The following is a 57671-nucleotide window of genomic DNA, read 5'->3' as shown; positions in this document are numbered from 1 at the left end:
TGCGGTTGCCGTTGTTGACCCCCAAGGGCCCTCTATCGCCTCGATACTTGTCACCGCCAAAGGCCCAAGTCTCGGCCTTTTTGAAATAGGGCAAGCAATCGGCGTAGCTCCAGCCCTCGGCGCCACTGGCCTGCCACTCATCAAAGTCATGGGCGTGACCGCGGACGTAGACCATGCCGTTGATGGATGAAGAACCGCCGAGCACCTTGCCCCTGGGACAATGCATGCGCCGGTTGTCCAGCCCCGGTTCAGGCTCGGTTTCAAACTGCCAGGCATACTTTTGGGTATTCATGGGAATGGACAACGCCGTTGGCATCTGAATAAAGATGCTGCGATCGCTGCCGCCGGTTTCCAGCAACAAGACCCGTTTGTTTTTATCTTCGCTCAGGCGGTTGGCCAGCACGCACCCTGCGCTACCGGCACCGACAATGATGTAATCGAAATTCTGATTCATAACGGCTCCTTAAAATGGACTTTCCAGGGGCTGCATGCCGACATAAACCGATTTGGTCTGGGTATAGGCCTTGAGGGTTTCACTGCCGTTCTCCCGGCCGACTCCCGAAAGCTTGTAGCCACCGACGGGCATCTCCGAGGGTGAGGCGCCATAGGCATTGATCCAGCAAATCCCAGCCTGAAGCCGATGAATCACCCTGTGGGCGCGGCGAATATCGCGGCTAAATACCGCAGCAGCCAGACCAAGGGCCGTATCGTTGGCGCGGCGGATCACTTCCGCTTCATCGTCGAAAATCAATACAGACATCACAGGGCCGAAGATCTCTTCACGGCAAATACGCATCTTGTCATCACAGTCGACAAATACGGTCGGCTCAACAAAGAAACCCTCTGGGGCCGAGTCCGGCGTCAAAGGCTTGCCACCGCAAAGGAGCCTTGCCCCCTCGGCCTGCCCAAGGGCGATATACTCGAGCACCTTGTCTCTGTGCGCGCTGGATATCAGGGCGCCGAAATTGGTGTCCGGCGCCATGGGGTCGCCGGCCTTGATATTGGCCATCCTTTGCTGCAAACGTTCGATAAAGGCCGGGTAAAGGTTGCGGGCGACATAGACCCGGGTACCATTGGTACAAACCTCTCCTTGGGTATAAAAGTTGCCCAGCATGGCGGCGCTGACGGCATCCTCCAGCTCGGCGTCTTCAAAGATGATCAGCGGGGACTTGCCCCCCAGTTCCATGGTGACATCCTTGAGACTGGAGGCCGCTGCCGCCATCACCTTCTTGCCTGTGCCCACCTCGCCGGTAAAGGACACCTTGGCGATATCCTCACTGTGAGTCAGCCATTGACCTACTTCGGCCGCGCCCTGCACCACATTGAACACCCCGGCGGGCACACCGGCTTCGATAAAGATTTCCGCCAGCTTCAGAGCGCCGAGCGGGGTCTCCTCAGACGGCTTGAAAACCATCGCGTTACCGGCGGCCAACGCCGGCGCCGACTTCCAACAGGCTATCTGCAAAGGATAATTCCAGGCGCCGATACCGGCACAGATCCCCAGCGGTTCACGGCGGGTATAGAAGAAATCATCGCCAACACTTTGCTGACAGCCTTCCAGGCCCACCACTATGCCAGCGAAGTATTCTATGGCATCTGCCCCTGTGACCACGTCCACCACAGACGCCTCCTGCCAGGGTTTACCCGTATCCAGCACTTCGATTTTGGCCAGCTCATCGTTGCGCTGCCGCAACAGGGCCACCGCCTTCAACAGCACCCGGCTGCGCGCCATGGCGCTCATGGTTGACCAAGCGGCAAATCCGCGTTTGGCACTGGCAATGGCCGCCTGTTTGATGGCCTCATCGGCCACTTCAACGCGGTATTGCACCTGGCCCGTGCCAGGGTTAATCACCTCAAAGGATTCACCCGAGGCGTTGGCCATATAACGACCGTCAATAAAATTCTGATAAACAGGCTGTGTCATCAATGTACTCCGTGATAAGCCAGACTTTGGTCAATGAAATCGATACACCAGGATTCTGCGGCAGCAAACGCCTGCTCAGGTTCAGGACTGAGAGCACTGCGCAGCCAAAAACCGTCAATCATGGCGGCCACCTGCTCGGCACTCTTGAGCGCCTGCTCCCTGGGCAATAACTGTTTGAAAGAGAAGGCCAAGTTACTCTGCAGTCTGGCACTGTTGACCTGCTGCAACCTGGCAAGCCCGGGCTCATGCATGGACTGAGCCCAGAAATTAAGCCAGGTACGGGTAGCCGCCCCCGAGCGTTGAAACTCGGTGAAGTTGGCCGCCACTATGGCGTGCAGCCGTGCCTTGGAGGAAAGCTGCCGCTCTGCCGTTTGCGCCAGCAAAGCCAGCTTCAGTTGCTCCAGCAAATGCCGCAATGTCGCTTCAATCAGCTCCTGCTTGCCACCGAAATAATGGCTGATGATCCCCGACGACAACCCGGCTAGGCGGCTGATGCTGTTGATGGTGGTATTGTGCAAACCATTGGCGGCCACCGAGGCCATAGTGGCATCGATCAGTTGCTGGCGGCGCACGGGTTTCATTCCAATCTTGGGCATATTTTTTATTAATTGACCGTTCAATTAAAAACAAGCCTAATGATTTGAACTGTAATTATCAACCTGACCGGAGCCGAGTTTTCAGATCACACAAGTCACAAAACAGTGATTTACCTCACAGCAACAAATGCTTACGTTGCTTGAAATTTATCTGAAAAAGTTTCTATTTACCGACAAAACTTCGCTATTTCTGAGGTGTTAACCGAAAAATTACCGCAGAACGACGCAAGTGTTCACCGCCAAAATAGTTACAACAGATATCATTTGAGCTAAAGCCTTATGACTCACTCTGTAACCCGATAGCGCAGATAAATACGCCTGTCGCTCCGGACCTAACCTGCTGCTTGGAAGCCGGACACTGAGATTGAGACTGGGGCTGAGGATAAGGCGATGAGTAGGGGGAAGCTGAGAATAAGGTGACAATGAGAAAGAGTGATTAGAATGAGGAGTTATGACCAAAAAAGAGGAGTCATAATTAACAAGAGGAATACTGAACCTGGAAGCCGACTAACGCTGAACCATGTTGGGACGGGTAACAGATGAATAAAGTGAAAAGGCGGATAAAGCGCAAGACAAGAGTCCCTGCAAAGGGTTAGGGAAGGTGCGAACAAGTCCCATGCGTGCTCTGCGTTGGCTTACAGGCCTGTATGCAAGGCGTGGTTCGCAGCAAATGGCTAGTCCTTTACAAGAAGCACAACATAGCAGACAGGTTTGTAAGCCACGCCCTTTGGGGCTTTCACAGCAACCGGCTCTCTGCGTTATCCGACTTCGACAGGCCCCGGCATGCCTTCAGTCAGATGCCTTGAAAGCCAATTGCTGTGCAAGCCAGAGTGCCACGAGGACTTATTCGCACCTTCCTTAGTAAAAGAGCCCGGCCAAATACCGGGCTCTGGCATCAGATGAGGTCGGCTGGCAGAAAAATAACTACCGCAGCAAGACCTATGACCGACGACCGAAATCTATCAGGGTGTTGCGATACAGTTCGAGCAGCGCCTCGTTGCGCACCCCCACCCCAACACTTTGCGCCGGCATATCGCTCCAGTCATCATGGGGATGGCGCCGCTCGTAGGTTTTCTGCATTGTGTGGCCAATGGCCGGGCCGGAGCAAACCACCCGCACAGGCCCCTTTCTCAGGGTAAACAGGCTGGGATCTATCACATAGGCAATCGCCGAGGGGTCGTGCACGTGGCAGCCGGAAATTCCCAGGCTACGCTGGTAAAAGTCGAGATAGAAACGGCTTATCTGGTGAATAAAGCGTCCCGGCTCACCGGCTTCATCGCGCAGCTTATCCAGATACTCGGGCGTAAAGAAACTCTCATGGGTCACATCCAGACCGATAATCACCACGGGCCAGTCGGCAGTAAATACGATATCGGCCGCCTCGGGATCGTCATGGATATTGGCTTCGGCAAACGGGCTGACATTGCCCTGATGGCCGTTAACCCCGAAGGCCCCGCCCATGATCACCACTTCTTTAACCAGTTTGGTGATCCCGGGTTCATGCTGCAGCGCCAGAGCCAGATTGGTCAGAGGCCCAACAGCCACAAGAGTGATCTCCCCCGGCTGCGCCTTGAGCTGCTCGACGATATACTGCCATGCCGGACGGGGATCGGCGCTTAGGCTGACATCGGCGGCGGTGACTTGCAGATCGCCAAAACCGGTATCACCATGAACTATGGTGGTAGGGCCGACAGGAGGGCGCGACAGCGGCTTATCCGCCCCCATGGATACGTCTGCCTTCATGCCGTATTTCTGTTTCAAGTAAAGGGCATTGCGAGTGCTGTTTTCAATGGTGGCGTTGCCAAATACTGTGGTGATACCGATAAGATCCACACCGGCATGCCCTTCGGCAAACAGAATTGCCATTGCATCATCAATACCGGGATCTGTATCCAGGATAATTTTCTTCGTCACAATCCAGCTTCCTTTGTGATGTTATTGATATTATCTGTGCCGCTGCAAGCCGGCGGCACTGGCCCATTCTAGCGCTAAATCTCACGCTGTGCGCCCCATAATACCGCGCCCTATCGAGGAAATGAGACACAGGGGTCAGTATCTGTTCACCTAAGGGCTATCACTGCAATATTCGGCTCTCATCCGGATAAGTTTTATAGCCCATAAAAGCGGCGAAACGCGCAATCAAGCGGCATGAACCACCGCGGTATTGCAGGCAATTATTGCTTTTCTGACAAATGCCTACAGCAAAGATGCTGTTCTTGATAGCCGCGAGCGAATAGGACTTTAGTCTGATATCAGCCACAACCACCTTCCATTAACATCGATACATCAAAACAACAACAAGAGGTGTCCCATGAATGCTGTGCTGTTGATGTTAATGGGCCTGGGCGCGATGGCGGCCGGCTATTTTGTCTATTCAAAATTCATCTGCGAAAAAATCTTCAAAGTCGATCCCAACTTCGTGACTCCTGCACACGAGATGCAGGATGGTATCGACTATGTGCCCACCAATAAATATGTGCTTTGGGGCCACCACTTTACCTCTGTGGCCGGAGCTGCACCGATTATCGGCCCGGCTATTGCGGTTATCTGGGGCTGGGTGCCGGCCTTCCTCTGGGTGGTGTTCGGCACCATCTTCTTTGCCGGGGTGCACGATGCCGGCGCCATCTGGGCCAGTAACCGCAACAAGGCCAAATCCATAGGTGCGGTCACGGGTGATGTTATCGGCGAGCGGGCCCGCAGCATCTTTATGGTGGTGATATTCTTGGTGTTGCTCATGGTTAACGCCGTGTTTGCCGTCGTCATTGCCAAGCAGTTGATCAACTTCCCCAGCGCCACCCTGCCGGTTTGGGGCGCCATAGTGGTGGCACTCATCATAGGCCAGCTTATCTACCGCCGTCTTATCAACCTCTTGGTGGTGTCCATTGTCGGCGTGGCAGCATTGTACGCGCTCATCTATATCGGCCCGTCTTTGCCGCTGGCATTGCCGGAAACCCTGGGGCCGCTGTCGGATAACCAAAGCTGGATCATCCTGCTGTTTGTTTATGCCGCCATCGCCTCGCTGCTGCCGGTATGGATGCTGCTGCAACCACGGGACTATATCAATGGTATTCAGCTGTTTATCGGCTTAGGCTTGCTTTACGGCGCCGTGCTTCTGGGTGCGCCTGATATAGTGGCACCGGCCTTTAATACCGATGTGCCCGAAGGCACTCCATCCATAGTGCCACTGCTGTTTGTCACCATTGCCTGCGGTGCGATTTCCGGCTTCCACGGCCTGGTTTCCAGCGGAACCACCTCAAAACAACTGGATAAAGAACCGGATGTGCGTTTTGTCGGTTACTTTGGCGCCATAGGCGAAGGCTCCCTGGCACTGGCGGCCATCATAGCCGCCACCGCGGGTTTTGCGACCCTGGCCGACTGGCAGGCTGTCTATCACGCCTTTGGGCAGGGGGGCGTCAGCGCCTTTATCAAGGGCGGCGCCAATATCCTCGAATCCGGGATAGGCATGGATGAAACCATGGCGCAAACCCTGCTGACAGTAATGGTAGTGCTGTTTGCCGGTACCACGATGGACACAGGCTTGCGGCTGCAGCGTTACATCTTCCAGGAATGGGGCAGCATCTATAACCTCAACTGGATGCAAAATGGCGCCGTCGCCACTCTGCTGGCCGTGGGCACCTGCTTGCTGCTGGCCTTCGGCGCCGGCGGTGACGGCTCGGGTGGCATGCTGATCTGGCCGCTGTTTGGCACCACCAACCAGTTACTGGCTGGCCTGACATTGTTGGTAATCACAGTGATGCTGGTGAAACTGGGTCGCCCCATGTGGTATACCCTGGCTCCGCTTATCTTCCTGCTGGTGATGACCACCATGGGCCTGCTTATTCAACTCAAAGGCTTCTACGACAAGCAGGATTGGTTCCTGTTTACTCTGGACTTGGTGGTACTGATCGCCGCCATAGTGATTTCACTGGAGTGCAGTGCCACGCTGAGCCGTTCGCTCAAGGCGCGTAAAACTGCGGCGGAGAACGACTGATGAAACTGGCGAAGATCAAGGCATTGGTCAAAGACCTGAGCCACCTGGCGGAAGAGGCGTATAACGCCCCCTTCCGCTCGGCAGTCGCCCGCGCCCGCAGGGAGCAGGACGATCTTTTTATGCTGCTGATCTTCTCCGAAATGATGGGGGTACCCAACCCGGCCAGTTACTACACTCTGGAGCTGCAGCCCTTGATGCTGGAAAAGTTCCATGACTGGCACCTGCGTATGGGTATGCCCCACTCACCGCTGGATCAGTTCAGATGCTGTTGAAACAAGATGTTAATTAAGGACGGGCTATGGCGCAGCTTACAGACAAACGTATTCTGTGGGTGGGTGGCAAAGGCGGTGTCGGCAAGACTACTGTCTCCTCCTCACTGGCCCTGTTGGCGGCCGGGCGCGGCAAGAAAGTCCTGCTGGTGTCCACAGATCCGGCCCACAGCCTGAGCGATGCCTTTGCCAAGCAGATAGGCGATCACTGCACCCGGCTGGCACCCAATCTGGATGCACTGGAAATCGACCCGGATGAGGAAGTGCGCCAACATCTCGACCGTGTCAGCCAACAGTTGAAGAGTTTTACCCGCCCGGAGATGTTCGTTGAAATCGAGCGGCAGATGCGCCTCACCCGTCAGTCTCCCGGTGCCCAGGAAGCCGCCTTGCTGGAGCGGATTGCCAAGACCCTGGAAAGCGGCCTCGGTGAATACGATCTGATTATTTTCGATACCGCGCCCACCGGCCATACCCTTAGGCTGCTGAGCCTGCCTGAGGCGATGGCCGCCTGGACCCAAGGTATGCTGAGCGCCAATCAGAAATCAGAGAAGCTCGGCGCCATGCTGTCGCACCTGACACCCGGCCGGGGCCGTGATGTCGATAACCCCTTCGACGATCCGGCCGAGCACGCCACCGCCGGAATGGCGCCGCGCAACAAGGCCATAGCCGAAACCCTGCTGGCCCGCCAACGGCTGCTGCAGCGCACCCGTGAGCTGATTAAAGATCCGCAGCAAACAGGGCTGCTGTTTGTTCTGACCGCAGAGAAGCTGCCTATTCTGGAAACCTGCCGCGCCGTGGCCAGCCTGCAGGCCGAGCAGTTACCGTTGGCAGGTTTGGTGGTCAATCGACTGCTGCCACCCGAGGCCGACGGCAGTTTTCTTGCCAAACGCCGCCAGCAGGAAGCCGTGCACCTCGAAGAGATAGACGTAAACTTTAGCAAGCTGCCCCGCTTTCGACTGCCCCTCAAGGAAACCGATATCCAGGGCCTGAGCGGTCTTGAACAGATGGCGACAGAACTGGCCAAAGCAGGGCTGTAAATTCAGCCAATTTCCCTTCAATCGTTTGGCCTATTTCACCAAACGCAGACAACACCTGCACCCAATCGCGAGCTCCGGCAAGGGGCTACTGATATCAGAAGGTATACCTTTGACACAGCTAAATCCGCAGCATAAGAGACGCCGTAGCCTATAAAACCAATCACCAGAAAACTTCACAAGACTTTGAGTTTAAACATATAAAAACCAATCAACTCAAATCAAGAAGGCGCAGTGGCGCAGCAGTCTCTACATCTCAACGTTGCCTGTTACCAAGATCACCAACCTCAAAGTTAACAAAATTTAAACAATCGCTTGATTAAAACCAGTGTTAGCCATATACATGAGGGTGCAGAAGTTTAGCAGTTGCGAAATAAACCAACATTAACCAGCAACTTCGTGGACTAACCTATGAAAAAGCTAATCGGACATGGAGATTGGCCCAGTGCCAAAAGTCTGTTCTCTGCCCTGATCCCCAGCCTGTTTGCGCTGGGAACCCTCCCCCTAGCTGCAGCTGAAACGCAAACCACCCAGGCGGTCGACAGCCTGGCGCAGCAATGTTTTATTATTCAATCGCCGACCAATGGCCAGTATCTGCATCGCTTCCATCAGGGAGGCACTGTGGATGATGGTCTGAGTTATCGTTTCGATAATATCAGCCAGGCCGAGGCCAGTGCGTTTTACTTCAAACCCAGTCGCCGCGGTCATTTTATGATGACAGACGCAGATGGCCGCTTCTTTGCCAGCCATCTGCCGGCCGAAGTCAGCGCCGGTCGTTACCCGGGGGAATTTGCCGAGTGGCGGGTTGACGCCGAAACAACGCCATCCGCTGAATTCAGTTATCGCTTCCACGCCGTAGGCCTCAATCTGGGACTCAGGCACAACTACAGCGGTGGTGGCTTGTATTTCTTCGATCTGCTCAACCCTGGAAACAACACTTCAGAGGCAAGCTTCAAGCTGGTTGCCAGTGATGCCTGCAGCGCGTTTCCCGAGGTTGAAGTCAATGCCAGTGGTGATTTCTCCGCCCTAAAAGGCGATGCTGCACTGCCGGTGCGGGGTCTGGTCGATGCCCACACCCATATCACCTCGTATGAGTTTATGGGCGGCAAGATGATGCATGGCAAGCCGTTCCACCGCTGGGGGGTGACCCAGGCGTTGAACGACAGTGCGGTGATCCATGGGCCGAATGGCTCACTGGATCTCATCGGCAATCTCTACTCCTTCAACGACGCCAACTTCCGCTATGACACCCGAGGCTGGCCGGACTTCCCCTGGTGGCCCAATCACGAGCAGATGACCCACTCAGGTTACTACTACAAGTGGATTGAGCGCGCCTGGCTAGGCGGTTTGCGCCTGATGGTCACCCATCTGGTGGAAAACGAGGTGTTGTGCAACGCCCAGAAAACCATCAATCCCGCCAGTTGGGTCAACCCCAACGACTGTAACACCATGAACAGCATTCAGTTGCAGATTAACCGTCTAAAGCAAATGCAGGAGTATATTGATGTGCAGTCCGGCGGCCCCGGCAAAGGCTTCTTCCGCCTGGTGTCCTCGCCTCAAGAGGCTCGCGAGGTCATTGCCGACGGCAAGCTGGCGGTGCTGATGGGCATAGAGGCCTCAGAGCTGTTCAACTGCGGTATCAAGGATGATTGCAACCGCCGCCAGATTGAAGAGCAACTGCAGCAAGTTTATGCCAAGGGGGTGAGAGTCCTGTTCCCGACCCACAAGTTCGATAACCAGTTGGGCGGCTCAGTGGTGGAAGACGGCTTTATCAATATCGGTGAAATCTTGGCGACGGGCCATTTCTTTGAAACCCAGGCCTGCGACGCCGACACCCAAGGCAGACCATTCAAGTCAGGTTTCCCCATTTTGGGCGAAATCCCAGTGCTCAAGGATATTCTCAATGCCGTGGGTCTCAATCCCCAGTACGACGAGAGCATGCTGCACTGCAACAAGCATGGCTTGTCCGAAAAAGGCGTCTACCTGGTTAACCGCATGATAGATATGGGAATGTTGATAGAATTGGATCATATGTCGGCACAAACCGCCACCAGTGTGATGGATATTGTCGAGCAGCGCCAATATGGCGGGGTGATCACCAGCCACAGCTGGATGACTGATGGCACCCAAGGCAGACTGCACCCCAACACCCTGCGCCTGGCCAAGGTCGGCGGCTTTATGGCGCCCTACAACAGTAACGCCAACCATCTTGGAGGCAGTATTGATAGATACCTGCAGTTGATAGCCGATACTCCTTTTCTGCCGGGTGTCGGCCTGGGAACCGATATGAGTGGCCTGGGCGCTCAGGCCGGCCCCAGAGACGATGCGGCCACTAATCCACTGCACTACCCCTTCGTCAGTGAGTTCGGTATCCAGTTTGAGCGTCAGGTATCGGGGAATCGTGTATTTGACTTCAATCAGGATGGCATGGCCCATTACGGTATGCTGGCCGACCACCTGCAGGATGTGCGCGAGCAGCTTGGCGGCAGTACCTATGAAGCCTTGATGAACTCGGCCGAAGCTTATCTGCAGATGTGGGAACGCGCTGAAGCCCACAGGGATGAAGCCTATACCAATCCACTGCCGACCTATGTGCGGATAGTCAACCGCGCTTCGGACAAGTGTATGGATATTCCGGGTAATGGCAGCGATATGGTCAATGGCACAGATGTGATCCTCTATGATTGTGAACGCGACGCCTGGGATCAACGCTGGAGTTTTGATGCCGACAAACGCATGTTCAGCAACAAGGCCAATCCATCCTTGTGTTTGGACAATCGCGGCCAGGCCTACAATGAAGGCGAAATCGTGGTATGGGAGTGTGTCGACAGCGACAATCTGCGTTGGGATTATGACGGCCGCTTTATTCGCAGTGCCCATGACGCCAATATAGTGGCCGACGCCTATGGCCGTGGCAACGATGCCCAAGTGGGTCAATGGCAATTTCATGGCGGCGCCAACCAGCAATGGTTGCTCAGGCCTGAGATGACTATTCACAGCTGGGTCAGTTTGCGGGATAAACGTGCCGGGCTATGTATCAGCGCTCCCGAACAGGCCCAAAGCGGCAGCCTGGTGAACCTGGACAACTGCAGCAACCGTCAGGGGCAAAAATGGTACTTCGATCCGATAAAAGGCAGTATCAAACTGGCTGGTGACGCGGGACTGTGCCTGCACATTCCCGGTGGCAATACCCAGGATCATAGCCAGTTGGCACTGGCGCCCTGCGATGCTTCCAATCCGGCTCAGGCATTCGATAAAGACGGCAGCGTGTTCTCAAGCCGAATGGCACCCAATCAGGTGCTTGATGCCTCGGGAGAACAAGCCGGCGCGGCTCTTATCCTCTATCACCACCATGGCGACAGTAATCAGAAGTGGAAGTCCAGCCTCTGATCCAAGCCCTTAAAAAACAGCAAGGCCGGTTCAATGAACCGGCCTTGTTTATTGTGATTTTTTTTACTTGGTGTTAAACCAAGCTCGCCATAAAAGACTTAGGCTTCAATGCCTTTGCTGGCCAGGAACTCATCATAAGTGCCCTTGAAGTCGCTCACGCCATCAGCGCTTATCTCTATGATACGGTTGGCCAGTGATGAAACGAAGGCGCGGTCATGGCTGACAAACAGCAAGGTGCCTTCATAGAGCTCGAGGGCGTTGTTCAACGACTCAATCGATTCCATATCCAGGTGGTTGGTTGGTTCGTCCATCACCAGAATATTGGGCTTTTGCAGCATCAGCTTGCCAAACAGCATACGACCCTGCTCACCACCGGACAGTACCTTGACAGATTTCTTGATGTCGTCGGCGCTGAACAGCATACGGCCCAGCACTGAACGCACCGCCTGATCGTCATCACCTTCCAAACGCCACTGACCCATCCAGTCGAACAGGTTCATATCATTTTCAAAGTCGCTGGCATGATCCTGGGCGTAGTAGCCGATACGATGGTTTTCAGACCACTGAATGGTACCGCTCTTTTGTGGCAACTCGTGGATCAGAGTACGCAACAAGGTGGTCTTACCCACGCCGTTTTCACCCAGAATCGCGATACGCTCGCCCACTTCGGCGATAAAGTTCACATCCTTGAACAGCAGCTCATCGTAACCATTGCTCATGTTCTCAACAATCAAAGCGTTACGGAACAGTTTCTTCTCCTGCTCGAAACGAATGTAGGGGTTAACCCGGCTGGAAGCCTTGATCTCATCCAGTTTGATCTTGTCGATTTGACGGGCACGGGATGTGGCCTGTTTGGCCTTGGAAGCGTTGGCAGAGAAGCGCGCCACGAAGGTTTGCAGCTCGGCAATCTGTGCCTTCTTCTTGGCGTTTTCAGCCACCAGGCGCTCGCGGGCCTGAGAGGCGGCTGTCATATATTCATCATAGTTGCCCGGATAGACCCGCAGCTCACCATAGTCCAGATCCGCCATATGGGTACAGACAGAGTTGAGGAAGTATCTGTCGTGGGAAATAATGATCATGGTGCTGTTACGCTGGTTAAGCATCTCCTGCAGCCAGCGAATGGTATCGATATCCAAGTTGTTGGTCGGTTCGTCGAGCAGCAACACATCGGGATCAGAGAACAAGGCCTGTGCCAGCAGCACCCTGAGTTTCCAACCCGGTGCCACTTCACTCATGGGGCCAAAATGTTGTTCCAGCGGAATACCCACCCCGAGCAGCAGCTCACCGGCGCGGCTTTCTGCGGTATAACCGTCCATTTCGGCAAACTGCATCTCAAGATCGGCCACTTTAATGCCATCTTCTTCGCTCATTTCCGGTAAGGAGTAGATGCGATCGCGCTCCTGCTTCACCGCCCACAGCTCTTTGTGGCCCATGATCACTGTGTCGATAACGCTGTGCTCTTCATAGGCGAACTGATCCTGGTTCAGCTTACCCAGACGCTCGTTGGGATCCAGCGACACATTACCCGAGGTTGGCTCCAACTCACCGGAAAGGATCTTCATAAAAGTAGACTTACCGCAGCCATTGGCGCCGATAAGGCCGTATCTGTTGCCTTCGCCGAATTTAACCGAGATGTTTTCAAACAGCGGCTTGGCGCCAAACTGCATGGTGATGTTAGCTGTCGTTATCACTGTATGATTCCAAAATATCCAGATGCGGGACCGGGCCATGTAAAGCCGCGTCCAAGAGCCCAAGGCCTATGATTGGCCGGGTAAATAAAGCCGGGCACTATAACATTCCTGCGTGAATTATCAACCAAACTCGCGGGCAGCCAGCGAGATAAAGCAGTGCAACCAGCTGTTTATAAAAGACTTTAAAAATCTTCTGCAAGCAGATTAAAAATCCAGATCGCGGCCACACACCAAGGTAGTTTCCGCCTTGTTTGTTGCACAAGTGCTGTAACAGCCAAGTTCGGGGCGCAAAATCTCTGTCGGCAGGGCATATCCCGGCTCACCATTGATAGTGATGCTCTCGTTGTCATCGGTGTAATCCGTGCTCAGCGTGGTGCCATCGGCCAACTGCCAGCGACTGAGAAATGAGTGCACATTGGCACAAACCGTGATTTCACACTCCAGGGTCTTTTGGCTGTCACCCTTGATCACTATGCACTCAGTGGTTTTCTCGCCGCAGCCCGCCTGAGCAGGCACAGAGACGGCGCTGAGCAGCAAGACACCGCCTAGCAGACTCAGCTTAGCTGCCGCGGTTAATTTTCTGGATTGCATTTTCCTACTCCTTTCCCATTCCTTTTCTTATTCCCCGTTGCCCTTGCTGTGACTCGCTCGGCCAGCGATATCCAGCCCCAAACTTATATTGACCAAAGGCTCTTTTAGACTAAAGGCTTTGACAGGCTAAGGGCTCAGGCCGTGACCGCAGGCTGCCTTTTTCGGCAGGCATTGGTGCTGAGTAAAGGCAAACCCCTTATTTAAACAGGAAAAACAAGGCGATAAAACAAGAAAACAATAAAAAGCCGGGGCAATTCCCCCGGCTCGAACGCTGAAAGAGCTTAATCCAAAGACTTACGCCGCAAGCGGTTGGCATTGGTCACCACAGTCAGTGAAGACAGCGCCATTGCCGCGCCGGCCACCACAGGGCTCAGCAATATTCCTGTCAGCGGGTACAGCACCCCGGCCGCAATCGGGATCCCCAGAGTGTTGTAGATAAAGGCGCCGAACAGGTTCTGCTTGATGTTGCCAAGTGTCGCCCGTGACAGGGCAAATGCCCCGGCCAAACTGCCCAGTCTAGGGTTAAGCAAGGTCAGGTCGGCGCTCTCTATGGCAATCTCTGTGCCCGAGCCCATGGCAATGCCGACATCGGCGGCCATCAGCGCCGGGGCGTCATTGATCCCATCACCGACCATGGCCACCACTTCACCCTGCGCTTGAAACTTATTGACCCAGGATTGCTTTTCATCCGGCAACACCCCGGCGATGACTTCCTCAATCCCCACCTGACGCGCCACGGCTTCGGCTGTGACCTGGTTATCACCACTAAGCAATACCAAGCGTTTGCCCTGAGTCTTGAGTGCGGCCATGGCTTCTTTGGCATCGGCTTTGATTGGGTCACTTATCCCCACCAACGCCAGCAGTTGATTATCTCGGGCCACCAGCACCTGGGTGTGTCCAAGCGCCGCCCCCTGCTCCAGTCTTGCCTGGTGCGCCTCGGTCAGCCTAATGCCCAGTGCGTCCATTAGCTTGCTGTTACCGACCGCCCACTGCCGGCCTTCAAACTGCCCCAGCAGACCTTGCCCCTGGCGATAGTCAAACCCCTGCGGCTCACTCAGCACAACCTCTTTGACTTTGGCGGCATCCAGCAGCGCCGCCGCCAAAGGGTGGCCCGAGTGTTGTTCAAGGCTGGCCACGGCGCGCAGCAGCTCGCGCTCATCAAAGGCATCATCAAAAATATCCACCTGGGTGACGGTGGGCTTACCTTCTGTGATGGTGCCGGTCTTATCCAGCACCACACAGCTGACCTTGCTGGCGGTTTGCAGCGCCTCACCGTTTTTCACCAACACCCCCATGGAAGCGGCGCGGCCGACAGATACCATGATGGACATGGGCGTTGCCAGCCCCAAGGCGCAGGGACAGGCGATAATCAGCACACTGGTCAGCACCACCAGCGCATGGGACAACGCGGGCTCAGGGCCGGCAAAATACCAGATGATGGCCGCCAGCAGCGCAATCACCACCACCACAGGCACAAACACGGCGGCTATCTTGTCTGTCAGTCGCCCTATGGGCATCTTGGAGGTCTGGGCCTCCTGAACCAGGGCGATAATCTTCGCCAGGCGGGTATCGGCAGGCCCGGCAGTAACTTGGTAAATAAGGCTGCCGTTACCATTGACTGTGCCGGCGCTCAGACTGTCGCCCACGGATTTAGCCACGGGAATGGGTTCGCCTGTGAGCATGGACTCATCGAGCAGCGAACTGCCTGAAAGCACTTCACCGTCGAGCGCCACTCTGTCACCCGGGCGCAGTCTCAGCTTATCGCCCACCACCAGCGCTGCTATGGCCACGGTTTCATCGCCGTTTTCGGTGATCTTGATGGCCGTATTGCTCTGCAGGCCAATAAGCTTCTGCACCGCTTCACTGGTCTTGCCGCGGGCTCTCAGCTCCAGCGCATGCCCAAGGTTAATCAAGCCGAGGATCATCACACTGGCCTCAAAGTACACATGACGGGTGCCGTCGGGGAAAAAGCCGGGAATAAGCACCACCAACATGGAGTAAAGCCAGGCCGTGCCCGTACCCAGGGCGATCAGCGTATCCATGTTGGCACTCTTGGCCTTGAGTGAGCGCCACATACCACTGAAGAAGTGCCCCCCGGTGGTAACCAGCAGCAGCAAGGTCAGCAGCCCCATGGCGCCCCAGATAAGTTGGCTTTGGCTATCGTGGATCATCATGTCACCACCGGCCAGGCCCCAGATCATCAAGGGGATCCCCAGCCCGAGACCGGCGATGGCCTGTCTGATCCGGGTGCGGTATTCCCTGGCATCATGCTCGGCCTTGTCGGCCATGGCACTGGCGGCGTCGGTTATTGGCTCCGCGCGATACCCGGCCGAGAGCAGCAGCGCAACAGCTTCAGCCACTGGCAACCCTGCGGCCACGCTCACCTGCTTGTCGGCCAAGTTGACTCTGGCCTCGACCTCTTTGGCGGCAAAGGCTTTTTCTATCTTGGCCACGCAGCTGGCGCAGCTCATATCCGGCACAAACAGCAGTATGGGCTTGGCAGGGTGAGCCGTGGCGGCCTTGTGCTTGACAGCTTTATCGGCATGCTTGCCGGCTTTAGTTTCGGTTTCAGTTGTGGCTTCGGCCACCGCCGGTTTCAAAGTGTCAGCCTGAGCTTCTGTCTCAGTCTCGGTATCAGCCTCGGCATGCTCATCGCGCCAAGGCTCGGCGGTAAACCCAGCGGCCTTTAACAGCTCGGTCAACTCGGCGGCAGTTTTTTGGCTTTTCAGTGCAAGCCGTTTCTGTTTCAGATTGACTGTCACCTCGGCTTCATCGCTGAGCGCCTTACGAATACTGGCCTCACAATGACCACAGGTCATATCGCCAACATAAAAGTGGAAGTTTTCCGGCTCACTTGTATTACCTGGCGCAAGCGTTGGCGGGGTAAAGCCTGCGCCTGTTATCAATTCGGCCAGTTTGGCCGCGCTCTTGTGACTTTTCAGCCGCAGCTGTTTGCCTTTAAGGTCGACTTCTACCTCAAGCTCATCAGCCAGCGCCCTGCGAAGCTTACTCTCACAGTGGCCGCAGTTCATATCGGCAACATGGAAGTTAAAGCTGGCAGGGGCTTCAGGGCTTGGCTCTTGCGCGCTGTCACCGGCGCCGGGAGCCACAATCTCGGCCTGCTCAGCGTCATAACCTGCGTCTTTCAGTCTCGCCAGCGCCGCGGCGGGGGTAAGCTCAGCGCCCGGGGCGAATGTCAGCGTCAACGACTTATCGGCCACCTCGGTAGCGGCTTCTACACCGGTATCGTCGGCAAACAGGGCTCTTATCTTGCTGGCGCAGCCGCCGCACTTCATATTCGTTATGGTGAATTGCATCTGGTCCATTGGAAACTCCCTTCTGTGCCCCTCGCAAGCGAGGCTGGCTCAACACTGAGATAAAGGTTAAAGTCTCCAGTAACGGGAGAGTCAAGCTCGAAAAATCATCCGTGAGATAAAAGGTGCACTGACTCTCAACAATGTGCTTGCGGCGCGACAAAATAGCCCACAATAGTCCAAATACGGCAGAAAGCGGGAGTTTGACGATGAAAATAGGCGAAGTGGCCAAGGCAACAGGTCTGAGTATCAAGAGTATCCGCTATTACCATGACATAGGCTTGGTTGAGGCCCATAGAGGCGACAACGGATATCGTGAGTATCGGGCAGCCGACATCGAGGCGCTCAAGTTTTTGCAGCACTGCCGCGAGCTGGGCTTTACCTTGGATGAATGCCGGGATCTGTTGCAACTGAAACACAATCCCAAACGCTGCGCCGAAGATGTCAAACGCCTGGCCAAGGGGCACCTGCAGGCGCTGGAAGAAAAGATGACCAGACTGGCCTCACTGCATGCCCAACTGAGCGAGCTGGTATCTCAATGCCGCGGTGGCAGCCAGTCTGAATGCGCCATCATAGATGGCCTGTCCAGCGAAGCCAAACAGGCCTGAAGTTGTCACTCAGGCAATTTGGCTTGCTGCCCGGGCCGCGCCAAGGCTGCGGCATTGTCCAGCTTCAGTGCCGGCAGCGTGCCCGCCGGGGTGAAATCAAACACCATGCCGTAGAACACCAGCTCTGACTCCAATGCCAGTATCTTGTTGTGGGGCTGGCGAAAGCCGTGCCCCTCCCCCTCAAAGCCGATAAACGCCGTGGGAACGCCCTTGTCTTTCAGCGCCTTAAAGATATGCTGCGACTGATTCGGTGGCACCACCTTATCTTCGAGCCCTTGCAACAGCAGCAAAGGTTCATTGAATCCCTGCAGATGATACAGGGGCGAGCGTTCACGATACACAGCCTTCATTTTGGGGTAAGGGCCTATCAGTTGATCCAGGTATCTTGACTCAAACTTATGGGTTTCCTTGCCCAGCACCTCGATATCACTGATCCCGAAATAGCTCACCCCGGCCTTGAACTTGTCATAGAAGGCCAAGGCCGAAAGCACGCTCAAGCCACCGGCACTGCCGCCGCGAATCGCCAGTTTGTCAGCACTGACCCAGCCTTGGTCAACTAAAAACCCTGCGGCCCAGACAGCATCCTCAACATCTGCCTTGCCCCAGTTGCCATAGAGACTTTGGCGATATTGGCGACCAAAGCCGGTACTGCCGCGGTAATTGAGTTCAAACACGGCAAAGCCGCGACTGGTCCAGTACTGAATGGCGCTGCTGTAAGCCCGGTTGGCCTTGGCGGTCGGGCCACCATGCAACATCATCAGCAGCGGCGGCCGGGTGTCCGGCTGGGGTTGGTAGTCACCATTTACCGGCGGATAAAAATAGCCGTGAGCCTTGTCTCCCCCCTTGGTGGTGAACTCCACATTGATGGCGCGGGAGATATATTTGGGATCCAATCCGCTGATCTCCGGGGCGTACACAAGCTCTGTACCGCGGCCGGAAACCTTGTAGATGCCACGCTCGGGTGTTGGCCTATTGCCAACAAAATAAACCCCGTCGGCCCCTTGCACCACCTGCCTGATATCGGCAAAGTCGGCGGCCAAAGGTTCAATGACCCCAGTCTGCAGATCCAGTCGCAGCAATCCGGCATCGCCTTCCTTGTTGAAGCTGGCTATCAGGGTGTTTTCATTCTCAAAGGCGTAAGCATGCTGGCCCAGCTTCCAGGCAGGGCCGCCGATTTCAGCCTTGAGTTGAGTAACCTGCTCGATACTGCCGTTGGCATCCAGCCGATACAGGTTCCACCAGTTGTCATAGTCGGCAATAAAGTAGAGCACACCGCCAGGGCTGAACAGGGGTTGCATCAGTGCGCCCTTTCGCTCAGGGGCGATTTGGCGAATATTGGTCAACTGCCCCTTGCGGTTGAGATCCCCAAGCCACAACTGGGTATTATCCCAAGGCATATTGGGGTGTTCCCAGGTGATCCAGGCAAGCTGTGTATTGTCGGCATTAATTGCCGGAGAACTGATAAAGTCGTGACCATCGACGAAGATATCCCCTTCACCGGAGAAATTCAGGTTAATGGTCACCAAACTGGCCTTGGGCTCTCCCGGTTGGCGATGATCTTCCCGGACACAGATAATCCGTGAGCCCTTGGGATAAGAGATACAGTCGCCGTGACGGGTGCCATTGGGTGTCAGTGCCAGCGCCTCCTGATTGGGCGCTATCCGGTAAAACAGCTGATCCTGCCCCTTGGTGACAAACAGGCTCTGGCCTATGCCGAGAAAGTCGCCTCCGCCATATTCATGAACGCGGCTGCCAATACCAAAGGCCGGCGCCACCACACTGGTAATGCTGCCGTCTTTTTCGAGACGCTTGATCCCCACCTTGCCACCTTCGGCCGGGCTGGATTCCGAGAAATAAATCGCATCACCGACACTCTGCAGCTCACCTATTGCCGAGGCACTGCCGTAGACTTCGGCGGCTCCCAAAGGTGAGACCCAGCTGCCATAAGCGGCACTAATCCTCTGTTCATTGTTGGCAGGAGCTTCTTGCTCCTGCGCAGGTTGACCGCAACCCTGCAACACTGAAGCCATCAGCGCTGCGGCCAGAATTCGCTTTCCGGGATTGAAAATCATGGTTTCGTTTCCCCCAACACCTGCCCAGGGGCAGGCTGAAACTACTACAACTTAAGTCTTGTGTTTTCTTGGTTTTTCTTATTTTTTGTATCTGGCACAGAACCACTGCAAAACCCTGTACTGCTGCAAACTGGATAATCCAAAAAAGATGCAGATCCAAGGTGAAAGCAAATAGTACCAGGTGATGGGTTCTGTGGAGCGACCGCTGAGAAGCAGGTAGAAGAATCCGAAGTAGATTACCATGACCCCCACGACTCCCACCAGTAAAAGCAGGCGCTTGATTTGTTTCTCCAGCCAATGCATGGGTGAGTGTTTATACCTCTGGTGCTTTTACCTTTTAGTAGGGGAATTGTTCAATCCGGGACAAGAATTGTCAACGTCTGTGATACAAAGCGGACAAGTATCTGACACCCCGGATTGCAGAATGATAACTTTTGAGAGACTTGGGCGCGGCTCAACCGCCATTTTTGGGCAAATAACGCCCGGCATCCCTGGACCAACGAAAGTCCACTTTGCTGCCATTGTCGACATTTTTCAGGCGCAGATCATAGTATCCCTGATGTTTACGCCCAAGAAGCTGCAGCAGATTTTTGCCTTCATCAATAACCCGGGCGCGGACGCCGGTTTCATCCCGCTCACCGGCCAGATCTTTATAGAAATACATGGGTTCAGAGAAGATATTCACCAGCTTATCGCCATCGATTACATAGAGCTGCAGCGCTTCATAGAAGGCACCGCCACCGGAAAAACCTTCACTGAAACCAACTCGGATCCCTATGGCGGTTAACTGGTCACTAACCTTGTAGGGTGCCAGATCCAGCTTTTTGACCGATTGAGGTACTGTATCAGAACCGCCATCCACTGTGCTCTCCAGATTGGAGTAGTTCCAGTTGACCGGGGTATTGAGTGGGCCATCGTGGGTAGCAAGCGCTTGGAAGTTCCCCTGGTCCAGCTTAAATACGCCAAAGTAAAAATCATGGGTCTGACGCTCGGCAAAGTTCTCACTGCAAAGATCGCTGCCATCTGTATATTTAAGATCCGATTCTTCGGCAACCACACAGGCATAGCCCAGATACAGGCCCTGGTTGCCCCAAGGTTTGGCGCCTATGCTTGCCAGCAAGTTCGGGGAACGTCCCGGTGCCAACCAATCAAGCAACGTCTTGGGCGCAACGCCATCTGGCAAGCTCTGGCCGTCTTTGGCGAGCAGTTTTCCTTCCATCTGCTCGGCATAAATCTGCCGCCCTTCCTCGTGACGTATGGCAGCTTTGGCTTCACTGGGTTGAACTGTCTGGGTTTGGCTGGCATTGGCTTGTGAGCCGACAAGAGCACAGGAGAGCGAAGCAGTCAGCACTAGCGTGGTTGACAACAATAGAGGGTTAAAGGAAACCTGCCTGGTGGAAGAAAACATCATCCCTGTCCTTGTTTGAAACGCGGTAAAGAACAGGGATGATATCTATTTTCGCCTTGATATCAAAGCATTGAATTACAGGCGGATACCGCCGTCAATTTCAAATACCCGGCCATTGACATAGTCGTTTTCAATGATGAATTTAACTGTCGAGGCGATTTCAGCGGCATCACCCAAACGGCCGACCGGCACCATTTTCTCCAGGCGCTCCAGCGCTTCCGGTTTCATGGCGGCGGTCATTTCGGTGGCAATAACCCCGGGGGCAACAGCGGCGGCCCTAATCTTGTAGCGTGCCAGCTCTTTGGCCCAGCCCACCGCCATGGCAGCGACACCGGCCTTGGAGGCGGCATAGTTGCTCTGCCCTACATTGCCGGCCCGAGCCAGGCTGGAGATATTGATGATCACCCCTTCCTGGCCAGAGCTTATCATGGCGGCTGCGGCTTCACGGCCACAGAGGAAGCTGCCGCTCAGGTTTACATTGATAACCGACTGGAACTGCTCCAGCGACATACGGTCTGTCACCTGCCCCTCTTTGGCTTTGATCAGCATGCCGTCACGCAAAATACCCGCGTTGTTTACCAGCACATTGAGCTGACCAAAATCTTCCAGAATGTACTGAAAGGTTGCCATCACATCTTCTTCATCTGTGATGTCCACCGCATAACCCTGAACTTCGGTCTCGCCCATCAGGGCACAGGCTTGCTCCAGACGGTCCTGATCCACATCGATCAGCGCCAGACGGGCACCGGCAGCGGCCAGCTCCTGCGCCATGGCCAGACCCAGTCCACCGGCTCCACCTGTGATGGCGACTACCTTACCTTTTACATCCATTGGGTTATCCTTATTTCTCTTGCTTGAATTGTTCAAAAATACTGGAAAAATCGCGACGACCATTGCCCTTGCGAGCATGATTGACATAGAGGCTGCGCGCCAGTGCGCCCATAGGGGTGCTCGACTGGCTGGACAGCGCTGCTTCCTGGGACAGGCCGAGATCCTTGACCATAAGATCCACCATAAATCCGCCCAGATAGTCATTGGACGATGGCACGCTTGGCATCACCCCGGGACAGGGGTTGTATTTCTCCAAGGTCCAGTTGCCGCCGCTCGAAACTTTCATGATATCCGACAGCACCTTGGGATCCAAACCATTATCTATCCCCAGACTCAGTGCCTCGCTGGTACCTACCATCAAGACAGACAACAGCATGTTGTTGCAGATTTTGGCAACCTGACCGGCGCCGGCACTGCCTGCATGAAAAATATTGGCGCCCATGCACTCGAGAACGGGTTTGGCCTTGGCAAAACCTGCGTCGCTGCCGCCGCAGATAAAGGTCAGCGTACCGGCCGCGGCCCCGGCGGTGCCACCGGAAACCGGCGCATCAACAAACTCAAGCCCTTTGGCGGCCGCAGCAGCCGCCACAGCGCGGGCGCTGTCGGCATCTATGGTCGATGAATCGATAAGTAAGGTCCCCTCGGCCACAACATCCAGCAGCCCTTGCTGCTGCTCGCTGCCGAGGTACAGGCTACGAACATGCTTGCCGGCCGGCAACATGGTTACCACCACATCGGCACCCGCCGCTGCGCCACAGGCGCTCTGAGCCGTTATAGCTCCCTGCTCTGCCAGGCTCTGCATCGCCGCCGGCACCAGATCGAATACCCGAACAGTCATCCCGGCCTTGATCAGGTTGACCGCCATCGGCCCCCCCATATTGCCCAAACCAATAAAAGCCACTGTTGTCATCTGTTTGCTCTCCCTGTTGGAATCTTGTTTGCCTGCATCTGTTACAGATCGGCCAATGGGTGTTCATGTTCAAATGGCGACTCGAGCAAGGCAGATACCGCTTCTTGCGGTGCTATCTTGCCCTTGCCGTAACGCCAGTTGGGATTACGGTCCTTGTCGATAAGCAGCGCCCTGACACCCTCACAAAAATCACCTATGGCGCAGCAGTTGAGGCTGAGACCCAGCTCGAAGCGGAAACAATCCGCCAGGCTCATGTCAGTCCCAAGCCTTGACTGCTCGTAGGCCAGCGCCCAGCTAAGCGGGCTGCCGCTCAGCATGGTGTCACGGGCGCGCTGCAACCAGCTCTCTTGGGTTTCCAGGGCCTGCATCTTGGCGAGAATTTCGGCCATATCTCCGGTCATCAGCTCATCAATCTGGGCCTGATGGCCCTTCAAGCGACTGCTGCCGGGACGCTCTTCACTCTGGGTTTCCAGTTCATTGAGCAGATCATGCAGCTTCTGCTGGTTGAGACTGGTGTTATTGCCCCAGTTCACCGTCGCCATGGCATCGAGCATGCGCTCTTTATCCGTTGAGGCCAGAAAATGATTGCCAATGCCGGTATAACGGGCATCGGCCGCATTCATATTGTAGGCGGTCAGGCCGAGAAACAGCCCAGTCTTGCCCGGCATGCGGCCGAGAAAATAGCTGCCGCCGACATCCGGGTAAAGGCCTATGGTGACCTCGGGCATGGCGATGCGCGAACGCTCGGTCAACACCCTGTGGCTGGCACCTATCATCAGCCCCAGACCACCACCCATCACTATGCCATCGCCCCAAACCAATACCGGCTTGCCGAAGGTGTGCAGCTGAAAGTCGAGCCGATACTCCTCTTCGAAAAACACCCGTGCTTCCTGGGTGTAACTGCCGGGACTGGCCTGCTGCGCCTGATACAGCGCCCGCACATCACCACCGGCGCAGAAGGCTTTGTCGCCGCAGCCGTCGAGGATCACGCAGGCAATCTGCTCATCCTGTTTCCAGGCAGCCAACTGCTTGGCCAGCAAACGCACCATGTTAAGATTCAGTGCATTGAGTGCTTTTTCCACATTGAGTGTCGCCACACCAATCAACTTGCCGCTGGCGGTTCCCAGGGTCTGAAATACCACTTCATGACTCATATCACCGCCTCCTTATGCGTTTTTCCAGTTGGCTGCGCGCTTCTCCAGGAAGGCATTGACCCCTTCTTTCTGATCTTGGGTGTCAAACAGAGCCACAAACAGCTCACGCTCCAGCGGCAGCGCCTGAGCTCTTGGCATATTACGTCCGGCCTGGATCAACTGTTTGCAAACGGTCACGCTCGATGGGCTCTGCTTAGCGGCCTTGGTCGCCAGCGCAATGGCGGCACTCAGAGCCTCGCCTTTACCAACTACCTCTTCGACCAGGCCAATCTCACAGGCCTTGGCGGCATCGATTCGCTCACCGCAAAGGATCATCCGCTTGGCCCAGCCTTCACCGACCAGAGCGGTCAGATTCTGGGTGCCGCCGGCGCAAGGCAGCAGGCCGACGGTGGCCTCGGGTAATGCCAGCTGCGCCTGCTCTTCGGCGATACGGATATCACAGGCCAGAGCCACTTCCAAACCGCCGCCCATGGCATAGCCGTTGATGGCGGCAATAGACACACCGCGAAAGGCGCTCAGGGTTTCAAATGCTTCGCCAAAATAGCGTGCCATGGTAGCGGCATTGCCTTTATCACCATCGGCAAACAGCTTAAGATCGGCGCCGGCCGAGAAGAATTTCTCCCCTTCCCCTGTCAGTACCAAGGCATAGATATCGGGATCATTGTTGAGCTCTTCCACCTTGAGGCGCAGTTCATTGAGGCTCTCGGCCGTCCAGGTGTTGGCCGGTGGATTGTTGATGGTCAGAACAGCCGTGTGGCCTTCGATATGCTCAATCAAAAAAGACATGAATGACTCCTTGCAATTCGGTTAAATGGGTTTGGCCTTAGAGGATCTCGCCGGCATGCTCATCCAGCAGACGGCGGGCGATGATAAGGCGCATAATCTCATTGGTTCCTTCCAGGATCTGGTGTACCCGTACATCACGGAAATGTCGCTCCAGCGGGTATTCGCGGATGTAGCCGTAGCCGCCGTGAATTTGCAGCGCGCTGTCACACACGGCAAACCCTATGTCTGTGGCAAAACGCTTGGCCATGGCGCAATAAGCCGTGGCTTCGGGATCACCGCTGTCCAGCTTAAATGCCGCCAGACGCACCATCTGCCGCGCGGCGACCAGTTCTGTGGCCATGTCAGCCAGCTTGAACTGCAGCGCCTGGAAGGCGGCCAGTGGTTTGCCGAACTGCTTGCGCTCATGCATATATTCGGTGGCGCGCTCAAGTGCAGCCTGAGCGGTACCCACAGAGCAGGTGGCGATATTGATGCGGCCGCCATCCAGGCCCTTCATGGCGAAGGTAAAGCCCTGGCCTTCCTCACCCAACAGATGATTGACCGGCACCCGCACGTTTTCAAAAGTAATGAGTCTGGTTGGCTGGGCGTTCCAGCCCATCTTGTCCTCGGCCTTGCCGTAGATAACGCCCTTGGCGTCTGCCGGGATGGCAATGGCCGAAATGCCCTTGGGGCCGGCCTCACCGGTGCGGCACATCACCACCAAAAGCTCGGTGGCGCCGGCACCTGAGATAAACATCTTGGAGCCGTTAATCACATACTCATCGCCGTCGCGCTCGGCGCGGGTGGCAAGTGAAGCGGCGTCACTGCCTGAACCAGGCTCGGTCAGGCAGTAAGAAGCCAGCTTGCTGCCTGTGGTCAGCGCTTCAGACCACTCGGCACGCAGACTTTGCTGGCCCCAGGTTGTCACCATCCAGGTGGCCATGTTGTGAATGGTCAGCATGGCTGTGGTGGCAGTGCAGCCCTTGGCCAGCTCTTCAAAAATAATCGAGGCATCCAGACGCGACAGGCCCATGCCGCCTTCCGACTCGGGAGAATAGAGTGAGCAGAATCCCAGCTCCCCGGCTCTTTGGATCACGTCTTTGGGAAAGTGATGCTCCTCATCCCATTTGGCGGCAAATGGGGCCAGTTCATCGGCGGCAAACTGACGGGCCAGCTCGGCGAATTGGCGCTGATCTTCGTTGAGATTGAAATCCATGCTTGACTCCTGTGCGCAGATCTCTGCGTCTTGCGGTGATCCGGTGATGCCGGATCTCTTGTTATTTACTGTTGCGATTAAAAAGGGGCACCGGCCATTGCCGGTGCCCTTGGGCTCACACTGTTACTTGAGGGCGATAGTCATGTTGGGACCAGAGGCGATATCAGACTCGAACCAACGGCTGGTGATGGTCTTGGTCTCTGTGTAGAAACGCACCGCTTGCTTGCCGTAGGCGTGCTGATCGCCGTAGAAACTGCCCTTCCAACCCGTGAAAGAGAAAAATGGCAGCGGCACAGGAATAGGCACGTTGATACCCACCTGACCCACTTCAATTTCATGCTGATACTTACGCGCCGCGGCGCCACTGGCGGTAAAGATAGAGGTGCCGTTGCCGTAAGGGCTGGCGTTAACCAACTCAATGGCATCTTCCAGCGACTCGGCTTCCATACAGCAGAGCACAGGGCCGAAGATCTCTTCCTTGTAGATGCTCATGTCCGTGGTTACCTTGTCGAACATGGTCGGGCCAACCCAGTTGCCAGACTCATAACCGGGTACAGTGCAGTCGGAACCATCGAGCAGACACTCGGCGCCTTCAGCCTTGCCCTCGGCGATAAGCTTGAGTACCCGCTCTTTGGCGGCCGGGCTGATGAGTGGGCCGTAACCGGCTTCCTTGTCATCCCAAAGACCGGGACGCACCTTGGACAGGGCTTCTTTCAGCTCAGGGATCCACTCTTTGGCGGCGCCGACAAACACAGCGACCGACAGCGCCATACAGCGTTGACCGGCGGCACCAACCGAGGCGCCCACCAGGTTATTGATCACTTGCTGCTTGTTGGCATCAGGCATGATCACGCAGTGGTTCTTGGCACCGGCAAAGGCCTGCACCCGCTTGAGGTTGTCAGTGCCTGTCTTGTAGATGTACTGACCCACGCCCACAGAACCCACAAAGGAAATCGCCTTGATATCCGGATGAGACAGCAGTACATCAACCGCCGTTTTGTCACCGTGAACCAGCTGCAGCACCCCCTTGGGAGCACCGGCCTGTTCAAACAGCTCCACCAGACGCTGCGGCGTCATTGGGTCCTGCTCGGACGGCTTGAGGACGAAGGTGTTGCCGCAGGCGATAGCCAGCGGGAACATCCACAGCGGGATCATCGCCGGGAAGTTGAATGGCGTAATCCCGGCGCAGACACCCAGCGGCTGAGTGTAGGAGTAGGTATCTATACTGCGGGCCACGTTCTCAACCGTTTCACCCATCAGCAAGGAGGCGATGTTGCAGGCATGCTCGGCCACTTCAATGCCGCGCCAGACATCACCCTTGGCATCTTCAAAGGTTTTACCCGTTTCCTGGGCCAAAATGGTGGCCAGCTCGTCATGGTGTTCTTTCAAAAGGTGTTGATAGCGCAGCATCACCCGAGCGCGTTCGGAAACGGCCACTTCCTTCCAGCTCTTGAAGGCTTCCTTGGCGCTGGCGATGGCGCGCTCAACTTCCGGCTGGGTCGCACAGTTGATAAAGGCGATGGTTTCATTGTTGGCCGGGTTGGTGACATTGATCTGCTTGCTGCCGGAACCGTTGACGAATTCGCCATCTATGTAGTGCTTGACTTGTGTGCTCATAAGAATTCCTTGTAAGTAGTGGAACGGCGCGGCAACAGCTCTTGTGGCTGCTTTTTGATGACGCCGTTTCCTGTCTTGTTGATTGCTTCAATTTGTTGCCGGCCGCTGCCGCGGCCGACTGGATATCAGATCTCAATCGCCATGGCAGTGGCTTCACCGCCACCTATGCACAGCGATGCCATGCCACGTTTGAGGCCTCGGGCCTTGAGCGCATGAACAAGAGTCACCAGCAGACGGGCGCCGGAGCAACCTATCGGATGACCGAGCGCACAGGCACCGCCATTGACGTTGACCTTGGCGGCATCCAGCCCCAACTCACTGATGGCCAACATGGTCACCATGGCGAAGGCTTCGTTGATTTCGAAAAGGTCGACCTCATCCTTGCTCCAGCCGGTCTGTGCCAAGAGTTTTTGCATGGCGCCCACGGGCGCCGTGGTAAACATGGCCGGCTCTTGGGAATGGGTAGCGTGGCCCTTGATGGTGGCCATCACTGCCAGCCCCAGGTTTTCGGCCTGCTCACGGCTCATCAGCATCAAACTGGCGGCACCGTCGGAAATCGAACTGGAGTTGGCGGCGGTAATGGTGCCGTCTTTGGCAAAAGCGGGCCGTAGCGCCGGGATCTTGTCAGGGCGGGCATTGCCGGGCTGCTCATCGGTATCAATCAGTGTATCGCCGCGGCGGCTGCTTACGGTTACCGGGACTATCTCCTCCTTGAAGGCACCTGAGGCGATGGCCGCATTGGCTTTTTCCAGTGAGCTCAGGGCAAAGGCGTCCATGGCTTCACGGGTCAGGCCAAAATCGTCGGCAGTTTTCTGGGCGAAAGTTCCCATGGCGCCACCTGTGTAGGCATCTTCCAGCCCATCGAGGAACATATGATCCAGCACCTTACCATGGCCCATACGCATGCCGCCGCGAGCCTTATCCAGCAGATACGGCGCCTGACTCATGCTCTCCATACCACCGGCAATCACAATATTGGCACTGCCGGCCTTGATAAGATCGTGCGCCAGCATCACGGTTTTCATCCCCGAGCCGCACACCTTGTTGACTGTGGTTGCGCCAACAGACTGGGGCAAACCTGCCCCCAAAACCGCCTGTCTGGCAGGGGCCTGCCCCAGACCAGCCGGCAATACACATCCCATCAGCACTTCATCGACCTGTTCGCCCTTCACTCCTGTAGTTTCCATCAAGGCCTTGATGCTGAAAGCCGCCAGCTGAGGAGAAGGCACAGTGGAAAGACAGCCCTGAAAACCGCCCATGGCAGTTCGTTTGGCGGCGACGATAACAATATCCTGAGGACGACTCATTGTTGACTCCCTTGTTGGGCACCCAAACACCGGCCCAACAGCAGGCCGGCGGTGTTAGGTGCAGCAAATTTGCACTCTATTGCTGCCACTTTGACGTTTACGCGAACGTAAGGCAAGTACTAATTAGTCTAATACAGGCTCTGTTTATAGGTATTTTTGTCAGGGAGGATTTACAGCAGGATGACAGCTTGTGCCCTGAAAGAAAGCCAAAACACTACGGCTTAGAAAAGGTTAGGGAAGGAAGTACCAGTTTGAGGAAGCATAAGCAGTAGAGGCTGACGCCATCTGGCTTAATATGAGCTAAGCCCTTTAGGACTTAGGGAAGGTGCCAATAAGTCCTAGTGGCACTCTAGCTTACACAGCAATTGGCGTTCAAGGCATCTGACTGAAGGCATGCCGGGGCCTGGCGAAGTCGGATAACGCAGAGAGCCGGTTGCTGTGAAAGCCCCGAAGGGCGTGGCTTACAGGCCTGCCTGCTGTGTTGTGCCTCTAGCAAAGGACTCGAGCCATTTGCTGCGAACCACGCCTTGCATCCAGGCCCGTAAGCCGGCGCAGAGCACACATGGGACTTGTTCGCACCTTCCTTGAGTCACAAGACTGCGACTCCCGCCAACAAAACATTTGGCGTTACGGGCTCAGCCACTCTGTTCCCAGGGCGTAATAGCACTGAGATCCGATAAGTCATAAGGGGTCAACTGGTAGACATAATAGTTGAGCCAGTTGCTCACCAACAGACTGCCGTGACTATACCAACGGGCAATAGCTTCAGCCTCTGGGTCATCGTTGCGGAAATAGTTTTGCGGGATCTTGGGCGCCAAACCGGCCGCCAGATCTCTTTGGTACTCATCTTTAAGGGTCGACTTGCGATACTCTGGATGCCCCATCACAAACAGGTTGCGATTGTCCTTACTGATCACCAGATAGGCACCGGCTTGGTCTGACTCGGCCAGCACTGTCAGTTCGGGATGCGCCTTAAGCTCGTCCACATCCATTTGGGCATAGCGGGAGTGCGGAGCATAAAACTCATCATCAAAGCCGCGCAGCAAGGGCACATGGGCGCGAATACGCCTGTGCTGATAAACCCCGGAGCATTTTTCAGCGAGGATCTTGCGCTCGAGTTGATACAGGTGATAAAAACCGGCGTGGGCCGCCCAGCAGAGAAACAGTACCGAGGTAACATGCTCCTGTGACCAATCGATAATCTCGCGGATATGATCCCAGTAAGTGACCTCCTCGAAATCCAGCTGTCCCAGTGGGGCGCCAGTGATGATCAGGCCGTCATAGTTGCGATGGCGTACATCTTCAAAGTCACGGTAAAAGGTATTGAGATGATCGGTCGGCGTATGTTTGGACTCTTTGTCGTGGATCCTGAGCAGGTCGATATCCACCTGCAACGGAGTATTGCCCAAAAGCCTCAGCAACTGGGTTTCTGTCTCAATCTTGTTGGGCATCAGATTGAGGATCAACACCTTCATCGGCCGTATATCCTGCATCGCCGCCCGGCTCTCGGACATAACAAAAATGTTTTCCGACTCAAGAACGCCGGCGGCTGGCAGGTTATCGGGTATTCTTACGGGCATAAAAACGCCTCTCCTGAACTATCCAGGGCAAGGCGCTTGGCTTGGTATACCTGTTAGCGCCCTACCTTTTGCACCATGACTGATACCGGCTCAGCCTTGTCGATATCGACAAGATAAGCCTGGGTATTGATAAAGAGTAAGTCATCCTTGAGGGTGATCCTGGCACTGACACTGTAGCTGTGGCCACTCTGGAACTGATCCCGGGCAAGAATAAACTTAAAAGGCGTTGGGCTGGTCACGCTGTCGCGCTGAATAACCGCCAGCACTTCTGCCGGAGCATCCGCCTTTGAAACGTCCTGAACCTGAACCGTCAGCACAGCTTCCGGTGGCAGGGCAATACGTTCGCGGTACCAGACATCGCCATCAATTTCGACTGTGGCATTCGGGGTCGCACAACCTGTGAGTGCCATCATTCCTGCTACAGCCGCCATCATTGGCAGTCGCAGCCAGTTGCCTGTCATTTTCATTGCTAGCTCCTAATCATACACAAAGACTTCTGGATGTCTATACATCCAAGTTTAATCGTTGAGAACCTGGGAGGATAATCCTATCATAGGACTCCATTTTTGAGTTCAAATATCCTTATGACACAAGCAACTGCGATTATTGTGGGCGCCAGCTCGCTCCTCAGCCGTGAAATAGCCCGCCGCCTGGCCGATGAAGGCACTAAACTGGCATTGCTGGCACAGGATCCCGACTCATTGAAAGAGTTTGCCGCCACCCTGGCAACCGAGGCTCAGGTGTTTGGCCTGGACATAGATAAACCGCAAACCTTGATAGCCGAGCTGGAACAGATTTGGCAACAGTTGGGTGGCGCACATCTGGTGTTGGTCAATACCGGACTCAACTCCTATCATCCGGATCTGCCTTGGCAGTTGGAAAATGAGATCATCAGTGTCAATGTCCGTGGCTTTGCCGCCGTTTGCAACACAGCTTTCAGGCTGTTTCGCGAGCAGGGTTATGGCCAGCTTGCGGCCATCAACTCCATTGCCGGTCTTCGCGGTGGCCCCAGCGTAGCCTTTCATGCCTCCAAAGCCTTTGGGATGAACTATCTCGAGGGGCTGTCCATGCATGCCCAAAGGCTCAAGCTACCGATCACCATCACGGATATTCAGTTGGGTTTGTTGGATAAGGCCGCGCTGCAGCAGAGCAGGCTATGGCTATCCCCCGTAGATGTGGTTGCCGGGCAAATCATCCGCGCCCTGCAAAAAGGCAAGCGCCGGGTCTATGTCACCAAACGCTGGGCGACGGTTGCCTGGCTCACCAAACTGCTGCCCGAGTTTATCTACAATACCCGCCACTGGAAGGTGAAGAAACGCAAGGGGCAAGCGGAATAATCTTTTAAAGCGACAGCCGCTGTTCCAATTGCCGGCGAATGGTTTCCTTAAGCCAGCGCAACTTGGAATTGTGGCTGTTGCGTTTGTGCCACATCAGGGTAAAGAGAATGGTGAGTTTTTCCCTATCTTCCGCAACCATTGGCAATGGCCGGGTCACCAGCTCAGGGCATGTCCTGGCCGCATAGGTCCGGCAATAGCCAGGAGCCGTGGTTAACAGCTGCGACCCGGGCTGTGATGCCAGCCATAAAGATTGCTCAAACAGGGAAACCGACAACGCGATATCCCGCTTCAGACCTTTTTCAGCCAGCAGGCTATCCAGAGCCCAGCCCTCACATTTTTCCCACTCGATATTGATTTGCCGATACTCAAGGAATGTCTCCAGGTTCCAGACTTGCTGCAGTGCGGGATGATCTTTCCGCAGATATACCAAGGGCTCGTCGCTGAACAAGACCTCATAATCCACGGCCGCAGGCAAGAGTGCCAGCGTCTCCCGCGAGCCGGGATGACTCTCACGCCCCGATAGCCCCAAATCAGCCTTGCCGGAAATAATGGCGTCCAAGGAGTCATAGTCCCAATTGCGGATCCGCACCACGGAATCAGGGAAATGGGCATCAATCAACCCCGGAAGTTCAGGCAACAATTCGAGGTAGAATGGTGACTCCAACATCAGCTGAAACTCTACCCCTTTGGGGACTTCAACATTGCGTTTGGCAACTATACTGCTGGCCAACTGAAACAGCTCGGCCAACTCTTCGGCCAATGCCAACGCCAATGGCGTCGGCAGCAGGCCCTGGGGAGAACGAACCAATAGAGGGTCATCGAACCAATGACGTAACTTGGTCAAAGATTTACTTACGGCAGAAGGTGTTACCGACAGGCGTTTGGCCGCTCTGGTAACACTACGCTCACTGAGGAGGATCTGCAGCGTGACCAAGAGGTTAAGATCGAGGCGATGTAAGGCTCTGTTCATCTTGCTTCCATTGGCTATTGGTCTTAATTGGAGCGCGCGAGGTAAAATACAGCAGTATGATGCTGCCCAAAGCGGCGATCAGCAAGCTCAGTATCAACATAGTGCTCGCCGTCAATCCAAACCAGGCACTTATCGCAATGAAGGCTCCAGACCAACTTATCTGGCAGATCCCCAATATGGAACTTGCCAGAGCCGAGCGCTGAGCAAAGGGGGCCAGAGCCTGGCTCATAGTGACCCCGAACCCCACAGAAAAACCGGCGCAAACAAAGCCAATGCCCAGCAAATATAGCCAAAGCTCTGCGGCCAGAGACGCAGCCAACAGCAGTACAGTGGCCGCCAAGGCAAAAGCCAGTTGCGACAGTTGCAACATGCGTTGTTGGCCAATCGAATCTATTAGCCAGGGAGAAACAAAGGCCATAACCATGCTTATCAGTGCCAAACCACCCATGGCTGAGGCGTAGCCACCACTGTCGAGCCCTAACTGCTCCATCAACAGCATGGGCGAAGTATTGACGAAGGTGAGTATCGCCGTCACGGCCAGACAACTGATCAATAAGCGACTGATGAAAGTCACACAGAGCAAGGATTCACCGGCTATCAATTCTTCCGCCGTCTTGGCCGGAAGCGACTCTTGCAAACCCAAACACAAAATCAGCGCCGCCGCAGCCAACAAAGCCATCAATACAAACAGCGCCGGCCAGGGAAAATACTGCAAAACCAAATGCCCCAGCACAGGCGCTAGAACCGGCACTATGCAGGTAATTCCATTTATCATCGACAAGACTTTGGCTCGTCTTTGGTCATCAAGCACATCCCGCAGAATGGCAAAGGTCACCAGATAGGCCGCCCCGGCACCTATACCCTGTCCGGCCCTGGCAAACAAAAACGCCGTGATTGATAGAGTCGTGGCGGCCCAAATCGACGACAGCACAAAAATCAACGCTCCGCAAAGGGCTACCGGCTTGCGCCCGAGCCTATCGGCAAGATGCCCACCGAGCAACATGGCCAGAGCCATGCCCGCCAGATAACAGGAAAAGGCGTTGTGCAATTGGGCCTCATCGGCGTTTAGGATGAGGGCTATCTCGGGCAAGCCAACCAAGTAGAGATCGATCCCCAATGGATAGAGTAAAACCAAGGCAAAGGCACAGATAAGGTAATAACGCATGATCAGTTGATAGAGCAGGAATTTGCTTGTCAGCATAAATGCCCGGACTGATGCCAGCGAGTTGCCATCAAGACAAGAGTATTTTCCTCAGAGGAAAAACATACAGCTGACGCCAATGACAAAAAAGGCGCCAGAGGCGCCTTTTCAATAGTTGGGAGCTTTGGGTTGGGAGCTGGATTTGGGGGAGATCAGAAGGTGTAACCGACACTGATCATATAGACCCAAGGATCTATGTCAGTATCAACAACCTGCTCGGCACCGCCCATAGTGAATTTCACGTCTGTGCTGATCTTGGCGTACCACACAGAAGCATTTACCAGCCAATTATCGTTGATCTGATAATCCAGACCCACTTGTGCAGCCCAGCCCCAAGAGTTGCTCAAACTCAGGTTATCCAGACCCAGACCTTTAGCTTCATCGGTGAAGTCATTGTCGAAGAAGTTGGTGTAGTTAACACCGACACCCACGTAAGGACGCAGCTTGGACTCGGCATTACCGAAGTAGTACTGGGCCACCAAGGTAGGCGGCAGGTGCTTGGTTTCGGCAATCTTGCCGAGTGCCCCCAGAGATACGTCATGGCTGAACGGGGTAGCGGCCAACAGTTCGATACCAAAGTTATCTGTCAGCATATAGCCGAAGTTCAGACCCAACTGGGTGTTATTGTCCACGCCAAAAGAGGCGATATCGGCCACAACCGGGCTGGACTCGTCCGGGGCTACCACAACGGCACCGGCACGAACAATAAAGTCACCGGCCTTGTGGGCCAGTGCAGGGGCAGCAACAGTAGAAAAAAGGGCGGCGGCAATCAATCCTGATACGATATTTTTTTTCATCATCTCACTCCGTAGCGACAACACAGCGCTTTGTTTTTTATTACATCCATAACAACTGAGGCCACACTGCCAGATTTAACTCTTCACATTTTTGATCTGCATCAAGCGTTTTAATAGGTACCTAGATTTAGATACAACAAGCGCGAAACAGATCACACAAAATAAAGATTTATTGATATTACACCTTTAAAATAAGTGAGCCAGTTCAAAACTCCACTAACCCCAAAGTGAAAGAAAAGTACATTTTTCGAGCAATGACGCTCGAGGTGCTCACAACCAAAAATTAACAATCAGTCACAGTAAGATATGCTGACCAGCACTTACAGAATGGTGTTTTTAACTGGAGAGAAAAGGAAGCAGAGGATGCCAAATAACTGCAATCGGCAAGATAAATGTGTCAGAGAATGCTTGAGAAAGTACTCAGTAAAGCCTCTTGAGCAACGGATAGTTTGCCAACCAATTCTTGGCCTTGAGCCGACTCTCGAATACGCCGGGAGTGCTCTTGGGATTAGGACTGAGTTCCAGCGCCAGTAATGGGCCAAGCGGGAACAGATTGAGCAGTTGCAGCTCCCCTGCCCTCAACCTGACAGCCAGGGCCGTTTGCTGCTCTGGCCAGTAACTCATGGCATCAATCACTGAAGTATAGGGTTTATGGTGGTTTTTAAGGTGCATTCTGGCCTGGTTCTTTACCGACCATGGTAAGTCGAGTGCTGTGGCCAACTTGGCCTCATAGGCCCTGTCGGTGACTTCCGAGCTGTCGTTTGGCTCAAAGTAGAGCACATCTATGTCGCTGAGCCTGGATACACTGCCGTGCAACTTGTCCCACACCAGATTACGGACAAATCCTGCGACGACCCAGGCATCAATAGGCCCAAGGTTTGCAACACACTCAAGTACCTGCATTCGCATCCTGTCCTGCATGAGCCAGTTTTCAATCAGCTCAGCCGCCTCACTTTCACTGACCTGCTGCGGCCCTCTCGGCTCTAACTCATCATTTGCCACCATAGCCCCCTTAAAAAGACAAAAGCCCCCGCAGGCGGAGGCTTTCGATTCTAACTCAAGCTATCACTTCTCTTCAGTGTCTCTATCCATGTTCTCTGTATTTTCCAACCAGAGAGCATTGATGATACCGAAGGAACAAGCCAATAAAATGCCGAGTATCCAAGTGAAATACCACATAATTCAGGCTCCTTAGTAAAGTGATGTGCTGTTGTTTTCAATGTGCTGACGGTTCAGACGGCCATACATCTTGTAGTAAGTCCAGCAGGTGTAACTCAGCACTGTTGGTACAAAGATGATCGCAACCCAAGTCATCACAGTCAGAGTCATCTGGCTGGCAGTAGCGTCCCACATGGTCAGACTGACGTTAGGCTCCTGTGATGAAGGCATCACGAATGGGAACATAGCCGCGCCACAGGTCAGGATGATACCGGCAATGGCCAGTGAGCTGAACAGGAAGGCGAAACCGCTACGCCCCATACGGCTGGTCAGCAGCACCAAGGCCGGCGCCAACAGGCCCAAAGCAGGGAACAGCATGGTCACTGGGTACTTGTCGTAGTTGGCCATCCAAGCACCGGAAACAACTTCAACTGTCTTCATGGTTGGGTCAGATACGGCGTTAGTATCCAGAGCCGAAGTCACCACATAGCCATCAATACCGGTAGCCAGCCACACACCGGCTGCACCGAACAGTACAATCAGCAGCAGTGCGGTCAACTGTGAAGCTGCAGCGGCGCGATTGCGCAGCTCACCTTCGGTCTTCATCTGCAACCAGCAAGCACCCTGCATCATGAACATACAGGCACTGACCAGACCGGCCAACAGGCCAAAGCCATTGAGCAGACCGAACAGGCCACCATCATAGTGGGCACGCAGGTACTCGTCGAAGCTGAAAGGCACGCCTTGCAGCAGGTTACCGAAGGCAACACCTATAATCAGCGGAGGAACAAAACCTGCGACAAACAATGCCCAGTCCCAGCTCTTGCGCCAGCGTGGATCTTCTATCTTGGAGCGATAGTCGAAACCTACGGGACGCAGGTACAGCGCCAGCAACACTATGATCATGGCCACGTAAAAGCCGGAAAAAGAAACGGCATATACAGTAGGCCAAGCGGCGAACAGGGCACCGGCACCGGTGATCAACCACACCTGGTTACCATCCCAGTGAGGAGCAACCGTGTTAATCATCACCCGGCGCTCGGTATCGTCCTTACCCAAGATTGGCAGTAAGGCACCTACCCCCATGTCAAAGCCATCAGTAATAGCGAAGCCTATGAGCAAGACGCCAACTAACAACCACCAGATAAATCTTAATATTTCATAATCAAACATAATGAAATCCCTCTGCTCAGGCTTCTAGTTTTTCAAAGTGATAACGGCCGGTCTTGAGACTGCTTGGACCCAGGCGCGCAAACTTGAACATCAGGAAGAGCTCGATAACCAGCAGCACAGTGTAGAACAGAGTAATGCTGATGATACTGAACCAGAGATCGGCCGCCGTCAGGCTGGAAGCAGACACAAAGGTCGGGAGAATCTCGGAGATAGTCCATGGCTGACGACCATACTCGGCCACAAACCAACCACACTCGATGGCGATCCAAGGCAGAGGCAAGCTGTAGAGCGCAGCTTTGAGTACCCACTTCTTCTCTTCAATCTGATGACGGGTGCTCTGCCAGAAGGCAGCTGCAAACACTACCAGCATGACGAAACCAAGGCCCACCATGATACGGAAGCTCCAGAACAGCGGTGCTACGCTTGGAATAGAATCCCTTGCGGCCGCCTTAATCTGCTCTTCGGTGGCATCGACCACTTTATCTGTGTAGCGCTTCAGCAACAGACCGTAACCCAGGTCAACTTTCTGCTCTTCGAAAGCCGCGCGAACCGCAGGATCTTCCTCAATAGCAGGGTCAGCCTTGGCGGCACGCAACTGCTCAAGCAGGGCATAAGCCTTCATACCGTTGCGGATGCGAACTTCGTGCTCGGCGATCAGATCCTTGATTCCTGTCACTTCTTCATCGATAGAACGAGTAGCTATGATACCCATGGCATATGGGATCTTGATGGCATAGTCGGTATGCATGGTTTCCTGGTTAGGGAAACCTATCGCAGTAAAGGCTGCCGGAGCAGGCTCTGTGTGCCATTCAGCTTCAATCGCTGCCAGTTTCACCCGCTGAGCTTCACCAACTTTATAACCGGATTCGTCACCCAGTACGATAACAGACAGGATAGAGGCCATACCAAAACTCGCCGCAATGGCGAAAGAGCGGCGGGCAAATGGCAGGTCACGCTTCTTGAGGATGTAGTAAGAACTGATAGCCAAAACAAACATGGCACCGGCCACATAACCGGAAGCGACAGTGTGAACAAATTTAACCTGAGCGACTGGGTTAAATACCACTTCCGCGAAGCTGGTCATTTCCATACGCATGGTTTCATAGTTGAACACGCTACCCACAGGGTTTTGCATCCAGCCGTTGGCGACCAGGATCCACAGCGCAGACAAATTACTTCCCAATGCAACCAACCAGGTCACAGCCAAGTGTTGACGCTTGGAGAATCTGTCCCAACCGAAGAAGAACATACCCACGAAAGTGGATTCCAGGAAGAAGGCCATCAAGCCCTCAATCGCAAGAGGAGCACCGAAAATGTCACCCACATAGTGTGAGTAGTAGGACCAGTTGGTACCGAACTGGAACTCCATTGCCAGACCTGTGGTAACCCCCAGGGCAAAGTTAATACCGAAAAGTTTGCCCCAGAATTTAGTCATGTCCTTGTAGATCTGCTTATCTGTCATCACATAGAGTGATTCCATGATTGCCAGCAGGAAGGCCAAACCCAAAGTCAAAGGAACAAACAAGAAGTGATACATGGCTGTCAGCGCGAATTGTATGCGCGATAGCTCAACGACTTCTTCAACTATCATTTGTGACTCCTTACATGGTGCTCCGCCCGTTGTCTTCAGATCCCCATCAAAGACAACAGGTGGTGAGTTGGATAGCTTAGTTCATTAATTTCTTATCTACCCGGAAACCCGGATAAACCACCCAAATGATTCGCGTTGCTGCGCTTTAACTCACCAAAAGCTTAAAAATCGGTTTTTGGCGGCCTTAACGAGAGACGAATCACGCTTTTGCAGATTTATGCGATCAGCATCAGCATTTGCCAGTGTTCCAATATTTGCAAATTATTTAATATCAGGCACTTGCGTTATTAGTTCAGCTAAGATTTGCCCTGATTTTATACCACTTGAATTTGACGCAAATCAATCAAACTCCGGGCTTTAGCTGGGTTTTGCGGAGGGGCACACAGCCACCAAGGATGAGTATTGACTTTGTGGCAAAATCCTGTTAGAGCATTTGCACCAACTATAAATAATCCATCATTTTGGATGCTTTAGGTAAAAACATATACAAACAAGCTAAAATAAACTTTTTAACAATTTTCAAGGTTAAATATGCTAACTCAAATCGTGTGACTTCGATCTCATTATTTTTTAACCTTTTGATTATGGTGAAATAAATAAAAGCCAATTAACCAAACATAAAAACCACCAAAAATTCAGATTAATTTTTCTAATCTCATATCATATTATTTCTCGTTTGATAAAGCCGCCAGGGTTGACTAATATGTAGCCTGTGTTAAGGAGACGCTCGGGTCGGCCGACATCAATATCTGCAGACCTTCCTCCGCGCACATTGACTGAACTTTGTGTGGAGATATCGTTATGAAAAAGTTTTTTGAACGTCTGGTTAACTGCTACAAGCCTGTTTTTGTTGAACTTTACAAGTCTCAACTGGTTTACTAATCACAGCTGAGCAACTGCTTGTCTTGAAGTTTTGTTAGCGCAAAACGGCCCCATAGGTATTCCTATGGGGCTTTTTCGTCTCTGCAGCCATTAAAGAGTGATTCCAGCCTTAGTCCGGCTTTAGCCTGTTAAGCGCTGTAAAGCCTGCATTTTGACACTTCAATACATAAGAATATATTGAACAAAGTGCAACCTATTGATGATTTAAAGTTTTTACTGTAGGGCAAAAGTTAAATAAAAAAGGCGGGTTATAAATACCCGCCTTTTTTTACCCTTTATGGGATGATTTTTAACCTTATCCCAACTTCACTCTGGCGTTACGGAACATTCTCATCCAAGGGCTGTCTTCACCCCAGTTTTCCGGATGCCAGGAGTTGGCGACTGTGCGGAACACCCGCTCAGGGTGAGGCATCATGATGGTGACTTTGCCATCCAGGCTACAGATCCCGGACAAGCCGTTGGGCGAGCCGTTGGGGTTCTGTGGATACAAGCTGGCCACCTCACCTTTACCATTGACATAACGCAGCGCCACAGTGCCGCTCTGCTCGGCAGCCGCCATGGCGGCAGCTGAAGCAAACTCGGCACGCCCTTCCCCGTGGGAAACGGCAATCGGCATTCTGGAGCCGGCCATACCGCTGAAGAACAGCGATGGGCTTTGCTGCACTTCCACCAGGCTAAAACGCGCTTCAAAGCGTTCAGAGCGGTTACGGACAAAGTGCGGCCAATGCTCGGTACCCGGAATGATCTCCTTGAGGTTGGAGAGCATCTGGCAACCGTTACAAACACCCAGAGCAAAGCTGTCGGCACGCTCGAAGAAGCGGCTGAAGTCCTCACGGGCACGGCTGTTGAACAGGATGGACTTGGCCCAACCTTCACCGGCGCCCAATACATCACCGTAAGAGAAGCCACCACAGGCCACCAGCCCCTGAAACTCTTCCAGGCTGATACGGCCACTGAGGATATCCGACATATGCACATCGCGGCTTTCAAAACCGGCACGCTCGAAGGCGGCTGCCATCTCGATATGCGAGTTGACCCCTTGCTCACGCAAAATCGCCATCTTGGGCGCAGCGCCCTTGAGGATATAAGGAGCAGCAACATCTTCTGCCGGATCAAAGCTTAAGTTAACCGTCAGGCCGGGATCGGTTTCATCCAGCTTGAGGTCAAACTCTTCACGGGCACACTCAGGGTTGTCCCTGAGCGCCTGCATTCTGTAGGTGGTTTCAGACCAGAGCTTACGCAGCTCCGTACGTGAAGCACTATAAATTTCAGCACATTGATCCTGGATACGGATGCGGCCATCGTCGCTCAGCTCTGCTATCGGATGACAATCCACACCGGCATCAGTGTAAGCCTTGATAATCTCGGCGGCTTGGTCTTTGCTCACCTGCAGCACGGCGCCCAACTCTTCGTTGAACAGGCGCGCCAGGGCGCTGCCGGCCAGCGCAGAAATATCCACATTCAGGCCAGTGTGACCGGCGAAGGCCATTTCCACCAAGGTGGTGAACAGACCGCCGTCACTCTTGTCGTGGTAAGCCAGCAAGCTCCGCTCGGCCACCAACTGCTGAGTCACCTCGAAGAAACCTTTCAATACGGCTGCCTGATCCAGATCCGGCGCGATATCGCCAAGCTCACCGAACACCTGCGCCAGGCAGGAACCGCCCAGACGAGTCTTGCCCTTGGCCAGATCGGCCAGCAACAATACAGTTTCGCCCTTGTCGGTACGCAGCTCAGGAGTCACGGTATTGCGAATGTCGCGCACCGCACCGAAGGCAGAGATGATCAGCGACATAGGGGCGGTAACCGCCTTCTGCTCGCCCTTGTCTTCCCAGGCGGTCTTCATCGACATCGAGTCTTTGCCCACGGGAATGGTCAGTTCAAGCTCGGGACACAGCTCTTCGCCCACCGCCTTGACCGCCTCATAGAGTCCGGCATCTTCACCTGGGTGACCGGCTGCAGACATCCAGTTGGCCGACAGCTTAATGCGCTTCAGTGAGCCGATATCGGCACCGGCCATGTTCAGCAAGGATTCGGCCACGGCCATCCGCGCCGAGGCGCCAAAATCCAGCAAGGCCAGCGGAGTGCGCTCGCCCATGGACATGGCTTCGCCCACATAGCTGTCGAACGAGGCGGCGGTAACGGCGCAATCCGCCACAGGTACCTGCCAGGGGCCGACCATCTGATCGCGGTTCACCAAGCCGGTTACCGTGCGATCGCCTATGGTGATCAAGAAACTCTTGTCGGCAACGGTTGGCAGAGTCAGCACCCGCTTAACGGCTTGTGCGAGATCGATGGAAGCTTCATCCAGCGCCGCAGACTGCGCCTTTTGACTCACTACATCACGGCTCATCTTGGGTGGTTTGCCCAGCAAGACTTCCAGCGGCAAGTCGATAGGCTTGTTGTCAAAGTGCTCGTCGCTCAGGCTCAGGTGCTGCTCGGCAACCGCCTCGCCCACCACGGCAAATGGCGCACGCTCGCGCTCACAAATGGCGGCGAAGGTATCCAGGTTTTCGGCTGCCACAGACAGCACATAACGCTCCTGCGATTCGTTACACCAGATCTCCAGCGGGCTCATGCCTGGCTCATCGGAAGGCACGTTACGCAGCTCAAACTTACCGCCGCGACCGGCATCGCTTACCAGCTCAGGGAAGGCGTTGGACAAACCACCGGCGCCCACATCGTGAATAAACTGGATAGGGTTGGCATCGCCCATCTGCCAGCAGCGGTCGATAACCTCCTGACAGCGGCGCTCCATTTCCGGGTTTTCCCGCTGCACCGAGGCAAAGTCCAGATCTTCACTGGACTGGCCGGACGCCATGGAGGAAGCCGCGCCGCCGCCAAGGCCAATGTTCATCGCCGGGCCACCCAGTACAATCAGCTTGGCGCCTAAGGAGATCTCTCCTTTCTGTACGTGCTCTTCACGAATGTTGCCAAGGCCGCCGGCCAGCATAATAGGCTTGTGATAACCGCGCACCTCGACACCGTTGTGGCTGCAAACCTGCTGCTCGTAGGTGCGGAAGTAACCCAGCAGGGCCGGACGACCGAATTCGTTGTTGAAAGCGGCGCCGCCCAGAGGGCCGTCGATCATGATATCAAAGGCAGTCACAATCCGGTCCGGCTTGCCGTAGTCACCTTCCCAAGGCTGCACAAAGCCCGGGATCTTGAGGTTGGATACGCTGAAGCCGGTTAACCCCGCCTTGGGCTTGGAGCCGCGGCCGGTAGCGCCTTCGTCACGGATTTCACCGCCAGAGCCTGTTGCAGCACCAGGATAAGGACTGATGGCGGTCGGGTGGTTGTGGGTCTCCACCTTCATCAGAATATGCATCGGCTCTGTGTGATAGCGATAAACGCCGTCACTGTCGGGGAAGAAACGCCCGGCTTCAAAACCTGTCATTACCGCGGCGTTGTCTTTATAGGCCGACAACACATAGTCCGGGGTCTTCTCATAGGTATTCTTGATCATCTTGAACAGCGACTTTGGCTGCACTTCACCGTCAATGGTCCAATCGGCGTTGAAGATCTTGTGACGACAGTGCTCTGAGTTCGCCTGGGCGAACATCATAAGTTCAATGTCGTTGGGGTTGCGCTCAAGGCGCAGGAAATTGGTGACCAGGTAGTCGATTTCATCATCGGCCAACGCCAGGCCCATTTCGCGGTTGGCGATTTCCAGCGCTCTGCGGCCTTCGCCGAGAATGTTGACGCTGACAAAAGGCTTGGGCTCAGTGCGGGCAAACAGCACATCGGCCGCTTCAAAGCTGTCCAGTACCACTTCCATCATGCGGTCATGCAGCAGCGCCTTGAGGCTCTTGAGCTGTTCGCAGCTCAGAGCGTCGGATTCCACATAGTAAGCCAGACCGCGTTCCAAACGTTTTACCTGCTTGAGGCCGCAGTTTTGGGCGATATCGGTGGCTTTGGAAGACCAGGGAGAAATAGTACCGGGACGGGGAGTAACAAAAAGGAGAGTGCCTTGGGGCTCGTGGGATTCGATGGCCGGACCGTAGGTTAGAATCTTACTCAACTGCGCTTGGTCATCGGGGTTGAGCGCTTCGCTCAGATAAGCCAAATGAACATATTCGGCATAGATTTGCTTTACCGGAAGCTGGGCGGCTTCACAGGCCTGCATCAGCTTTTGCACTCTGAATGCCGAGAGTGCGGGGGCTCCGCGGATGATCTCCATCACGTCTTATCACCTTATTATTTATAATTACAGGGTCAGAGGTGGCGCTATTATAGGTAAATGCGCCCTACAAATCACCTCAGACTTTGCTTAAAACAGTGTTTCCTGTGATATAAAGTAATCCTATGGGGTAATATACCCTCCGGTGCCTGCCCCCATGGTTCAATCATGGGGATACCAGGCCTGCAACCAAGACACAATTCATTGAATTTATTTACAAATTAATCAAACAAAAGGAATAACCCCTATCTCAGCGGCAAACCACAGGCTAAGGGCTTTTACCGATAGATAATGAAACGATTCACCGCGACTCTCACCCTGATAATCTTGCTGGCAGGCTGCCGGCAAGCTGTCGTGGATGAAGCTCAGGTAATCCCTGCGGTGAATGAGGCCAAGGAACTCAGGGTTGGCACCCTCTATGGCCCACAAATCTATGTTTCTTCCACCCAGGGCAGTGCCGGGTTTGATTATGAGATGGCGGCGCGTTTCGCCGACTTTCTCGGCAAGCCGCTGGAGATGAAGCCCTATGGCAATATCAATGAGCTCTACCAGGCGCTGAAACAAAACGAGATAGATTTGATTGCCGCCGGGCTGTCGGATACCCGTAGCCGCAGACAGCAGTTTCGTCTGGGACCACCGCTTTATCGGGTCAATCAGGTGATGGTCTACCGCGCCGGCACCCCTGTCCCCAAAGATCTCAACGCCCTGGATGCGCCTGTTACTGTGATAGCCGACTCGTCGTTTGTGGAAACCCTGAACCGACTCAAGGCAGATAATCCCAACCTTGAGTGGCAACAGGTCGCAGATAAAGATAATGAAGAGCTACTGAGCATGATAGCCAGCGGCGAACTCAGCTACACCATTTCAGATTCCACCAGCATCAATATCAATCGCCGTTTTATGCCTGAGCTGAGATCCGGCCAGGTGCTGGAGCAGCAACAGGCTGTGGTTTGGCTGTTGCCACCCAGGGGCAGCGATCAACTGATGAGCCAACTGCTGCGTTTCTGGCACCAGGAACAAAGAGACGGCACGCTGGAACACTTGGTGGAAAAGTACTTCGGCCATGTCAAACGTTTCGACTATGTCGACACCCGCGCCTTTATCCGCGCAGTCGACAGCAAGCTGCCCAAGTACCGCCATCTGTTTGAAACCTATGCCGGTGAACTCGACTGGCGTAAGCTGGCCGCCACCAGTTATCAGGAGTCGCACTGGAACCCCAGGGCCCGCTCACCGACCGGCGTGCGCGGCATGATGATGCTGACCCTGGCAACCGCCAAACAGTTGGGAGTGGAGAATCGCCTCGATCCCGAGCAGAGCATCCGTGGCGGTGCCCGCTATCTGAGCGACATTTTGGTGCGCCTGCCTGAGTCTATTCCGGAGGAGGAGCGGATGTGGTTTGCCCTCGCCTCTTACAACATAGGCTACGGCCATGTGGAGGATGCCCGTAAGTTGGCACAGGCCAGCGGCCTTAATCCCAGTGCCTGGAAAGATCTCAAGCAGGTATTACCCTTGCTGCAAAAGCGCAAATACTACCAGCACACCCGCTATGGCTATGCCAGAGGCAACGAGGCGGTGCATTATGTCGACAGCATTCGCCGTTACTACGACACTCTGGTGTGGATAGACAATCAGGCCAAACTGGAAGCCCTGGCCAAAGAGCAGGCTCAGGAAGAGGCGGCACAAAGAGAAGCTGAATCCCAGGCCGGGGAAGAAACCGAACTCAGCGGTGCCCAGCCCAACTGAAAACCCCGCACACGACTCATTTTCGCGCCAAACAGTCTGGCTTTGATGCGCAGCCCGCCATTTGGGGCTGGCGCAAGCTTAAATAAGCTGTTAGCTTGTCATTGATGCCAAAAAACTAACAAAGACATCTAAATAAACTAAGGTAAGCTTATGAAAAGAAAGACCATTAACAATGCAATGGCCCGTCGCCGCAGCCTGGTTAAAACCCGTCACAAACGCATTCTCAACCGTCACAAACTCTTCTTCAGTTTTCTGCAGCAGGCGGATTAAGCTTCCTTGCCTGCTTCAATGCCTTCTGCTCCTGTCTGCGTCGCCTGAAAAAGGCGCTCAACTGTTCGCTGCACTCCTGTTCCATCACCCCGGCACTGACCGCCAACTTGTGATTGAACAGGGGATGACGTACCAGATCCAGCACTGAACCGGCCGCGCCTGTCTTGGGATCGGCAGCCCCGTACACCAGTCTCCCCACCCTGGCATGCACCATGGCCCCGGCGCACATGGCGCAAGGCTCCAGCGTCACATAGAGGGTAGTATCCAGCAAACGGTAGTTTTCCAGTTGACTACCCGCCTGCCTGAGGCAGAGAATTTCCGCGTGGGCACAGGGGTCGTTGGCGGCAATAGGCTGGTTCCAGCCGCAGGCAATAAGCTTGTCATCTTTGACCAGCACGGCCCCTACCGGCACTTCCCCGAGGGCCTCAGCCTTTTGCGCCATCTCCATGGCCAACTGCATCCAATGTAAGTCGCGATTCTCTGTCATTCTATTCATCCGTTCTCAATGCGGCGCCAGTATAACTGGCATGAATACCAGTACCAAATCCGATATCCGCGGATATCGACTCTTTCGGCGCCAGCATGCGGCATAGACTCAAGGCCGCTCCAGGATCCTCGGGCCCGCTCCTTCCTGCCCCAGCACATCATCTGGGTTTCTGAGTGGACATTCGGCCAGCGATAAACAACCACAGCCTATGCAGCTGTCCAGCTCGTCCCGCAGCCGGGTCAGCTTCTTGATCCTCTCATCCAGCGAGGCCCTTAACTCGGCGGAAATGGTCCGCCACTGCGCCGCCGTCAACTTGGCGTTGGTGCCATATTTGGCCAGTGCCTGCTTTATCTCCTCCAGCGGCACTCCGGTGCGCTGCGCCACCTTGATGATGGCAATCAACCTAAGCACAGTCGAGGGAAAGCGCCGCTGGTTGCCACTGCTGCGCTGGCTGCTGATAAGCCCTTTTGACTCATAAAAGTGAATAGTGGACACCGGTACCCCACTGCGTTTGGCGACCTGGCCTATGGTCAGAGCACCGCGGGATGCCCCTTCGTCATCATTTTCAGGTTCGACAGTAAATTTTGTGTTCATTGACTATTGACCTCAAGTTAACTTGAGGTTTTATAGTGCCGCCGAAGGAATAAATCAACCCCCGCCAAGGATGGCCCCTTTACATAAACGACAAAAAACACAGGAAACTTGTCGCTATCATGATCAACAAATCCCTATCTCTGATGCTTGGCCTTTCGCTGCTTCTCGGCCTGGGTCTTACCTACGGCCTGAAAGCCGATGATGAGGCTGACAGTGGCGGCCATGGCTATGGCCCTGTGGCTGTGTCATTGGCCAGCGTGCAACAAATCAGCCTGCCACAGCAACTCGACGCCGTCGGCGAACTGGAAGCCGCGGCCCAAATCGCCGTCGCTGCCGAGACATCTGGCCGGGTGACGGCGCTGCACTTCGACTCGGGGCAACAGGTTAAAGCCGGTGAACTCTTGGTGCAGCTCAATGATGCGGTGGAGCAAGCCGAACTGTTGCAGCAAGAGGCGCAGTTACTGGCAGCCGAGAGTGCCTATCGGCGTCTCGTTAGCCTGGCCGCCGATAATCTGGCCTCCAGGGAAGCACTGGACAATGCGCTGGCCGAGCGCGATATAGCCCGCGCCGCTGTCGCCCGAACCCAGGCTCAGATAGCCCAAAAGGCCATCAAGGCCCCCTTCTCCGGTACCTTGGGGATCCGCAAAATTCACTTGGGCCAATACCTTGGTGCCGGTGAAACCATCGCCCAATTGGTGGATGACAGCCAGCTCAAAATCAACTTTGCCATCAGCGAAGCCCAGGCCGATAAACTTGAGCTTGGGCAGACATTGCAACTCTGGACAGACTTACGCCCCGATGAAAGCTGGCCCGCCAGGCTGAGCGCCATAGAGCCGATTGTCGGCAGCTCACGAATGCTGCAACTGCAGGCGATATTGCTGCCAAAACCTATTGACGGCGAGTCCGATGATAAAGAGGGAGTCGACGACAAGCCTGCCGAAAAGGCGGCCAGCTATCCAAGCCAGGAGAATGGCGCCGCCAAGCTGAGAGCCGGCATGTTTGCCCGGGTAGCATTGGAAAAGTCCAGACGCCATGCGCTGATGATCCCCGAAAGCGCCATCACCTATAACACCTGGGGCGAAACCGTGTTTCGGGTCGATGTCGGAGAACAAAGCCTCACGGCCCACAAAGTGGCGGTTAAAACCGGCCAACGTCAGAATGGCTGGGTCGAGGTCATCTCCGGCCTGTCGCTTGATCAACTAGTGGTCACCTCCGGTCAACTCAGGCTGAGCGATGGCGTCCAGGTCAGCAGCACGGGCCAGGACAGCCTCACCGCAGCGCTGCTTTATCAGAGCAAGGGGCAATCACAATGAGATTCACCGACCGTTTTGTCGAGCGTCCTGTGCTGGCACTGGTGGTCAGCAGTCTTATCCTGTTGCTGGGGCTGTTCTCCGTTGGCAAGTTGCCGGTGCGCCAATATCCGCAGCTGGAAAACGCCACTATCAGTGTGACAACCCAATATCCCGGCGCCTCGGCCGAGCTAATGCAGGGCTTTGTGACCCAGGTGCTGACTCAGGCGCTGTCATCAGTGGAGGGCGTCGATTTTATCTCCTCATCCTCCACCCAGGGCCGCAGTCAAATTCAACTCAGGATGACACTCAACAGTGACTCCACCCAGGCTCTGACCGAAGTGATGGCCAAGGTCAGTGCCGTGCGCTACAAATTGCCCAAGGATGCCTTCGATCCTGTTATCGAGCGCTCCTCGGGTGAATCCACCGCCGTGGCTTATGTCGGTTTTGCCAGTGACAGCCTGAGCATTCCGGCCCTGACCGACTATCTGTCGCGGGTGGTCGAGCCCAGATTTGCCAGCATTACCGGTGTGGCCAAGGTCCAGCAGTTTGGCGGTCAACAACTGGCGGTGCGCCTGTGGCTCGACAGCGACAAGCTTGCCGGACGAGGCCTGACGGCCGCCGATGTGGCCGATGCGCTGCGACGCAACAACTTTCAGGCCGCTCCCGGTGTGGTCAAGGGCCAGTTTGTTGTCGCCAATATTAAGGTGAATACCGATATCACTGATGTCGCAGCCTTTCGCGATCTGGTATTGAAAAACGATGGGCGGGACTTGGTACGCCTCGGTGATGTCGGCACTGTGGAACTGGGCGCCGCTTCCAAAGAAAGCAGCGCCTCCATGGATGGTCAGGCAGCTGTGCATCTGGGGCTATTTGCCACCCCTAAGGGCAATCCTCTGATCATTGTGGATGGCATTCGCAAACAGTTGCCGGAGATCCGCAAAACCTTGCCGCCGGGTGTTCGGGTGGAACTTGCCTATGAAAACGCCCGCTTTATTCAGGCATCCATAGATGAAGTGCTGCGCACCTTGCTCGAAGCACTGCTGATAGTTGTACTGGTGATCCTCTTGTGTCTCGGGTCGCTGCGCTCTGTGCTGATCCCGATAGCCACCATTCCCCTATCCATGCTCGGCGCCGCTGCACTGATGCTGGCCTTTGGTTTCAGCATTAACCTGCTCACTCTCTTGGCCATGGTGCTGGCCATAGGCCTGGTGGTGGATGACGCCATTGTGGTGGTAGAAAATGTCCACCGCCATATCGAAGAGGGGAAACACCCGGTGGCAGCTGCCCTGATAGGCGCCCGCGAAGTGGCCGGCCCTGTGATAGCCATGACCATTACCCTGGCGGCGGTTTATGCCCCCATAGGCTTGATGGGCGGCCTCACCGGCAGCCTGTTTCGTGAGTTTGCCCTGACCCTGGCCGGTGCTGTACTTGTCTCCGGCATAGTCGCCCTGACCTTATCGCCGGTAATGAGCTCAATGCTGCTGCAACCTAAGCAGAGCGAAGGCCGACTGGCTCGCGCTGCCGAGCATTTTTTCGAGCGCTTGGGCGATAGCTATGGCCGTCTGCTGAAATGGTCGCTCGCCCACAGAACCCTTAGCTTGGGCTTCGCCCTGCTGGTGATGCTTGCTCTTCCATGGCTCTATTTGCAGCCGCAGCGGGAATTGGCCCCCACGGAAGATCAGGCCGGCGTATTAACCGCCATCAAGGCGCCGCAACATGCCAATCTCGAGTATGCCGAGCACTTCAACCGGCAGTTGGATCAAATATTTACCCGGATCCCGGAAACCCAGGGTACCTGGATAATCAATGGCACCGACGGCCCGGCGGCCAGTTTCGGCGGTATCAATCTCAGTGACTGGAGTGAACGCAGCCGCGACGCCAGTGCTATTCAGGCCGAGCTGCAGCAACTGGCGGGCACTATCCCGGGCAGCAGTATCTTTGCCTTCCAGTTGGCGCCCCTGCCCGGTTCCACCGGCGGGCTGCCGGTGCAGATGGTATTGCGCTCCCCCGGCGCTTACCCCGAGCTTTATCAAACCATGGAGCAAATCAAGCAGGCGGCGCGCCAGAGCGGTTTGTTTGTCGTGGTAGACAGCGATCTGGATTACAACAACCCAGTGGTGCAACTCAGTGTCGACAGGGCCAAGGCCAACAGCTTAGGGGTGAGGATGCAGGATATCGCCGAGTCATTGGCGCGGCTGGTGGGCGAGAACTATGTCAATCGCTTCGCCATGGATGGCCGCGCCTATGATGTGATCCCCCAAAGCCTGAGGGAACAACGCCTCTCGGCCGAAGAGCTTGGCAAACAGTATGTACGCAGCACTGATGGCACTCTGGTGCCCCTCTCCGGCCTGGTCACACTCGAGCGCGGAGTCGAGCCAAACCGTCTGAGTCAGTTCGGCCAGCAAAATGCCGCCACCTTGCAGGCGATTCCAGCGCCGGGAGTCAGCATGGGGCAAGCTGTGGCCTTCCTCGAGCAGCAGCTTGCAGCACTGCCCGCCGACTACAGCCATGACTGGCAGTCTGACTCGCGCCAATATGTGCACGAAGGCAACAGTTTGGCCTTTGCCTTTATCGCTGCACTGCTGATCATCTATCTGGTGCTGGCGGCGCAGTATGAAAGCCTGATTGACCCGCTTATCATTCTGATCACTGTGCCTTTGTCCATCTGCGGCGCCCTGCTGCCACTGGCGCTGGGGTTGACCACTCTCAATATCTACACCCAGATAGGGTTGGTCACTCTGATAGGCCTTATCAGTAAACACGGTATTTTAATGGTGGAGTTTGCCAACGAGCTGCAACAGCAAAAACAGTTGAGCCGTCAACTGGCGATACTGGAAGCCGCCAGGATCCGACTGCGGCCGGTGCTGATGACCACGGCCGCCATGGTATTTGGGCTTATCCCCATGCTGTTTGCCAGCGGCGCCGGTGCCGCCAGTCGTTTCGGTCTGGGCCTGGTGATCGTTTCCGGCATGTTGATAGGCACGCTGTTTACCCTGTTTATATTGCCGACCATCTACACCCTGCTGGCACGGGACCATACCCGCATAGATGAAAGACAGCAGCAGTTGGCGCCTGTATTGCAGAGCCAGTAACTCGGGCTCGCTATAGAAAGACCAAACTGCCCGCGATTGCGGGCAGTTTATTATTCGCAGCGCTCCTTAACTTCACCGCATTCGATTTTGCGGCATGACGATTCCTTAGTCTTGTGCTTCCTGAGGCTTGTCCGCTTTATCTTTGGCTTCCCTGCGCCGTTTCAATTCGGCGCGCATCCAGGCAGCCGATTCGGCCATATCCCGCCTGAGCTCGGCTATCTCATCATCCGTGAGCCGCCGAACCAGCGGCTCATCTCGCTGAGATATTGAGTTTGGTTTTGCCGTTTCCTGCTGTTTGCTCATGGTCATTATTCCTTTTTCCGGAGCAAGTCCATGTCTCCAAGAGTTTATCTTGCAAGCCAATAAAACCAAAGGGCCCCATTCACTCGGTAAAAGTGAATGGGGCCCTCAATCAGTTCTCTTTATTCCGCTCTCTTTAACAAGCTAAGTTTGCGGCCTGGCACACAAGAGGCTGTTAGCGGAGGATCATCTGCGCCCGCTCCGGGCCGACAGAGATCATTTTTACCGGTACGCCCATCAGCTCTTCAACCCGCTGCACATACTTTTGCGCCGCCAGAGGCAGGCTCTCAAAGGTGCGGCAAGCCGTTATATCTTCGCTCCAGCCTTCCATCTGCTCATAAACCGGCGCCAAGGCTGAGGTTTGTGGCCAAATAGGGTTTTCGCTGTGATCGCCCTGATAATCGATGCAGATTTTAAGATCCTGCATCCCACTCAAACAATCCAGCTTGGTCAGCGCCACTTCGGTAGCCGCCTGCAGCTCGACACCATTACGGGTGGCCACGGCGTCGAAATAGCCCATATCACGGGGACGCCCGGTTACCGCGCCATACTCATTGGCGGCTTCGCGGAAGCTGTCCTGCTCTTCCATGGCAGTAATCAAGGTACCGGTTCCCACTGATGAGCTGAAGGACTTGGCTACGGCAATCACCCGCTCGGGGTGCAGTGCCGGTAAACCACTGCCGAGACCGGCATAAGCGGCGGTCACGTTGGAAGACGTGGTCCAAGGGTATTCACCGTAAACAAGGTCACGACCCGCGCCCAACTGGGCTTCAAACAACAGGTTTTCATCTTTTGCCTGCAGCGCTTTCAGTGGCTCGCTCACGTTGCAGATGGCATCACGCCAAGGGGCAGACACTTCCAGCAACCAGGCTGTCATCTCTTCTGCGGTTTGCGAAAATTCAAAGGAGGGATACAGCGCCTTGAGCTGCGGCAGTTTCCAGTCCAGCATAAACTGGATACGTTCACGCAGTACTTCAGGCTGCTTCAACCAACCCACCAGAATACCTTTTTTCATTACCCGGTCACCGTAAGCCGGGGCAATGCCCTGGCGGGTAGAACCGTAAGCGCCGTCACCGAGACGCTCCTCTTCCAGAGTATCTTCAATGGCGTGGATTGGCAGGCACAGAGTCGCCCGGTCGGAAATGCACAGATTGACATTGACGCCGGCGGCTTTTACCTCGGCAATCTCTTCGGAAAGTGGCGCCGGGCTTATCACCATGCCGGGGCCCAATACCGCCAAACAACCAGGATTGAATACGCCGCTAGGCAGTTGATGCAGTTTGAATGTACCAAAGTCATTCACAACTGTGTGGCCGGCATTGTTGCCGCCCTGAAAACGTATACTCGCCGCTGCGCTATCTGCCAGATAGTCCACGATACGGCCTTTACCTTCATCACCCCAGTTTGCACCAACTACAACGATAGACGACATTTCCAGTTCTCCTAAACAAAAACCTGTCTATCCTATGACCACGGCATAAATAAGAAAAATTAATAATCATTATTGGCTTGATAAGAAATCCATATCGGGATACTTTGCATCGAAATAGCGGGTCATTGCCGTGGCCAAGGCCATGATTAAGGCCATGACTAAGACCAAGGCCAAGCCGCCAACCATAATGCGCCTGCCCCAAAGCTGCAAAAGTACCGCTTAAAAAACTCTTAAAGAGGCTGCTATGCTCGAACTCCACTGGCTTAAAACCTTTGTCACCCTGGCCCGCCTGGAACACTTCGGCAAGGCGGCCAATGAGCTGCATATGACTCAACCCAATGTCAGCTTGCATATCAAACAGTTGGAGCAAACTACCCGAGTAAAGCTGATTGAGCGTAATCCATTTCGGCTGACCCAAGCCGGTGAGCGCTTGCTAAGGAGTGCGCACAACACCCTGATGGAGCTGCAAAGTTGCCAGGCCGATCTCAACGCCATCAATGATCTGTGCCAGGGCACCATGACCATAGCCGCCAGCGATATTATTTCCAGATGGCTGTTGATAGGCCCGTTTCAGTCGTTCAAAACCGAATTCCCCGGCATCGACCTGACTCTGCTGAACACCACCTCCTCGCAGGCGGCAGACCTGGTAAAAAGTGCCAAGGCCGATCTCGGCTTTGTGATGGCGCAAAAAGAGAGTCAGCCGCTGCATTTTACCGAGCTGAAACAAGTGAAATGGTACGCCTTGGGCAATGATCTCAAGGCCTGGCAGAGAGGAAAAGTCCCCAGCCCGCAGGAAGCACCGACCTTGATACTACTGGGGCACGACACCCGCACCCGGGATCTGATTGACCCGGCACTGCCTGAGCTCAAACTGCCGGAATACCGCATCATGGAAGTGGGCAGCGTGGATGCCCAAATCGACTGGGCCGAAGCCGGCTTCGGCATCGCCATAGTGCCGGACTTTGCTCTGCATCCGAAACTCAATTTGCAGTCCAGCATTACCCCACTGCCCAGCTTCCCTTCCGCCAGCCTGGGTTACATAGTGCGTCAGAACCAGGTGCTATCCAAAGCCATCAAGAAACTGCTCCATTGGGTGGATGAAGAGATATTGCAGTCGCCGAGTGTGGGTTAACTGTGTGGAGTTAACTGGCATTCAACGACTTCCTGCTGCAGGGAAACTTAACAAGCCGGCGTCAGATTGAAAAATAACCATTGACGCCATAGCCATTTGTTATGCTTGCCTTTTCGCCATTGGATGCTCAGGATTCAACTGAAGTAAATCCCAAAGGTTGCCATACAAATCTTTAAATACCGCTACCGTACCGTAATCCTGCTCTTGGGGTTCACGTACAAACTCGATACCTACTGACTGCATACGCTCGTAGTCTCGCCAGAAGTCATCGGTATTCAAGAAAAGGAATACACGACCTCCCGCTTGATTACCAATGAAGTCTAATTGCTCAGGTTTTGAAGCTCTTGCCAACAACAAAGCCACTCCATGGGAATTGGGCGGCGCAACTACAACCCAGCGCTTATCCTGCTCTGGTTGGTAAGTGTCTTCAATAAGCTCAAATTGAAGCTTATTGGTATAAAAATCGATTGCTTCATCGTAGTCTTTTACTACCAGTGCAATATGGACAATGTTCTGCTTCATCTTCTTACCTTATACGCTGAACTGACTTGGACATGATGTAACCCCAGATTTTATCCCTTCAGTATTCCTGCAGCAGGGGAACCAATGAACCCTGTCGGCTATACCTCATAAGCTGGGTAATCGATATAACCTTGTTCACCACCACCATATAAAGTTAGCCTTGCATCTGCATCGAACTCAGCCAATGGCCAGTCATGGGTAAAACGGGCAACCAAGTCCGGATTGGTCACAAAAGGCGTACCAAAGGCAACAAAGTCGGCATACTTTTTGTCGAGTAAGCTTTGCGCTGTTTGCCTGGTCAGCTTGCCCGCCACCATAATAGGATTGCTATATACACTGCGAACCTGGCGACGAAATGCCTCGGGTACTACCGAGTAACGGGAGATATTCTCCGAAAAGTGCACATATGCAAGATTCATCGGCTGCAACTTTTCCAGCAAGGCCAACGTCAAAGGCACGATTTCCGGGTCCTCGCCGGCAAAGCCTTCGTTAACATAAGGGGACAAACGTACAGAGACCTTGCCTGCGCCAATCGCCTCACAAAGTGCCTGTAGCGTTTCCAGCAAGAAACGCATCCGATTCTCTTGATTGCCACCATATTGATCTTGTCGTTGATTACTTTCCAGCCTTAAGAAAGTGTCGAACAGATAACCATGTGCGGCGTGCACTTCAACGCCATCAAACCCCGCGTCTATTGCATTTTGGGCTGCTTGCACAAAATCTGCGGTAGTGGCTTTAATCTCTGCTTCCGTCATCGCTTTTGGCTGTTGTGTTGCCACCATACCGAAGCCGCCTTCAGCCAACGGGCCAAACACCTGATCTGGAATGCTAATCGCCGATGGTGCCAAAGGTTGCGAGCCGGCGATATTGGCATGGCTGCGACGCCCCACATGCCAAAGTTGAACAAAGATTTTTCCCCCTTGCTGATGGACAGCTTGAGTGACCTTTTTCCAGCCTTGGATCTGCTCAGGGGTATAAATCCCGGGGGTCATCGAATAGCCTCTCGCGATGGCTGAAACCGGTGCTCCCTCTGTAATAATGAGCCCGGCACTGGCGCGTTGCCGATAATACTCAGCCATCATCTCATTGGGAATGTCTCCCGGTTGAGAAGTACGTGAACGTGTCATGGGGGCCATGACGATGCGATTGTTGGTCTTCAATGCTTGACCATGGAATGCTGTTAACATGCTACCCCCTTATGCCTGATAACTTGGATAATCAATGAGCCCTGCTTCACCGCCCCCGAATAGGGTATTGGGATCATGTTCAGCTAAGGGATAGCCCCGTCGCAAACGCTCCGGCAGATCTGGATTGGCAACAAAAGGCCGACCAAAACCTATCATATCGGCCAGGCCAGCGTTAATGGCTTGCTCTGCCTTCTCCAAGTTATAGCGTCCGGCATAAATCAACACTCCTTGATAGGCTTCACGGAGCGCTTGCTTGAACGAAAGCGGTGTATCGGGCGCATCGTCCCAGTCCACTTCGGCAATATGCAAATAAACAATGCGATGTCGATTGAGTAGTGCTGCAGCAGCGGTATAGGTTTCAATAGGGTTTGCATCCACGGTGCCGTTGAGTGTGGTCAGCGGTGCCAGACGCACTCCGACGCGATCTGCACCAATGGCGTCAACCAATGCCGTAACCACTTCATCAAGAAAACGAAGACGGTTTTCAAGGCTGCCACCGTACTCATCACCACGATTGTTTGCTTCAGAATCAATAAACTGGTTAATCAAGTAGCCATTGGCGGCATGTAATTCAATGCCATCAAAACCGGCTTCAATAGCATTGAGCGCTGCTTGACGATAATCAGCGATAACTTGCTCTATATCGGCCTTTGTCATTGCCCTGGGCTGAACCACATCGACAAAACCGGGTTTGTCGCTGCCATTATCGACGAACACTTTCACGTTCTCTGCCTTAATGTCTGATGACGAGATAGGCTGCAAACCACCAATATTGTCCGGATGAGTCACTCTCCCCACATGCCACAACTGCGCAAAAATCGCACCGCCTTTGGCATGCACAGCCTCAGTCACTCTGCGCCAACCGGCGATCTGCTCGGGAGTGTAGATCCCCGGCGTCCACGCATAACCTTTTGCCATGGCGGAAATCTGTGTCCCCTCTGAGACAATCAAGCCCGCACCGGCACGCTGCGCATAATAGGTTGCCATCATCTCGTTGGCCACATCGCCTGGTTGACTGGCTCTTGAGCGCGTCATAGGTGGCATGACAACTCGGTTGTTGAGCAGTAGCTCACCCAGTTTGATCGATTGAAAAAGTGATTGTGTCATAGAAAAGCCCTCTCATGTGATGGCAGGCATAGTAACAAACCCAAAGAGAGGCATTGAGAGCAATAAAGACAAATCATTTTTGTCATATACGCAAAAATTGCCAAGTAACATAAAAGCCCAATGCCAGATAAGGAAAAGCATTCGACTCCCTTGAACCATGGAAGGTACAAATAACGTTAGAGGAGGACTGAATTACCGCCGACGCAAACCGCAAAGAGAGCTTGCCCAAAGCCGAATCATAGCGTCAATTTAGGCTGAATAAAGTCAATAAAAGCAGAGATACGCTTGGCAACATTGGAGGATTTATAATAAACGGCATTAATCTGCTCTCGTCCTATATTGGTGATTTTTTCTCTTTCCAATAACGGGATTAAACGCCCCTCACTGATATCTTTCTTCACCATAAATCCCGATAAGCAAGCGATACCATTGCCCTGTAATGCCAGCTGTCTCACCGTTTCACCGTTACTCGATGTTATTGTTGGGGTGATACGACCAATCCCTTTGAGCGGCCAATCGTTAAGGGTTTTAGGGCTGGAAAAACCCAATAAATCGTGATGAATAAGCTCACTGCTTTTATTGATAAATCCGCGTCTTGCGAGGTACTCAGGCGAAGCGACAACATAGAGCAAACTCTTTCCGAGCGGCCGTGCGTGCAGAGTCGAATCGCTTAAAGAACCTATCCGAATCGCTAGATCTGTTTTCTTTTCCAACAGATCAACAAACCCTTCGTTGGATGTCAGTTCCAGTTCAATATCCGGAAAGACTTGCATAAAGGGCTGGATAAGCGGCACCAGTTGGTGAAACACAAACGGACTTGCGGCATCGACGCGTAGACGCCCCTTGGGTAATGTCCCTCTGGTGATAATCTCTTCTTCTGCTTGCTGAATTTGCGACAAGCCAAGACGAACTGTATCAATAAACTGCCGTCCCTCCTCGGTTAATTCTATGCGGCGCGT

At 54.4% G+C, this 57671-nt stretch carries 45 protein-coding genes and 1 pseudogene (2 of these 46 running past the window's edge); 10 read left to right on the top strand and 36 right to left on the bottom strand.

Annotated features, from left to right (window positions below):
- The 4 genes from betA to E1N14_RS07885 form a co-directional block, all read right to left on the bottom strand.
- Positions 1 to 454 carry the start of a choline dehydrogenase gene (gene betA / locus E1N14_RS07900; RefSeq protein WP_025009803.1) on the bottom strand. It extends 1232 nt beyond the left edge of the window, so the window shows 454 of its 1686 coding nt (coding positions 1-454); it begins with the start codon at positions 452 to 454; its stop codon lies beyond the left edge, outside the window.
- A 9-nt stretch (positions 455 to 463) separates the two neighbouring features.
- On the bottom strand, positions 464 to 1924 hold the full coding sequence (gene betB / locus E1N14_RS07895) for a betaine-aldehyde dehydrogenase (RefSeq protein ID WP_025009802.1): 1461 nt from the start codon (positions 1922 to 1924) through the stop codon (positions 464 to 466).
- Positions 1924 to 2520: a transcriptional regulator BetI gene (gene betI / locus E1N14_RS07890; protein WP_062793647.1), complete on the bottom strand. Its 597-nt coding sequence runs from the start codon at positions 2518 to 2520 to the stop codon at positions 1924 to 1926. The genes betB and betI overlap by 1 nt, the downstream gene beginning before the upstream one ends.
- A gap of 939 nt (positions 2521 to 3459) precedes the next feature.
- On the bottom strand, positions 3460 to 4434 hold the full coding sequence (locus E1N14_RS07885) for a nucleoside hydrolase (protein ID WP_062793939.1): 975 nt from the start codon (positions 4432 to 4434) through the stop codon (positions 3460 to 3462).
- A gap of 397 nt (positions 4435 to 4831) precedes the next feature.
- Here E1N14_RS07885 and E1N14_RS07880 point away from each other — a divergent pair, with 397 nt between their 5' ends.
- The 4 genes from E1N14_RS07880 to E1N14_RS07865 all read left to right on the top strand — a co-directional run bounded on the left by E1N14_RS07880 (position 4832) and on the right by E1N14_RS07865 (position 11204).
- A complete protein-coding gene (locus tag E1N14_RS07880) occupies positions 4832 to 6511 on the top strand; it encodes a carbon starvation CstA family protein (protein WP_025009800.1) in 1680 nt (559 codons plus the stop codon).
- Positions 6511 to 6783 carry a cory-CC-star protein gene (locus E1N14_RS07875; protein ID WP_025009799.1) on the top strand — a complete coding sequence of 91 codons (273 nt, stop codon included), beginning with the start codon at positions 6511 to 6513 and terminating at the stop codon, positions 6781 to 6783. The genes E1N14_RS07880 and E1N14_RS07875 overlap by 1 nt, the downstream gene beginning before the upstream one ends.
- 26 nt (positions 6784 to 6809) lie before the next feature.
- Positions 6810 to 7817 carry an ArsA family ATPase gene (locus E1N14_RS07870; RefSeq protein ID WP_025009798.1) on the top strand — a complete coding sequence of 336 codons (1008 nt, stop codon included), beginning with the start codon at positions 6810 to 6812 and terminating at the stop codon, positions 7815 to 7817.
- Between the two features lie 408 nt (positions 7818 to 8225).
- Positions 8226 to 11204 carry a ricin-type beta-trefoil lectin domain protein gene (locus E1N14_RS07865; protein ID WP_025009797.1) on the top strand — a complete coding sequence of 993 codons (2979 nt, stop codon included), beginning with the start codon at positions 8226 to 8228 and terminating at the stop codon, positions 11202 to 11204.
- A gap of 98 nt (positions 11205 to 11302) precedes the next feature.
- On the opposite strand, the gene E1N14_RS07860 is transcribed toward E1N14_RS07865, so the two are convergent.
- From E1N14_RS07860 to E1N14_RS22265, 4 genes and pseudogenes are all read right to left on the bottom strand, one after another.
- On the bottom strand, positions 11303 to 12895 hold the full coding sequence (locus tag E1N14_RS07860) for an ABC-F family ATPase (RefSeq protein ID WP_025009796.1): 1593 nt from the start codon (positions 12893 to 12895) through the stop codon (positions 11303 to 11305).
- 204 nt (positions 12896 to 13099) lie between these two features.
- Positions 13100 to 13486: a hypothetical protein gene (locus E1N14_RS07855; protein WP_025009795.1), complete on the bottom strand. Its 387-nt coding sequence runs from the start codon at positions 13484 to 13486 to the stop codon at positions 13100 to 13102.
- Positions 13487 to 13767: 281 nt separating this feature from the next.
- Positions 13768 to 15978 carry a heavy metal translocating P-type ATPase gene (locus E1N14_RS07850; protein WP_338126684.1) on the bottom strand — a complete coding sequence of 737 codons (2211 nt, stop codon included), beginning with the start codon at positions 15976 to 15978 and terminating at the stop codon, positions 13768 to 13770.
- A 192-nt stretch (positions 15979 to 16170) separates the two neighbouring features.
- A pseudogene (locus E1N14_RS22265) lies at positions 16171 to 16518 on the bottom strand (heavy-metal-associated domain-containing protein); the annotation flags it as partial.
- A gap of 491 nt (positions 16519 to 17009) precedes the next feature.
- Between E1N14_RS22265 and E1N14_RS07845 the strand changes: the two are divergent.
- The gene (locus tag E1N14_RS07845) at positions 17010 to 17408 is read left to right on the top strand and encodes a MerR family transcriptional regulator (protein ID WP_025009794.1); all 399 of its coding nucleotides are present in this window, start codon (positions 17010 to 17012) and stop codon (positions 17406 to 17408) included.
- 5 nt (positions 17409 to 17413) lie between these two features.
- Here E1N14_RS07845 and E1N14_RS07840 read toward each other — a convergent pair whose 3' ends face one another.
- The 12 genes from E1N14_RS07840 to E1N14_RS07790 form a co-directional block, all read right to left on the bottom strand.
- Positions 17414 to 19480 (bottom strand): S9 family peptidase, encoded by a 2067-nt coding sequence (locus E1N14_RS07840; protein WP_025009793.1) that lies wholly within the window; start codon positions 19478 to 19480, stop codon positions 17414 to 17416.
- 78 nt (positions 19481 to 19558) lie between these two features.
- Positions 19559 to 19783 carry a hypothetical protein gene (locus E1N14_RS22020; RefSeq protein ID WP_025009792.1) on the bottom strand — a complete coding sequence of 75 codons (225 nt, stop codon included), beginning with the start codon at positions 19781 to 19783 and terminating at the stop codon, positions 19559 to 19561.
- A gap of 151 nt (positions 19784 to 19934) precedes the next feature.
- Positions 19935 to 20891, bottom strand: a complete 957-nt coding sequence (locus E1N14_RS07835) for a hypothetical protein (protein ID WP_152134886.1) — start codon at positions 20889 to 20891, stop codon at positions 19935 to 19937.
- 72 nt (positions 20892 to 20963) lie between these two features.
- Entirely contained in the window at positions 20964 to 21719 is a 756-nt protein-coding gene (locus tag E1N14_RS07830) for an SDR family oxidoreductase (RefSeq protein ID WP_025009790.1), read from the bottom strand.
- A 10-nt stretch (positions 21720 to 21729) separates the two neighbouring features.
- Positions 21730 to 22629: a 3-hydroxyisobutyrate dehydrogenase gene (mmsB, locus tag E1N14_RS07825; RefSeq protein ID WP_025009789.1), complete on the bottom strand. Its 900-nt coding sequence runs from the start codon at positions 22627 to 22629 to the stop codon at positions 21730 to 21732.
- Between the two features lie 41 nt (positions 22630 to 22670).
- Complete coding sequence (locus E1N14_RS07820) at positions 22671 to 23783, bottom strand: enoyl-CoA hydratase/isomerase family protein (protein WP_062793941.1); 1113 nt, start codon at positions 23781 to 23783, stop codon at positions 22671 to 22673.
- Between the two features lie 12 nt (positions 23784 to 23795).
- Positions 23796 to 24569: an enoyl-CoA hydratase gene (locus E1N14_RS07815; RefSeq protein WP_025009788.1), complete on the bottom strand. Its 774-nt coding sequence runs from the start codon at positions 24567 to 24569 to the stop codon at positions 23796 to 23798.
- A gap of 37 nt (positions 24570 to 24606) precedes the next feature.
- Complete coding sequence (locus E1N14_RS07810; RefSeq protein ID WP_025009787.1) at positions 24607 to 25764, bottom strand: acyl-CoA dehydrogenase family protein; 1158 nt, start codon at positions 25762 to 25764, stop codon at positions 24607 to 24609.
- Between the two features lie 123 nt (positions 25765 to 25887).
- Positions 25888 to 27381 carry a CoA-acylating methylmalonate-semialdehyde dehydrogenase gene (locus E1N14_RS07805; protein WP_025009786.1) on the bottom strand — a complete coding sequence of 498 codons (1494 nt, stop codon included), beginning with the start codon at positions 27379 to 27381 and terminating at the stop codon, positions 25888 to 25890.
- A gap of 125 nt (positions 27382 to 27506) precedes the next feature.
- Positions 27507 to 28688, bottom strand: a complete 1182-nt coding sequence (locus tag E1N14_RS07800; RefSeq protein WP_025009785.1) for a thiolase family protein — start codon at positions 28686 to 28688, stop codon at positions 27507 to 27509.
- Positions 28689 to 29323: 635 nt separating this feature from the next.
- Positions 29324 to 30268 (bottom strand): homoserine O-acetyltransferase MetA, encoded by a 945-nt coding sequence (gene metA, locus E1N14_RS07795; RefSeq protein WP_025009783.1) that lies wholly within the window; start codon positions 30266 to 30268, stop codon positions 29324 to 29326.
- 53 nt (positions 30269 to 30321) lie between these two features.
- Positions 30322 to 30735 (bottom strand): YbaY family lipoprotein, encoded by a 414-nt coding sequence (locus E1N14_RS07790; protein ID WP_025886564.1) that lies wholly within the window; start codon positions 30733 to 30735, stop codon positions 30322 to 30324.
- Positions 30736 to 30852: 117 nt separating this feature from the next.
- On the opposite strand from E1N14_RS07790, the gene E1N14_RS07785 reads away from it, so the two are divergent.
- Positions 30853 to 31605, top strand: a complete 753-nt coding sequence (locus E1N14_RS07785; protein ID WP_062793778.1) for an SDR family NAD(P)-dependent oxidoreductase — start codon at positions 30853 to 30855, stop codon at positions 31603 to 31605.
- Positions 31606 to 31609: 4 nt separating this feature from the next.
- Here E1N14_RS07785 and yidZ read toward each other — a convergent pair whose 3' ends face one another.
- The 8 genes from yidZ to purL all read right to left on the bottom strand — a co-directional run bounded on the left by yidZ (position 31610) and on the right by purL (position 43554).
- Positions 31610 to 32575 (bottom strand): HTH-type transcriptional regulator YidZ, encoded by a 966-nt coding sequence (gene yidZ, locus E1N14_RS07780; protein ID WP_062793779.1) that lies wholly within the window; start codon positions 32573 to 32575, stop codon positions 31610 to 31612.
- Positions 32544 to 33776: an MdtL family multidrug efflux MFS transporter gene (locus E1N14_RS07775; RefSeq protein WP_243889818.1), complete on the bottom strand. Its 1233-nt coding sequence runs from the start codon at positions 33774 to 33776 to the stop codon at positions 32544 to 32546. Before E1N14_RS07775 ends, yidZ begins: the two co-directional genes overlap by 32 nt.
- Positions 33777 to 33928: 152 nt before the next feature.
- Entirely contained in the window at positions 33929 to 34576 is a 648-nt protein-coding gene (gene ompW, locus E1N14_RS07770; RefSeq protein WP_025009781.1) for an outer membrane protein OmpW, read from the bottom strand.
- A 417-nt stretch (positions 34577 to 34993) separates the two neighbouring features.
- A complete protein-coding gene (locus E1N14_RS07765) occupies positions 34994 to 35578 on the bottom strand; it encodes a nucleotidyltransferase family protein (RefSeq protein WP_025009780.1) in 585 nt (194 codons plus the stop codon).
- 60 nt (positions 35579 to 35638) lie between these two features.
- Positions 35639 to 35752, bottom strand: a complete 114-nt coding sequence (gene cydX, locus E1N14_RS07760; protein WP_025009779.1) for a cytochrome bd-I oxidase subunit CydX — start codon at positions 35750 to 35752, stop codon at positions 35639 to 35641.
- Positions 35753 to 35764: 12 nt separating this feature from the next.
- On the bottom strand, positions 35765 to 36904 hold the full coding sequence (gene cydB, locus E1N14_RS07755) for a cytochrome d ubiquinol oxidase subunit II (protein ID WP_028779211.1): 1140 nt from the start codon (positions 36902 to 36904) through the stop codon (positions 35765 to 35767).
- A gap of 16 nt (positions 36905 to 36920) precedes the next feature.
- Complete coding sequence (locus E1N14_RS07750; RefSeq protein WP_025886552.1) at positions 36921 to 38495, bottom strand: cytochrome ubiquinol oxidase subunit I; 1575 nt, start codon at positions 38493 to 38495, stop codon at positions 36921 to 36923.
- A 1177-nt stretch (positions 38496 to 39672) separates the two neighbouring features.
- Positions 39673 to 43554, bottom strand: coding sequence for a phosphoribosylformylglycinamidine synthase (gene purL / locus E1N14_RS07745; protein WP_062793780.1), 3882 nt, complete (start codon positions 43552 to 43554; stop codon positions 39673 to 39675).
- A gap of 291 nt (positions 43555 to 43845) precedes the next feature.
- Here purL and mltF point away from each other — a divergent pair, with 291 nt between their 5' ends.
- Positions 43846 to 45297, top strand: coding sequence for a membrane-bound lytic murein transglycosylase MltF (mltF, locus tag E1N14_RS07740; protein ID WP_062793781.1), 1452 nt, complete (start codon positions 43846 to 43848; stop codon positions 45295 to 45297).
- A gap of 244 nt (positions 45298 to 45541) precedes the next feature.
- Here the strand turns inward: mltF and tadA are convergent, their stop codons facing one another.
- Complete coding sequence (gene tadA / locus E1N14_RS07735) at positions 45542 to 46054, bottom strand: tRNA adenosine(34) deaminase TadA (protein WP_025886545.1); 513 nt, start codon at positions 46052 to 46054, stop codon at positions 45542 to 45544.
- Between the two features lie 108 nt (positions 46055 to 46162).
- Positions 46163 to 46648 carry a redox-sensitive transcriptional activator SoxR gene (soxR, locus tag E1N14_RS07730; protein WP_051546888.1) on the bottom strand — a complete coding sequence of 162 codons (486 nt, stop codon included), beginning with the start codon at positions 46646 to 46648 and terminating at the stop codon, positions 46163 to 46165.
- Between the two features lie 119 nt (positions 46649 to 46767).
- Here soxR and E1N14_RS07725 point away from each other — a divergent pair, with 119 nt between their 5' ends.
- Both E1N14_RS07725 and E1N14_RS07720 read left to right on the top strand, forming a co-directional pair.
- Positions 46768 to 47961, top strand: coding sequence for an efflux RND transporter periplasmic adaptor subunit (locus E1N14_RS07725; protein ID WP_025009777.1), 1194 nt, complete (start codon positions 46768 to 46770; stop codon positions 47959 to 47961).
- Positions 47958 to 51032 (top strand): MexW/MexI family multidrug efflux RND transporter permease subunit, encoded by a 3075-nt coding sequence (locus E1N14_RS07720; RefSeq protein ID WP_062793782.1) that lies wholly within the window; start codon positions 47958 to 47960, stop codon positions 51030 to 51032. Before E1N14_RS07725 ends, E1N14_RS07720 begins: the two co-directional genes overlap by 4 nt.
- Positions 51033 to 51137: 105 nt before the next feature.
- Here the strand turns inward: E1N14_RS07720 and E1N14_RS07715 are convergent, their stop codons facing one another.
- Both E1N14_RS07715 and E1N14_RS07710 read right to left on the bottom strand, forming a co-directional pair.
- Complete coding sequence (locus tag E1N14_RS07715) at positions 51138 to 51335, bottom strand: hypothetical protein (RefSeq protein ID WP_025009776.1); 198 nt, start codon at positions 51333 to 51335, stop codon at positions 51138 to 51140.
- Between the two features lie 172 nt (positions 51336 to 51507).
- Entirely contained in the window at positions 51508 to 52764 is a 1257-nt protein-coding gene (locus E1N14_RS07710; protein WP_025009775.1) for an adenylosuccinate synthetase, read from the bottom strand.
- A 244-nt stretch (positions 52765 to 53008) separates the two neighbouring features.
- On the opposite strand from E1N14_RS07710, the gene E1N14_RS07705 reads away from it, so the two are divergent.
- On the top strand, positions 53009 to 53896 hold the full coding sequence (locus tag E1N14_RS07705) for a LysR family transcriptional regulator (RefSeq protein WP_025009774.1): 888 nt from the start codon (positions 53009 to 53011) through the stop codon (positions 53894 to 53896).
- 99 nt (positions 53897 to 53995) lie between these two features.
- Here E1N14_RS07705 and E1N14_RS07700 read toward each other — a convergent pair whose 3' ends face one another.
- The 4 genes from E1N14_RS07700 to E1N14_RS07685 form a co-directional block, all read right to left on the bottom strand.
- Positions 53996 to 54418, bottom strand: a complete 423-nt coding sequence (locus E1N14_RS07700; protein WP_025009773.1) for a VOC family protein — start codon at positions 54416 to 54418, stop codon at positions 53996 to 53998.
- A 98-nt stretch (positions 54419 to 54516) separates the two neighbouring features.
- A complete protein-coding gene (locus E1N14_RS07695; RefSeq protein ID WP_025009772.1) occupies positions 54517 to 55605 on the bottom strand; it encodes an alkene reductase in 1089 nt (362 codons plus the stop codon).
- A 9-nt stretch (positions 55606 to 55614) separates the two neighbouring features.
- Entirely contained in the window at positions 55615 to 56712 is a 1098-nt protein-coding gene (locus E1N14_RS07690) for an alkene reductase (protein ID WP_045282451.1), read from the bottom strand.
- Positions 56713 to 56948: 236 nt separating this feature from the next.
- Positions 56949 to 57671, bottom strand: partial view of a LysR family transcriptional regulator gene (locus tag E1N14_RS07685; RefSeq protein ID WP_025009771.1) — the 3' portion only. It continues 159 nt past the right edge of the window; the window shows 723 of its 882 coding nt (coding positions 160-882); its start codon lies beyond the right edge, outside the window — the gene reads right to left on this strand; the stop codon is at positions 56949 to 56951.

Origin of the sequence: Shewanella algae (genome assembly GCF_009183365.2) — a bacterium.
Taxonomy (GTDB): Bacteria; Pseudomonadota; Gammaproteobacteria; order Enterobacterales; family Shewanellaceae; genus Shewanella; species Shewanella algae.
This window is presented reverse-complemented; position numbering and strand designations above follow the sequence as displayed.

What these genes read in the sequence shown, in the direction of transcription:
- betB (WP_025009802.1), bottom strand. Translation starts at nt 1,924, where the DNA reads ATGACACAGCCTGTTTATCAGAATTTTATTGACGGTCGTTATATGGCC.
- betI (WP_062793647.1), bottom strand. Translation starts at nt 2,520, where the DNA reads ATGCCCAAGATTGGAATGAAACCCGTGCGCCGCCAGCAACTGATCGAT.
- E1N14_RS07880 (WP_025009800.1), top strand. Translation starts at nt 4,832, where the DNA reads ATGAATGCTGTGCTGTTGATGTTAATGGGCCTGGGCGCGATGGCGGCC.
- E1N14_RS07875 (WP_025009799.1), top strand. Translation starts at nt 6,511, where the DNA reads ATGAAACTGGCGAAGATCAAGGCATTGGTCAAAGACCTGAGCCACCTG.
- E1N14_RS07870 (WP_025009798.1), top strand. Translation starts at nt 6,810, where the DNA reads ATGGCGCAGCTTACAGACAAACGTATTCTGTGGGTGGGTGGCAAAGGC.
- E1N14_RS07865 (WP_025009797.1), top strand. Translation starts at nt 8,226, where the DNA reads ATGAAAAAGCTAATCGGACATGGAGATTGGCCCAGTGCCAAAAGTCTG.
- E1N14_RS07855 (WP_025009795.1), bottom strand. Translation starts at nt 13,486, where the DNA reads ATGCAATCCAGAAAATTAACCGCGGCAGCTAAGCTGAGTCTGCTAGGC.
- E1N14_RS07845 (WP_025009794.1), top strand. Translation starts at nt 17,010, where the DNA reads ATGAAAATAGGCGAAGTGGCCAAGGCAACAGGTCTGAGTATCAAGAGT.
- E1N14_RS07840 (WP_025009793.1), bottom strand. Translation starts at nt 19,480, where the DNA reads ATGATTTTCAATCCCGGAAAGCGAATTCTGGCCGCAGCGCTGATGGCT.
- E1N14_RS22020 (WP_025009792.1), bottom strand. Translation starts at nt 19,783, where the DNA reads ATGCATTGGCTGGAGAAACAAATCAAGCGCCTGCTTTTACTGGTGGGA.
- E1N14_RS07835 (WP_152134886.1), bottom strand. Translation starts at nt 20,891, where the DNA reads ATGATGTTTTCTTCCACCAGGCAGGTTTCCTTTAACCCTCTATTGTTG.
- E1N14_RS07830 (WP_025009790.1), bottom strand. Translation starts at nt 21,719, where the DNA reads ATGGATGTAAAAGGTAAGGTAGTCGCCATCACAGGTGGAGCCGGTGGA.
- mmsB (WP_025009789.1), bottom strand. Translation starts at nt 22,629, where the DNA reads ATGACAACAGTGGCTTTTATTGGTTTGGGCAATATGGGGGGGCCGATG.
- E1N14_RS07820 (WP_062793941.1), bottom strand. Translation starts at nt 23,783, where the DNA reads ATGAGTCATGAAGTGGTATTTCAGACCCTGGGAACCGCCAGCGGCAAG.
- E1N14_RS07815 (WP_025009788.1), bottom strand. Translation starts at nt 24,569, where the DNA reads ATGTCTTTTTTGATTGAGCATATCGAAGGCCACACGGCTGTTCTGACC.
- E1N14_RS07810 (WP_025009787.1), bottom strand. Translation starts at nt 25,764, where the DNA reads ATGGATTTCAATCTCAACGAAGATCAGCGCCAATTCGCCGAGCTGGCC.
- E1N14_RS07805 (WP_025009786.1), bottom strand. Translation starts at nt 27,381, where the DNA reads ATGAGCACACAAGTCAAGCACTACATAGATGGCGAATTCGTCAACGGT.
- E1N14_RS07800 (WP_025009785.1), bottom strand. Translation starts at nt 28,688, where the DNA reads ATGAGTCGTCCTCAGGATATTGTTATCGTCGCCGCCAAACGAACTGCC.
- metA (WP_025009783.1), bottom strand. Translation starts at nt 30,268, where the DNA reads ATGCCCGTAAGAATACCCGATAACCTGCCAGCCGCCGGCGTTCTTGAG.
- E1N14_RS07790 (WP_025886564.1), bottom strand. Translation starts at nt 30,735, where the DNA reads ATGAAAATGACAGGCAACTGGCTGCGACTGCCAATGATGGCGGCTGTA.
- E1N14_RS07785 (WP_062793778.1), top strand. Translation starts at nt 30,853, where the DNA reads ATGACACAAGCAACTGCGATTATTGTGGGCGCCAGCTCGCTCCTCAGC.
- yidZ (WP_062793779.1), bottom strand. Translation starts at nt 32,575, where the DNA reads ATGAACAGAGCCTTACATCGCCTCGATCTTAACCTCTTGGTCACGCTG.
- E1N14_RS07775 (WP_243889818.1), bottom strand. Translation starts at nt 33,776, where the DNA reads ATGCTGACAAGCAAATTCCTGCTCTATCAACTGATCATGCGTTATTAC.
- ompW (WP_025009781.1), bottom strand. Translation starts at nt 34,576, where the DNA reads ATGATGAAAAAAAATATCGTATCAGGATTGATTGCCGCCGCCCTTTTT.
- E1N14_RS07765 (WP_025009780.1), bottom strand. Translation starts at nt 35,578, where the DNA reads ATGGTGGCAAATGATGAGTTAGAGCCGAGAGGGCCGCAGCAGGTCAGT.
- cydX (WP_025009779.1), bottom strand. Translation starts at nt 35,752, where the DNA reads ATGTGGTATTTCACTTGGATACTCGGCATTTTATTGGCTTGTTCCTTC.
- cydB (WP_028779211.1), bottom strand. Translation starts at nt 36,904, where the DNA reads ATGTTTGATTATGAAATATTAAGATTTATCTGGTGGTTGTTAGTTGGC.
- E1N14_RS07750 (WP_025886552.1), bottom strand. Translation starts at nt 38,495, where the DNA reads ATGATAGTTGAAGAAGTCGTTGAGCTATCGCGCATACAATTCGCGCTG.
- purL (WP_062793780.1), bottom strand. Translation starts at nt 43,554, where the DNA reads ATGGAGATCATCCGCGGAGCCCCCGCACTCTCGGCATTCAGAGTGCAA.
- mltF (WP_062793781.1), top strand. Translation starts at nt 43,846, where the DNA reads ATGAAACGATTCACCGCGACTCTCACCCTGATAATCTTGCTGGCAGGC.
- tadA (WP_025886545.1), bottom strand. Translation starts at nt 46,054, where the DNA reads ATGACAGAGAATCGCGACTTACATTGGATGCAGTTGGCCATGGAGATG.
- soxR (WP_051546888.1), bottom strand. Translation starts at nt 46,648, where the DNA reads ATGAACACAAAATTTACTGTCGAACCTGAAAATGATGACGAAGGGGCA.
- E1N14_RS07725 (WP_025009777.1), top strand. Translation starts at nt 46,768, where the DNA reads ATGATCAACAAATCCCTATCTCTGATGCTTGGCCTTTCGCTGCTTCTC.
- E1N14_RS07720 (WP_062793782.1), top strand. Translation starts at nt 47,958, where the DNA reads ATGAGATTCACCGACCGTTTTGTCGAGCGTCCTGTGCTGGCACTGGTG.
- E1N14_RS07715 (WP_025009776.1), bottom strand. Translation starts at nt 51,335, where the DNA reads ATGAGCAAACAGCAGGAAACGGCAAAACCAAACTCAATATCTCAGCGA.
- E1N14_RS07710 (WP_025009775.1), bottom strand. Translation starts at nt 52,764, where the DNA reads ATGTCGTCTATCGTTGTAGTTGGTGCAAACTGGGGTGATGAAGGTAAA.
- E1N14_RS07705 (WP_025009774.1), top strand. Translation starts at nt 53,009, where the DNA reads ATGCTCGAACTCCACTGGCTTAAAACCTTTGTCACCCTGGCCCGCCTG.
- E1N14_RS07700 (WP_025009773.1), bottom strand. Translation starts at nt 54,418, where the DNA reads ATGAAGCAGAACATTGTCCATATTGCACTGGTAGTAAAAGACTACGAT.
- E1N14_RS07695 (WP_025009772.1), bottom strand. Translation starts at nt 55,605, where the DNA reads ATGTTAACAGCATTCCATGGTCAAGCATTGAAGACCAACAATCGCATC.
- E1N14_RS07690 (WP_045282451.1), bottom strand. Translation starts at nt 56,712, where the DNA reads ATGACACAATCACTTTTTCAATCGATCAAACTGGGTGAGCTACTGCTC.